General features: G+C 71.4%; 43 protein-coding genes, 2 tRNA genes and 2 pseudogenes (1 of these 47 cut by a window edge). 20 read left to right on the top strand and 27 right to left on the bottom strand.

All coding sequences use genetic code 11. The annotated features are described in order from the left end of the window. The 3 genes from AB0M30_RS20285 to AB0M30_RS20275 all read left to right on the top strand — a co-directional run. A protein-coding gene (locus tag AB0M30_RS20285; RefSeq protein WP_364585639.1) for an MBL fold metallo-hydrolase crosses the window boundary here: on the top strand, positions 1 to 11 show its final stretch. Its footprint begins 697 nt before the window's first position; only the last 11 of its 708 coding nucleotides appear in the window; its start codon lies off the left edge, out of view; the stop codon is at positions 9 to 11. Between the two features lie 91 nt (positions 12 to 102). Continuing rightward, a complete protein-coding gene (locus AB0M30_RS20280) occupies positions 103 to 357 on the top strand; it encodes a hypothetical protein (RefSeq protein ID WP_364585637.1) in 255 nt (84 codons plus the stop codon). Positions 358 to 410: 53 nt separating this feature from the next. Then, positions 411 to 989 carry a hypothetical protein gene (locus AB0M30_RS20275; protein ID WP_364585635.1) on the top strand — a complete coding sequence of 193 codons (579 nt, stop codon included), beginning with the start codon at positions 411 to 413 and terminating at the stop codon, positions 987 to 989. A 4-nt stretch (positions 990 to 993) separates the two neighbouring features. Here AB0M30_RS20275 and AB0M30_RS20270 read toward each other — a convergent pair whose 3' ends face one another. The 5 genes from AB0M30_RS20270 to AB0M30_RS20250 form a co-directional block, all read right to left on the bottom strand. Further along, positions 994 to 3048, bottom strand: coding sequence for a glycoside hydrolase family 3 C-terminal domain-containing protein (locus AB0M30_RS20270; RefSeq protein WP_364585633.1), 2055 nt, complete (start codon positions 3046 to 3048; stop codon positions 994 to 996). A 303-nt stretch (positions 3049 to 3351) separates the two neighbouring features. Next, entirely contained in the window at positions 3352 to 4329 is a 978-nt protein-coding gene (locus AB0M30_RS20265; protein ID WP_364585631.1) for a hypothetical protein, read from the bottom strand. Beyond that, on the bottom strand, positions 4326 to 7727 hold the full coding sequence (locus tag AB0M30_RS20260) for an SMC family ATPase (protein WP_364585629.1): 3402 nt from the start codon (positions 7725 to 7727) through the stop codon (positions 4326 to 4328). The genes AB0M30_RS20265 and AB0M30_RS20260 overlap by 4 nt, the downstream gene beginning before the upstream one ends. Position 7728: 1 nt before the next feature. Next, complete coding sequence (locus AB0M30_RS20255; protein WP_364585627.1) at positions 7729 to 8889, bottom strand: exonuclease SbcCD subunit D; 1161 nt, start codon at positions 8887 to 8889, stop codon at positions 7729 to 7731. A 35-nt stretch (positions 8890 to 8924) separates the two neighbouring features. Further along, complete coding sequence (locus tag AB0M30_RS20250) at positions 8925 to 10667, bottom strand: ATP-binding protein (RefSeq protein WP_364585625.1); 1743 nt, start codon at positions 10665 to 10667, stop codon at positions 8925 to 8927. A 642-nt stretch (positions 10668 to 11309) separates the two neighbouring features. Between AB0M30_RS20250 and AB0M30_RS20245 the strand changes: the two genes are divergently transcribed. From AB0M30_RS20245 to AB0M30_RS20235, 3 genes are all read left to right on the top strand, one after another. Continuing rightward, the gene (locus AB0M30_RS20245; protein WP_364585623.1) at positions 11310 to 11981 is read left to right on the top strand and encodes an HU family DNA-binding protein; all 672 of its coding nucleotides are present in this window, start codon (positions 11310 to 11312) and stop codon (positions 11979 to 11981) included. A gap of 1248 nt (positions 11982 to 13229) precedes the next feature. Next, on the top strand, positions 13230 to 13415 hold the full coding sequence (locus AB0M30_RS20240) for a hypothetical protein (RefSeq protein ID WP_103335481.1): 186 nt from the start codon (positions 13230 to 13232) through the stop codon (positions 13413 to 13415). Positions 13416 to 13663: 248 nt separating this feature from the next. Next, positions 13664 to 14077: an Lsr2 family protein gene (locus AB0M30_RS20235; protein ID WP_364585621.1), complete on the top strand. Its 414-nt coding sequence runs from the start codon at positions 13664 to 13666 to the stop codon at positions 14075 to 14077. 172 nt (positions 14078 to 14249) lie between these two features. Here AB0M30_RS20235 and AB0M30_RS20230 read toward each other — a convergent pair whose 3' ends face one another. The 3 genes from AB0M30_RS20230 to AB0M30_RS20220 are packed head-to-tail and all read right to left on the bottom strand — an operon-like array spanning position 14250 to position 17407. After that, positions 14250 to 14849, bottom strand: coding sequence for a TetR/AcrR family transcriptional regulator (locus AB0M30_RS20230; protein WP_364585619.1), 600 nt, complete (start codon positions 14847 to 14849; stop codon positions 14250 to 14252). A 27-nt stretch (positions 14850 to 14876) separates the two neighbouring features. Continuing rightward, on the bottom strand, positions 14877 to 15953 hold the full coding sequence (locus AB0M30_RS20225; RefSeq protein ID WP_364585617.1) for a hypothetical protein: 1077 nt from the start codon (positions 15951 to 15953) through the stop codon (positions 14877 to 14879). Then, entirely contained in the window at positions 15950 to 17407 is a 1458-nt protein-coding gene (locus AB0M30_RS20220; RefSeq protein ID WP_364585675.1) for a hypothetical protein, read from the bottom strand. Before AB0M30_RS20220 ends, AB0M30_RS20225 begins: the two co-directional genes overlap by 4 nt. A 433-nt stretch (positions 17408 to 17840) precedes the next feature. Between AB0M30_RS20220 and AB0M30_RS20215 the strand changes: the two genes are divergently transcribed. From AB0M30_RS20215 to AB0M30_RS20190, 6 genes and pseudogenes are all read left to right on the top strand, one after another. Continuing rightward, the gene (locus tag AB0M30_RS20215; protein ID WP_364585615.1) at positions 17841 to 19376 is read left to right on the top strand and encodes an alpha-L-arabinofuranosidase B; all 1536 of its coding nucleotides are present in this window, start codon (positions 17841 to 17843) and stop codon (positions 19374 to 19376) included. Positions 19377 to 19480: 104 nt separating this feature from the next. Then, a complete protein-coding gene (locus AB0M30_RS20210; protein ID WP_364585613.1) occupies positions 19481 to 19840 on the top strand; it encodes a DUF6292 family protein in 360 nt (119 codons plus the stop codon). Positions 19841 to 19976: 136 nt separating this feature from the next. After that, complete coding sequence (locus AB0M30_RS20205; protein ID WP_364585611.1) at positions 19977 to 20333, top strand: hypothetical protein; 357 nt, start codon at positions 19977 to 19979, stop codon at positions 20331 to 20333. Positions 20334 to 20336: 3 nt separating this feature from the next. Beyond that, positions 20337 to 20969: pseudogene (locus tag AB0M30_RS20200) on the top strand (caspase family protein); the annotation flags it as partial. A 417-nt stretch (positions 20970 to 21386) separates the two neighbouring features. Further along, positions 21387 to 23114, top strand: a pseudogene (gene dnaK, locus AB0M30_RS20195) (molecular chaperone DnaK); the annotation flags it as partial. A gap of 112 nt (positions 23115 to 23226) precedes the next feature. Continuing rightward, complete coding sequence (locus AB0M30_RS20190) at positions 23227 to 26070, top strand: hypothetical protein (protein ID WP_364585609.1); 2844 nt, start codon at positions 23227 to 23229, stop codon at positions 26068 to 26070. Positions 26071 to 26331: 261 nt separating this feature from the next. Here the strand turns inward: AB0M30_RS20190 and AB0M30_RS20185 are convergent. From AB0M30_RS20185 to AB0M30_RS20175, 3 genes are all read right to left on the bottom strand, one after another. After that, positions 26332 to 26407: transfer RNA gene (locus AB0M30_RS20185), tRNA-Glu, on the bottom strand. Positions 26408 to 26507: 100 nt separating this feature from the next. Continuing rightward, positions 26508 to 26579, bottom strand: a tRNA-Gln gene (locus AB0M30_RS20180). 51 nt (positions 26580 to 26630) lie between these two features. After that, positions 26631 to 27458 (bottom strand): HAD family hydrolase, encoded by an 828-nt coding sequence (locus AB0M30_RS20175; RefSeq protein WP_360168820.1) that lies wholly within the window; start codon positions 27456 to 27458, stop codon positions 26631 to 26633. A 409-nt stretch (positions 27459 to 27867) separates the two neighbouring features. Here AB0M30_RS20175 and AB0M30_RS20170 point away from each other — a divergent pair, with 409 nt between their 5' ends. Next, the gene (locus tag AB0M30_RS20170) at positions 27868 to 29118 is read left to right on the top strand and encodes an FAD-dependent oxidoreductase (protein ID WP_364585607.1); all 1251 of its coding nucleotides are present in this window, start codon (positions 27868 to 27870) and stop codon (positions 29116 to 29118) included. On the opposite strand, the gene AB0M30_RS20165 is transcribed toward AB0M30_RS20170, so the two are convergent. The 6 genes from AB0M30_RS20165 to AB0M30_RS20140 all read right to left on the bottom strand — a co-directional run bounded on the left by AB0M30_RS20165 (position 29115) and on the right by AB0M30_RS20140 (position 39380). Continuing rightward, on the bottom strand, positions 29115 to 29885 hold the full coding sequence (locus AB0M30_RS20165; RefSeq protein ID WP_364585605.1) for a fumarylacetoacetate hydrolase family protein: 771 nt from the start codon (positions 29883 to 29885) through the stop codon (positions 29115 to 29117). The genes AB0M30_RS20170 and AB0M30_RS20165 overlap by 4 nt on opposite strands. A gap of 79 nt (positions 29886 to 29964) precedes the next feature. Continuing rightward, positions 29965 to 31569: a citramalate synthase gene (cimA, locus tag AB0M30_RS20160; protein WP_364585603.1), complete on the bottom strand. Its 1605-nt coding sequence runs from the start codon at positions 31567 to 31569 to the stop codon at positions 29965 to 29967. Between the two features lie 649 nt (positions 31570 to 32218). Continuing rightward, positions 32219 to 33256: a 3-isopropylmalate dehydrogenase gene (locus AB0M30_RS20155; RefSeq protein WP_103335456.1), complete on the bottom strand. Its 1038-nt coding sequence runs from the start codon at positions 33254 to 33256 to the stop codon at positions 32219 to 32221. 228 nt (positions 33257 to 33484) lie between these two features. Then, the gene (locus tag AB0M30_RS20150) at positions 33485 to 36862 is read right to left on the bottom strand and encodes a S8 family serine peptidase (RefSeq protein ID WP_364585601.1); all 3378 of its coding nucleotides are present in this window, start codon (positions 36860 to 36862) and stop codon (positions 33485 to 33487) included. A 230-nt stretch (positions 36863 to 37092) separates the two neighbouring features. After that, entirely contained in the window at positions 37093 to 38691 is a 1599-nt protein-coding gene (gene serA / locus AB0M30_RS20145; RefSeq protein ID WP_364585599.1) for a phosphoglycerate dehydrogenase, read from the bottom strand. Positions 38692 to 38816: 125 nt separating this feature from the next. Further along, a complete protein-coding gene (locus AB0M30_RS20140) occupies positions 38817 to 39380 on the bottom strand; it encodes a helix-turn-helix domain-containing protein (RefSeq protein ID WP_364585597.1) in 564 nt (187 codons plus the stop codon). Positions 39381 to 39467: 87 nt separating this feature from the next. Between AB0M30_RS20140 and AB0M30_RS20135 the strand changes: the two genes are divergently transcribed. From AB0M30_RS20135 to AB0M30_RS20120, 4 genes are all read left to right on the top strand, one after another. After that, positions 39468 to 40367: a TIGR03620 family F420-dependent LLM class oxidoreductase gene (locus tag AB0M30_RS20135; protein ID WP_364585595.1), complete on the top strand. Its 900-nt coding sequence runs from the start codon at positions 39468 to 39470 to the stop codon at positions 40365 to 40367. Next, positions 40364 to 41188, top strand: a complete 825-nt coding sequence (locus tag AB0M30_RS20130) for a TIGR03620 family F420-dependent LLM class oxidoreductase (RefSeq protein ID WP_364585593.1) — start codon at positions 40364 to 40366, stop codon at positions 41186 to 41188. Before AB0M30_RS20135 ends, AB0M30_RS20130 begins: the two co-directional genes overlap by 4 nt. A 349-nt stretch (positions 41189 to 41537) precedes the next feature. Beyond that, positions 41538 to 42854, top strand: coding sequence for an ankyrin repeat domain-containing protein (locus AB0M30_RS20125; protein ID WP_364585591.1), 1317 nt, complete (start codon positions 41538 to 41540; stop codon positions 42852 to 42854). A gap of 71 nt (positions 42855 to 42925) precedes the next feature. Beyond that, entirely contained in the window at positions 42926 to 43789 is an 864-nt protein-coding gene (locus AB0M30_RS20120; protein WP_364585589.1) for a nuclear transport factor 2 family protein, read from the top strand. Here AB0M30_RS20120 and AB0M30_RS20115 read toward each other — a convergent pair. The 4 genes from AB0M30_RS20115 to AB0M30_RS20100 form a co-directional block, all read right to left on the bottom strand. Next, complete coding sequence (locus tag AB0M30_RS20115; RefSeq protein ID WP_013223584.1) at positions 43786 to 44067, bottom strand: DUF397 domain-containing protein; 282 nt, start codon at positions 44065 to 44067, stop codon at positions 43786 to 43788. The genes AB0M30_RS20120 and AB0M30_RS20115 overlap by 4 nt on opposite strands. Positions 44068 to 44153: 86 nt before the next feature. Next, complete coding sequence (gene ilvC / locus AB0M30_RS20110) at positions 44154 to 45167, bottom strand: ketol-acid reductoisomerase (protein ID WP_013223583.1); 1014 nt, start codon at positions 45165 to 45167, stop codon at positions 44154 to 44156. Positions 45168 to 45203: 36 nt separating this feature from the next. Next, a complete protein-coding gene (gene ilvN, locus AB0M30_RS20105; RefSeq protein ID WP_086842284.1) occupies positions 45204 to 45710 on the bottom strand; it encodes an acetolactate synthase small subunit in 507 nt (168 codons plus the stop codon). A gap of 1 nt (position 45711) precedes the next feature. Beyond that, entirely contained in the window at positions 45712 to 47604 is a 1893-nt protein-coding gene (locus AB0M30_RS20100; protein ID WP_233225514.1) for an acetolactate synthase large subunit, read from the bottom strand. 265 nt (positions 47605 to 47869) lie between these two features. Between AB0M30_RS20100 and AB0M30_RS20095 the strand changes: the two genes are divergently transcribed. Both AB0M30_RS20095 and ilvD read left to right on the top strand, forming a co-directional pair. Further along, positions 47870 to 48400: a PH domain-containing protein gene (locus AB0M30_RS20095; protein ID WP_364585587.1), complete on the top strand. Its 531-nt coding sequence runs from the start codon at positions 47870 to 47872 to the stop codon at positions 48398 to 48400. A gap of 90 nt (positions 48401 to 48490) precedes the next feature. Beyond that, positions 48491 to 50335, top strand: coding sequence for a dihydroxy-acid dehydratase (ilvD, locus tag AB0M30_RS20090; RefSeq protein WP_364585585.1), 1845 nt, complete (start codon positions 48491 to 48493; stop codon positions 50333 to 50335). A 273-nt stretch (positions 50336 to 50608) separates the two neighbouring features. Here the strand turns inward: ilvD and AB0M30_RS20085 are convergent, their stop codons facing one another. After that, the gene (locus AB0M30_RS20085) at positions 50609 to 51184 is read right to left on the bottom strand and encodes a DoxX family membrane protein (protein WP_364585583.1); all 576 of its coding nucleotides are present in this window, start codon (positions 51182 to 51184) and stop codon (positions 50609 to 50611) included. A 37-nt stretch (positions 51185 to 51221) separates the two neighbouring features. Continuing rightward, entirely contained in the window at positions 51222 to 52130 is a 909-nt protein-coding gene (locus tag AB0M30_RS20080) for a 2-hydroxyacid dehydrogenase (protein WP_364585581.1), read from the bottom strand. Positions 52131 to 52195: 65 nt separating this feature from the next. Here AB0M30_RS20080 and AB0M30_RS20075 point away from each other — a divergent pair, with 65 nt between their 5' ends. After that, positions 52196 to 53404, top strand: coding sequence for a PQQ-dependent sugar dehydrogenase (locus tag AB0M30_RS20075; RefSeq protein WP_364585579.1), 1209 nt, complete (start codon positions 52196 to 52198; stop codon positions 53402 to 53404). A 354-nt stretch (positions 53405 to 53758) separates the two neighbouring features. Here the strand turns inward: AB0M30_RS20075 and AB0M30_RS20070 are convergent, their stop codons facing one another. The 4 genes from AB0M30_RS20070 to AB0M30_RS20055 are packed head-to-tail and all read right to left on the bottom strand — an operon-like array spanning position 53759 to position 57604. Continuing rightward, positions 53759 to 54901 (bottom strand): Gfo/Idh/MocA family oxidoreductase, encoded by a 1143-nt coding sequence (locus AB0M30_RS20070; protein ID WP_360168763.1) that lies wholly within the window; start codon positions 54899 to 54901, stop codon positions 53759 to 53761. After that, positions 54898 to 55620 (bottom strand): cupin domain-containing protein, encoded by a 723-nt coding sequence (locus AB0M30_RS20065; protein ID WP_364585577.1) that lies wholly within the window; start codon positions 55618 to 55620, stop codon positions 54898 to 54900. The genes AB0M30_RS20070 and AB0M30_RS20065 overlap by 4 nt, the downstream gene beginning before the upstream one ends. Beyond that, entirely contained in the window at positions 55617 to 56537 is a 921-nt protein-coding gene (locus AB0M30_RS20060; RefSeq protein WP_364585576.1) for a PmoA family protein, read from the bottom strand. Before AB0M30_RS20060 ends, AB0M30_RS20065 begins: the two co-directional genes overlap by 4 nt. Beyond that, complete coding sequence (locus AB0M30_RS20055) at positions 56534 to 57604, bottom strand: Gfo/Idh/MocA family oxidoreductase (protein ID WP_364585574.1); 1071 nt, start codon at positions 57602 to 57604, stop codon at positions 56534 to 56536. The genes AB0M30_RS20060 and AB0M30_RS20055 overlap by 4 nt, the downstream gene beginning before the upstream one ends. Between the last annotated feature and the right edge of the window lie 67 nt (positions 57605 to 57671).

The raw sequence follows: 57671 nt of genomic DNA, 5'->3' as shown, positions 1-57671 counted from the left end.
AGCGCCCGTAGCGCCGTTCGGGTGACCGTGGGCGAAGTGGCGTATTCGGTGACGGCGGCCACGTCTCCTCTCTGTCAGCACCACCAGAGGGGGATGACCACCATGAACACCGAACTCAATCGCCGGGCGATGGCGATGCTGCGGGCCGTCGGGGCGGGGCGGGCCGAACTCACCTGCAGCTGTGAACCCGACCTGCGGGTCGACGGCCTGCCGTGCTGCGACCAGGCGACCGCCCACCAGCTGGCCCGGGCCGGCCTGATCCGGCCCGTGCGGGCCGTCGCCGTCGGGCAGTGGACGCGGGCCGAGCTCACCGCCGAGGGCCTCCGGGCGGTGGGCGGCACCCTCGCCGCCGCCTGACTCAACCTTCCGGCCCGCTCGCGCGTGTACCCGGCAAACGCGAGGGGGCATCCATGAAGGTGACTGCTGTTCTGCTCGGCTCCGTTCTGCTGCTGTCCGCGTGCGGGACCACGGCGGCCGGGCCCCCGCCGTCCCAGAACCTCAGGCCGGTCGAGGCCGTCACGTCCGCGTCGGCCGCGGATCCGGCCGCCGTGCGCTGGACGGACGGCTTCTGCTCCGCCGTCCACGGCTACCGGGAGCGCACCAACCGGGAAGCCGCCCCCCAGCAGCCGACGCCCACGTCGATCGCCGAGTCGCAGAAGGCGCTCAGCATGACGCTGGGCGGCATCGCGGCCCGCACCGGCGAGACCGCCGGCAAGCTCGCCGCGCTGCCGCCCGCGCCCGTGCCGCTCGGCGACACCGTCCGCCAGGCCTTCGTCACGAAGTTCACCCAGGCCCGCGACCGCGCCGCCGGAGCGAAGGACGAGCTCGACCGCGCGAAGCCGGACAACACGGCGGCCCAGGACCGGGCCGGCCAAGCCCTCTTCCAGGCGCAGCAGGACGTCGACGGCACCTACGACCCGGTCGGCGCGATGGCGGCGTCCCCGGAGCTGATGCTCGCCGCCGCCACCGCACCCGGCTGCAAGGCCTGAGACCTCACCGCCGCACGAGCGGGGCCTGCAGCGGCAGGGACCGCGACGAGCCGCCGACGGACACGGTGAACGCGCCGCGCGCCGGCTCCCACGCGTGGGTCGCCGTGTCCCAGACCGAGAAGTCGCGCGCGTCCAGCCGGATCGTCACGCGCTGGGCCTGCCCCGGCGCCAGCGATACCCGCTCGAAGCCCTTGAGCTGGCGCGGCGGCTCGCCCGCGGCCGACGGGAAGCCCACGTACAGCTGGGCGACCTCGGCGCCCGCCCGGTGCCCGGTGTTCCGCAGCGTGAACGTCGCCGTGGCGCCGTCGCCGGTGTTGCGCACCGACAGGCCGGAGTAGGCGAACGTCGTGTACGACAGGCCGTGGCCGAACGGGAACAGCGGCGCCCGCCCCTGCGCGTCGAACCACCGGTAGCCGATCTGCAGGCCCTCCGAGTACGTCGCGACGCCGTTGACGCCGGGGAACTGCGCCGGGGTGTTCGCCGGCGTGTCGGCGTCCGCCGCCGGGAACGTGATCGGCAGCTTCGCCGACGGGTTGACGTCGCCGAAGAGCACGCCCGCCACCGCCGCGCCGTCCTGCTGGCCGGGGTACCACGCCTGGAGGATCGCGGGCACGCGCGACGCCCACGGCATGAGCACCGGGCCGCCGCTCTTCACCACGACCACGGTGTGCGGGTTGGCCTCGGCGACGGCGGCCACCAAGGCGTCCTGGGTGCCGTCCAGGGCCAGGCTCGGCCGGTCCTTGCCTTCGGCCTCGTTGTCCCCGACCATCACCACGCTGACGTCGGCGGTCCGGGCCAGCGCGGCCGCGCGCGGCACGTCACTGCCGTCGTCCAGCGTCACCGCGGCCCCCGGAACGCGCTGCCGCAGGCCCGGCAGCGGGTCCACTGTGGACGTCGGGATGACGGCCGAGCTGCCCCCGCCGCCGGTCTTGGCCTTGGTGGCGAACGGCCCGATGAGGGCGATGGACTTCACCGCGGGATCGAGCGGGAGCTGGGCGTGCTCGTTGCGCAGCAGCACCATGCCGCGTTCGGCGAACTCCTTCGCGGCGGCGTCGTGCCGGGCGGCCGGGAGCGGCGTGAGCACCGGCGGGTGGTCGAACTGGCCGAAGGCGAACATCGTGCGGAACCGCGGCAGCAGCAGCTCGTCGACGCGCTGCTCGCTCACCTGCCCGGCCAGCACGGCCTGCTTCATCTTCTCGCCGTACCAGGTGCCGTCGATCATTTCGAGGTTCATGCCCGCGTTCGCCGACCCCACGGTGCTGTGCGCGGCACCCCAGTCCGACTGGACGAACCCCTTGAACCCCCAGTCGTCGCGCAGCTTGTCCTGCAGCAGCGCCGGGTTCTCGCACGTGAACACGCCGTTGATCTTCGGGTACGCGCACATCACCGAGCCCGCGTGCCCTTCGGTCACCGCCTGCTCGAAGTGCGGCAGGTAGAGCTCGTTGAGCGTCCGCTCGTCGATGTGCTCGTCGACCCCGTGCCGGTCGGTCTCCTGGTTGTTCGCCGCGTAGTGCTTGACCTCGGCGATGGTGCCGTTCTCCTGGATCCCGCGGATGTCGGCGGCGGCCAGTGCGCCGGCGAGCACCGGGTCCTCCCCCATGCCCTCGAACGTCCGGCCGTTGCGCGGGACGCGGGCCATGTTGATGTCGGGCCCTTCGGACACGTTGTGCGCGAGCGCCCGGGTTTCGCTGCCGATCAGCCGGCCGTACCGGCGGGCGGCATCGGTGTCGAAGGTCGACGCCAGCGCCATCGTGGCCGGGAGCGCGGTCGCCGGTTTCTGCGGTTTGTCGTCGGCCGGGCCCATGCCCGCCGGGCCGTTGGCGATGCGGAACCCCGGCACGCCCAGCCGGGGGATCGGTGGCACGAACCGCTGGTGCTCGGCGTCGGGCTGCAGGTGCAGCTGGGAGATCTTCTCGTCGAGGGTCATCGCCGCGACGAGTGCGGCGGCCCGGCGGTCGGGTGACTGGCGGACGTCTCGCCAGGGCTGTGCCTCGGCGGCCGCCGGGGCCGCCAGTGACAACCCCAGAACCGCAACAAGAACGAACGGGCCGGTGCGCATCGAGTCTCCCTCGCCGCTGACGGGACCAACGGCGAACAAGCTAACTCATATGTGACTAGGAAACATAGACTCGATTCCTGTTCACATCCTTGAACCGACCCGGAACCCGGCTGTTTACCCGGCTCAAGCGCGGAAGGACCACCGGCGAGAGGAGGCTCGACCATGGTCAAGAGACCCTGATCGGCCTAATGGCCACGAGCATGACGACGGTCGCGCTGCCGACGACGGCGGAAGCGCAGACCAAGAGCCGGGTCGCCGCCCGACCCTCCACAGAGGACTCTCGAGGGCGGCCCGGGACCGGCGTCAGCGAACCGCGGCCAGGCGCAGCGCCCGGTACACGAACTGCTGGTCGCCGAGCCGGTGCCGCAGGTCGCGCTCCAGCCCGGCGATCGGGTAGAGGTTCTGCGGCGCCCGCGAGTCCTTGTAGGGCACCGACGCGAACCGCCCCAGCACCGACTGGGTGACGTTCGCCAGCTCGGCGACCTGCTCGCGCCCGAGGTGCGGCGCCGCCTCCACCCGCACGACCCCGGACCACGGCGGCCCGCCGGCCGAGGGCAGCCGCAGGTACCACGAGTGCCGGACCCACGTGGTACCCATCAGGAACACCGGCGTGCGCTGGTGCGGGCCGAGCCGGCCGACCATCGCGTTGAGCTCACCGGGCAGGTACGTCGTCTGGTGGCTCTTGATGAACCCGACGGCCCGGTCGAGGTGCGCCCGGCCGCGCAGCGGGCCGTCCACGACCAGCAGGTCGCCGCGCACGTGGCCGTCGATCGCCGTGCGCGCCCGGATCGCCGTCTCCAGCTCGGTTTCGGCCAGCTGCTCCTGCAACGCCGACGACAGCACCACCGGCAGCGGCTTGTCCTCCTTGGCCGCCGCGCGGTACGCCGTGTACGTCCCGGCCGGGGTGGCGATGTCGTCCGCCCGCGGGGCGACGGTGAACAGCCCCCGCCGGACGTCGGTGCCGACGACGTGCGCCTGGCCCTCGCAGCAGCACACGACCCCCGCCGCGTAGGACGCGCAGATCCCGATGGACGCCGAGTTCGTGCCGGCCGGGTCGTCGATCCAGACGCGCGCGTCGATCCGCCGGACGCCGTCGACGAACAGCACGGCCTCCGGCGGCGACACCGGCGACGGGTCGATCGGCGCCCACTCGGCCTCCGGGACCTCGACGTCGAGCTCGACCTCGGCCTGCGAGCGGCCGAGGTCCTCGGCCTCCATCGAGCTGCCGTAGCCCGGGTCCCAGGCGTCGATGCTGAAGTTCATCCCGGCCACCGCGGTCATGCGCCCTCCCTGGCGATGTGCGAGCCGGTGCCGTCCCGGGTGACCAGGAACCGCACCGGGACGCGCTCGGCGAGCGCCGGCACGTGCGTGATCACCCCGACCATCCGGGAGCCGGACGCGGCGAGGTTCTCCAAAGTGGACGCCACGACGTCGAGGGTGGCCTCGTCGAGCGTCCCGAAACCTTCGTCGAGGAAGATCGACTCCAGCTTGGTCGCGCCTTCGGCGGCCATGGCGCCCAGCTGCGAGGACAGCGCGAGAGCCAGGGCGAGCGACGCCTGGAACGTCTCGCCGCCCGACAGCGTCTTCACCGGGCGCCGGGCGTCGGCCTCGTTGTGGTCCACCACCAGGAAGTCGCCCTTGTCGTGGGTCAGCTCGAACTGGCCGCCGGACAGTTCCAGCAGCGACGCCGACGCCTCCGCGACCAGCGTGTCGAGTGCCCCGGCGATCAGCCAGCGCGGGAACTTGTCCGAGCGCAGCAGATCCGCGAGCAACCGGGCGACCTGGGCGTCGGACTCCGCCGCCGCGATGTCTTCGTGCAGCCCGGCCACCCGCGCCACGCGCCGTTTCATATCGGTGTGGTCGGCTTCGGCGCGCGCCCGCGCGGCCGCGACGGCGACCGGGACGCGGTCGCGCACCGGCCCCTCCGGCACGGCGACCCCGAGCGCGGTGACGTCGCCGGCGACCGCGCGTTCGGCCGCTTGCAACGCTTCGGCGGCTTCGCCTTCGGCGGTCTTCGCGACGGCCAGCAGCTCACGATGGGCTTTCGCCTGGCCGGCGGCCCAACCCGTGAGTGCGGTCCAGGCGTCGAGGAGGCTCTCGCCGTTGATCGGCGGAGCGCCGAGACCGACCAGCGGATCGCGCGCCCGGGACAGCCGCTGCCGCGCGGCGTCGACCTCGGCGCCGATGCCCGCCTGGGCTTCCGTGGCGCGCTTCGCGGCCACCCGGGCGGTGCGCAAAGCCTCGTCCGCGTGCTTCGCGGCTTCTTCCAGAGCAGCGACCTTCGCCAGCTCCTCGGCGACGACGGCGGCGGACGGCGCGCCGTCGAGCGCCGCGGCCAGTTCGCCGCGGCGACGCCGGGCGGTGGCGAATTCGGTGGCCGCCGCCTGTTCGGCCAGGCCCGCGTCGACGGCCCGCTTCCGCCGCTCCTCGGCGTTCCGCTCGGCGGCGGCGAGGTCGTCCGCCGCGACGACGGCTTCCTTGCCCCTGGCTTCGGCGGCCGCTTCGAGCGCGGCCAGTGCCGTCCGCCGGTCCGCCAGCGCGGAAGCCGCCCACGCGGTCAGCCGCTGCCAGCCCGCCGGGACGTCGTCGCCGTCGATGGCCGGCGCGCCCAGCTCCACCAAGGGGTCGCGCGCGGCCCGCAGCGCTTCCCTGGCCGCCGCGAAGGACTTCTCGACGGCGTCGGCCTCGTGTTGCGCCGCCGCGCGTTCGGCGCGAGCCGCGGCCAGTTCCTTGTCCGCGGCGTTCGCGGTCTCGGCGACGCGGGCGCGGCCGTCGATCGTCTTCGACAGCCACTCGCCCCGCTCGCGCACGGCGGCGACGAGGTCCGCGTAATCCCGCTCGGAGAAAACCGCCTCGACCGGCCGCAGCAGCACGGCCGACTCCGGCGGCCCGGCCACCTCGGCCAGCACCACGCGCAGTTCCTCCGCCTGGGCGGCCGCCGACGCGGCCGAGTCGGCGTCGCGGTCGACGGCCCGTTCCAGCTTGCGCACGGCCGCTTCGGCGGTGGCGCGCTCGCGCTCGGCGCGCTCGAGGCGGTCCCGGGCCTCGGCCAGGTGGGCGTGCCCGCCGGCGTCGGGCAGCGCCGTGACTTCCCGCTCGCACACCGGGCACGGGTGCCCGACGGCGAGGCCGGCCCGCAGGCTCAGCGCCTGCCCGGCCCGTTCCGCCTCCGTCACCGCGGTCTTCGCCGCCGTCACTTCGGCGTCCGTGCGGGCGAAGGTGCTTCGCGCGGCTTCGAGTTCCGTCCGGCGCGCGGCCTGTTCGGGGGCGGCTTTCCGTTGCGCCTCGCACACCGCATACAGCGTGCGGGCATCGGAGCGGGCCGAGGCGAGCGGTGCGACGTCCGGCTGGGCGGCCAACGCCGCCCGCGCTTCGGCGTCGGCGGCCTCGGCCGCGCTCAGGCGGGCGGCCGCGGCCTCCGTGCGCTTCGCCACGCGCGCCGAATCCGCCGACAGGTCCCCGAGATCCGCGGGCGGCCGCAGCCCGGCCAGCCGGTCGCGGTCCTGGCGGGCCCGCCCGGCTTCGGCGGCGGCGTCCTCCGCGGCACGGGCCGTCGAGTCCCGGTTCAGCCGGGCCGTCTCGACGACGGCGAGGGCTTCGGTGACCGCGACGGCGGCGGCGTCCTTGGTCCGCAACGCCGTTTTCGCCGCTTCTTCGAGCCGCGGGAGGGCCGCCTCGGTCGCCTCGAGCTCGGTGCGGTCGGCGCGGATCCGCTCCAGTTCACCGCGCGCGGGCGCCGCGGCGAGGGCGGCACGCGCGGCTTCGTCGGCCGTTTCCGCCGTCTCCAACGCGCCCCGGGCGGTCGTGACCGCGTCCGCCGCGTCGCGACGCCGGGTTTCGAGGTCTTCGACGCCGTCCGGGCGTTCCACGGCGTCGAGGACTTCCAGCTCCGCCGTGAGCGTGCCGACGCGTTGCCGGGCCTCGTCGTGCGCGCGGGTGGCGTCGTTCAACCCCGGCAGGGCCGCGGTCAGCCGCGCGTCCAGCTCCGCGAGCGCCGCCATTCGCGCCGCCAGCTCCGCGACGGCTTCTTCGGTGGCGTCGGCGTAGCTGCCGAGCTGTTCGGTGAGGACGGCGGCACGCTGCTTCTGCTGCTCCGCCGTCACGCCGGCTCGTCGGCCGATCCGCTCGTAGACCTCCAGGCCCAGCAGCTTGATGAGGATCTTCTGCCGGTCGGCGGCCTTCGCGTGCAGGAACTCGGCGAAGTCGCCCTGGGGCAGCGCCACGCAGGTGCAGAAGTGCTTGAACGTCAACCCGAGCAGGCGTTCGACCGCCGGGGTCACTTCGGAATCCGCGGCCACGGCGTCGGCGTCGTCCTCCGGCCCGCCGAGCGCGGCCGGGTCGATCAGCCGTTCCAGGCGGACGTTCTTGACGCTGACCGTGGGTTTCTTGCCGCCGCTGCGCCGGACTTCGCGCACGACGTGGTAGCGCGCGCCGCCCGCGTCGAAGACCAGCCGCACGGTGGCGCGGTTCACCGTCGGGGCGAGCGCGGGCGCGACGAGGCCTTCGTGGTCCCACCGGGCGACCGAGCCGTACAACGCGAAGGTGAGCGCATCGATGACCGTGCTCTTGCCCGCGCCGGTCGGCCCGACGAGCGCGAAGTAATCGGTGTCTTCGAAGCTGACTTCGGTCTTCTCGCGGAAGGACGCGAAGCCGGTCATCTCCAGCAGCACTGGCCGCATGTCACACCCCGCTCGTCTCTTCGTCGTGCAGCCGCGCGAAGAGCGCCTGCACACGCTTGTCCTCGACGGTTCGCTCCGCGCAGTAGCTCGCGAACAGCTCGCCGGGCGAACGGTCCGCGATCGCGCGGTCGCCGCCCGAGGTCGTCACCGGCGCGGCGAACTCCGGGTCGATGCGGATTTCCAGGGCGTTCGGCAGGGCTTCCTGGATCTCCTCGCGCAGCCCGGCCCTGGTCGCTTCGCGGAGGTAGACGCGGAGGTAGTCCTCGCCGAACTCCCCCGCGCGGGCGATCAGTTCCGCCACCGTGCCGTGGACGGTCCGCAGCTTCCGCCCGGCCGTCAACGGGATGTCGGTGATCTTCGCCGGCGTGGCCGGACTCACCTCCACCGACAGCACGACGCTGGTGTTGTCCTGCTCGCCGAAGTCGACCGCGAACGGCGAACCGCTGTAGTGCACCGGGCACGCGGCGGGCAGCGACTGGCGCCGGTGCAGGTGGCCCAGCGCCACGTAGTGCGGATCGGCGCCGAACGCCGTGGCGGGCACGTGGTACTCGAAGATGGACTGCGCCGCGCGTTCCCCGCCGCCCATCGCCCCGCCGGTCACCGTCAGGTGCGCCATGACGAGGTTCACCGCGCCGGGGGTGAACCCGGACTTGAGGTGCTCCAGGATGTCGCGCACGCGCTGGTCGTACTCGCCGACGTTGTCCGCCGGGGTCCCCGCGAGCAGCTCGGCGGCGCGCACCGCGTAGCGCTGGGAAAGGAAGGGCAGCACGGCGACGTTGACGCGCTCGCCCGTCGAACGCGCGTCGAACGAGACGACGCCGCCGTCGTGGACCGGGCGGGGATCGCCGGTGAGCTGGATGCCCGCGGCCTTGAGCAACGGGCGGTACGCCTCGAACGTCGCGGCGTGGTCGTGGTTCCCGGCGATGGCCAGCACCTCGGCACCGGTTTCGCGCAGCGCCATCAGCGCCCGCACCACGAGTTCCTGCGCGGCCGCCGACGGCGCCGACGTCTCGTAGAGGTCACCCGCGACGAGGATCGCGTCGAACTGCCCGTCCCGCGCGATCCGAACGATCTCGCCGAGCACGGCCCGCTGCTCGTCGAGGCGGTTGCGCCCCTTGAGCGTCTTGCCGATGTGCCAGTCGGAGGTGTGCAGGAACTTCACCCTTCATCCTTCCGTTCGGGTGGTGGGCAGCCGGCTCAGAACGGCGGCGGGTCGTCGCCGAAGGGGTCGCTGCCGCGCGTGGGCAGCCCGGCGAAGGGATCGCTCTTCTTCGAGGCGGCCGTGGTCGTGGGGATCGTCCCGGCCTCGGAAAGCCGCGTGGCCCAGGCGGGGAACGGGAAGCCGACGGCGATCGGCACCGGGATCTCCGGCTGGCTCACGAACATCGTGCCCGGCGTGGCGAGCGTCGCCCGGACCCGCTGGCTGGCCGGGAGAAAGCCGTACTCGGGCCGCGAAGCCTCGGCGGCGTCGAGGCGGCCGACGATGCGGACCGAGCTGTTGCTGACGATCCGGCGCTCGACCTCGCTGGCGGTCTGCTGCGCGCCGATCAGGATGACGCCGAGGGAGCGGCCGCGCTCGGCGATGTCCAGCAGCACCTCCTTGATCGGGCTGCTGCCTTCCCGCGGCGCGTACTTGTTCAGCTCGTCCAGCATCGTGAACAACAGCCCGCCCGGGCCGGCCGCCTCCTTGCGCGCGGTCTCCGCGGCGAGCGTCACGCCGACGACGAACCGCTGCGCGCGCTCGACGAGGTTGTGGATGTCCACCACGGTCACCTGCTGGTTCTCCGTGGACAACTGGCGCGCCGGGTGGTCGGCGAGGTCGCCGCGGATGAGGCCGGACAGCGCGCGCTGGCTCGAGCGCAGGCGGCGGATGAAGGCGTTGACCGTGCCCGCGCCGGTGACCGCACCCGCCCAGCTCGCGCGGGTTTCCTCGTCGGTGACGCGGTCGCAGACGACGTCGACGAGCTCGGCGTAGGTGCGGCACAGGACGCCGTCGACGTTCGCGGCGCCGTCCTTGCCCGCCGGGGTGCTGTCCAGCCGCAGGCGGTTCGCGACCTGGTGGATGACCATCGTGTACTGGTTGCGTTCGTCCTCGGCGTCGGCGAAGACGTAGGGCAGCAGGTCCTTGGCGCAGAACTCCGCGATGGTCCACCAGAACGCGCCGACGCCCGAGGTCCGCCCGGTCACGTGCGGCTTGCCCGTGGTGTCCGACGGCGTCGGCGGTGCGAAGAACCCGGTCGACGCGAAGGGCTCGGCGGGCAGGCCGAGCTTGGCGTACTCGGCCTTGAGCTTCTCGTCGAGGTGGACGTTCGGGGTGTCGAGGAACAGCAGGTCCTCGCCCTTGACGGAGAAGACGAGGGCCTTGGCGTTGTGGGCGTTGGGCAGGGCGCCGCCGCGGAAGATCGAGTGCAGCAGGAACAACGCGAACGACGTCTTGGTGGCCACGCCGGAGACGCCGCTGATGCTGACGTGCGCGCCGCGGGTGCCGTCGAGGAAGTCCATGTTGAGGTAGACGGGTTCGCCGTCCCGGCCCAGGCCGACCGCCACCTGGCGGGTCATGTTGTCGAAGTACAGCGCCTGTGCGCGATCCTCTCCCACGGCACGGGACACGACCGCCCCCGGCCGCGGCGGCACGTAGCATTCGGGCTCGACGCGGGTGGTGGCGATCTCGGCGATCTCCTGCACCTGGGCGGGCAGGACCCCGTCGGAGATCAGGAAGACGTCGCTGCCGAAGCTGGCGCCCTCGTGCCGCGCGCTCACCTGCGTCACGACGCCGTACGAGGTGACTTCGCCGAGCCCCGGGAGATCCCGCCGGGTGACGACGACGTCGTCGAGCTGCAGATAGGCGTCCGGATCGATGGCCACGCAGAACTGCAGCGGCGTCGAGTCCTCGGTGCCTGCCACCCGGCCGACCACGGTGGTGAGCGTCTCCTGGTCCACGGTTCTCCCTGTCTCACCCGGCGCTTCCTCCCGCGGCAGACTAGCCCGCCGGACCGACAGTCCCACGGCCAACACGGCGTTGCCGCCACGGCGTCGCCGCAGGCCAAGACTGCGCCGAACGAGTGAGCTCACCCTTCGGGGAGTGCCTTTCGTCCCCGCCACAGGCATTCCCGGGGGCGTACCCGGTTGCGGCGCAACGCCGTGCCCGGGGGTCGCGCCGGACGGCGGCGGCGTTACGGGCGCCGCTTCCGCCTGGCTCCACGGCGAAGCGGCGCCGGAGGGCCCCGCGGGAGGCCCGCGATCCCCCGCCGTTGCGCGGGATCGGGCCCGGGTGGGCTCGGACACACGCCGCGACACCCCGGACCGGCGTGTCGCGGGAAAAGTTCTCCGGAAGGGCCTCGAGTCCTATATGGACGACCACTGTGGACGGCTCCCCCACCGGGTTTTGCCTGTTCAGGGGCATGGCGGGAGTCCGGGTCGCGCACCGCGCGGCCTCCGGACCGGGGCTCTCCGGAGGCGGAACCCGCCCCCGTACAAGGAAATATTTCGACCCCCGGTTGGATTTTGTGCGGTATTGGTAATACCGTGTGCAGTGTCGGCCGAGATGGGCCGTGACTAGTAGTTCCACTATGGAGGACTGGAATGACGAACAAGGCCCAGCTGATCGAGGCGCTGTCGGAGCGTCTGGGCGACAAGAAGGTGGCTTCGCAGGCCGTTGACGGTCTGGTGGACATCATCATCCGGACGGTCAACAAGGGCGAAAAGGTCAACATCACCGGCTTCGGGGTGTTCGAGAAGCGCGCCCGCGCCGCTCGCACCGCCCGCAACCCGCGCACCGGTGAGGCCGTCCGCGTCAAGAAGACCAACGTGCCCGCCTTCCGCGCCGGCACGACCTTCAAGGACGTCATCTCCGGCACCAAGAAGCTGCCCAAGGCGACCCCGGTCAAGCGCGCCACCGCCGCCACCAGCACGCGGGCGACCGCCACCAAGACCGCCGCGGCCGCCGCGCCGGCCAAGGCGACGACGACCCGCACCACCCGCGCAGCGGCGGCCAAGCCGGCCACCACGCGCCCGACCACCACGCGGACCCGCGCCACCGCGGCGAAGCCGGCCGCCAAGGCCACCACCGCCACCAAGGCGGCCCCGAAGACCGCCGCCAAGACCACGGCGGCCAAGGCCACCACGGCGAAGGCGACCACCACGCGGGCCAAGACCGCCGCCGCCAAGCCGGCCGCGACCAAGACCGCCGCGGCCAAGAAGCCGGCCGCTGCCAAGGCCCCGGCCAAGCGCACCTCCGCCGCCAAGAAGAAGTAACACCCCTGGCGACGATCGGAAGGGCCCCGCACCTGCCTGGTGCGGGGCCCTTCCGGCGTTCCGGGAGCGGGTGAAGGGCCCACCGGGCGGTGCCAGGGTGGGCCTCTCCTGTTCCGGAACCGGCCCCGCGAATCGCCCGGCGGTCCCGCGAAGACCCTCGCGGGCCGAGGGTGCGGCCGGCCCACCCGTGTTCCGGCGCCGGTTCAACCCACCAGGCCCCGGCGATTCCGCATGGCCGATGCCCGCGTACTGCCCACGCCATCGGCGCTCCGACGCCGGCCCAACCGACCGGGCGGCCCGGCGATTCCAAACGGGGCCGTGCCCGCGTACCGCCCACGCCATCGGCGCTCCGACGCCGGCCCAATCCACCAGGCGCCCCGGCGATTCCAAACGGGGCCATGCCCACGTACCGCCCAAGCCTTCGGCGCTCCGGTGCCGGTTCAATCCACCAGGCCCCCGGCGATTCCGCATGGCCGATGCCCGCGTACCGCCCACGCCATCGGCGCTCCGCCACCAGCCCAACCCACCGGCGGCCCGGCGATTCCAAACGGGGCCATGCCCACGTACCGCCCAAGCCTTCGGCGCTCCGCCACCAGCCCAACCGACCGGGCGCCCCGGCGATTCCGAACGGGCCCGTGCCCACGTACCGCCCACGCCATCGGCGCTCCGCCACCAGCCCAATCCACCGGGCGCCCCGGCGATTCCGAACAGGGCCGTGCCCACGCACCACCCAAGCCATCGGCGCTCCGCCACCAGCCCAATCCACCGGGCGCCCCGGTGATTCCGGCGGGCCCGTGCCCGCGTACCACCCACGTTCCGGCACCAGCCCAGCGAATCCCCACCCGCCGGACCGCCCCCGGCCACCGCGGGCCGTTCGCGCGCAAACCAGGCTGAGATCGCCGCTCACAGCTTGCCGCGCGAACTTGGTCTTGCCGGACCACCGATCCACTCCGGTCCACTCTCCGGCGGCTTGAACGCCGCCCATCACCCGCGTCCCGAACCCGGCGGCCACCACACAGGACATCGGCCACCTAACCGCCGCCGCAATTCCCGACCCCTCCCGCACCACGGAACCGGTCCCGGTCACGGCTCACCCGATCCCCCGCCGGCCGCCGAACAATTCACCGCGGCCACTCGTTGGGGTGAACGCCCCGCGGCCCTTTCCACCCCCCGGTCCCCGACGGTTGCGTTCGGGCCTTCGCGGGTAGCCGTCCGGCAGAGAACGCAATCCGACGGCAAGGAGCCGCGATGACGGAGAACGAAAACCGGCCCGAAGCGGACCTCGCCCACAGCCGGGAGCTCATCAAAGAGGCGAAAGAAGCCGCCGCGGAGGCGCATCTGGCCGATCCCGCCGAAGGAGCCGCCGACGAGGCGCTCGAGACGGATCCGCCCTACCACCACGGCGAGCAGGGCTCCACGCCGTCCGGAACGTAGATTCCCGGCGGCATTTTCCGCCGGTATTGCGGCCGCGCCGCCGTCGCCGGGCGAAAGCCGCGACCCGTCCGGAACGGCGGTGGCGGGTCCTTTCAGGACCACCCCGGGCCGCCGCCGTTCCGCGTTACCGGTAGGAAATTGCCGTACCTCTCCTCGGGTGGATACACTCGACCGAAGAACGCCGACCATTGTGCAACTTGTCACACGTCGCGTTCCCCCGGACGCACATCCAGCTGAGGAGCATTCCCGTGGCCCAGAAAGTCCTCGTCGAGATCCTGGACGACATCGACGGCAGCACCGCTGCCCAGACCGTTCAGTTCGGCCTCGACGGCGTCACCTACGAAATCGACCTTTCGGACGAGAACGCCGGCGCCCTGCGCGACGAACTGGCCCGCTACATCGCGGCCGGCCGGCGCATCGGCGGCCGCAAGGTCCGCGTCGCCACCGGGCAGTCGACCACGACCAGCACCACCGACCGCGAGCGCAACCAGCAGATCCGCGCCTGGGCCAACGCGAACGGCTACGAGGTCTCCGAGCGGGGCCGGCTGTCCTCCGAGGTGATCGCCGCCTACGAGCAGGCCCAGGTCGAAGAGGCCGAGGCGCCCGTCGCAGCGCCGCGCAAGCGGGCGCCGCGCAAGAAGGTCGCCGCCGCCAAGAAGTAAACGAGGTGGCCGGGAGATCACTGGGGAGAGATCACCGCAACGGCGGTGGCGAGGGCTGAACACCCTGGCCACCGCCGTCGGCATTCCCGGCGGCGTGGGAGGCATCACACTGTCGGCGTTGTCATGAATTGTCAGCGCATTCAGCGCACGGTTTCCGGAAACCCGCGGCCCCTCACCCGCGCAGCCCCGGTCCGATCCAGCGGCGGACCAGGGCACGCAGCTCGTCGTCGGTGAGCGGCGGTGTCGAGGGGTACTGCAGGAACGACAGGAACAGCCGCATCAGGACTTCGGCGAGACCCCGGAGGTCCTCGTCGGTCGCGATACCGGCGGCCGCCCAGTCGACCGGCAGGTTGCGGAGGATCCGCGCGCCGTACGAAAACGCCAGCGGCGAAACGACGCCGTCGGTGAAGAAGTCCGCTTCGCCCGCCTGCAGGAGCAGGCCCATGTGCGGCTCCCCGGGGAGCGTCCGGACGGCGAACACCACGGACTCCACCGCGGCTTCGGCGGCCGTGCCGAACGTGGCCAGGTGCCGCTCCATCCGCCCGGCGAACTCCTCGACCCCGGCCAGCGCGACGGCCCGCAGGATGTCCTTGAGGCCCGGGAAGTAGCGGTACACGGTCTGCCGGGTGACGCCCGCCTCGGCGGCGACGTCGGAGAGGCTCGTCTTGGCCAGCCCGGCCCGGTCGAGGCACGCCGTCGCCGCTTCGACGATCCGGCGGCGTGCCTCGTCTTCGGTGCCGGGCGGGTTGCCCTGCCATCCGTGGTGCCCCATGCCGCCATCTTCCCCGAGAACGGTCGCTCAGGCGGGGGCAGGGGCGCGGTCCCGCGACCGGTACAGCGCGAGCAGCAGCAGCCCGGCTCCGGCGAAGCACGCGAGCGCGTACCACCCGCTGCCGATCGGGGTGCCGTCCGCGGTGACGCCGTCCTTCGCGGACAGGTGAGCCGGCAGGGTCCCCAGCCAGAACACCGCCATGCCGCCCAGGTAAAGCGCCGGATAGCACCGCGTGAAGGCCGAGAGGGGCTCGCGCGGTTCCCCGGAACGCAGGTGCGCCACGATGATCCACCCGCCGGCCACCCACAGCAGGCCCAGCTCGACGCCGAGGATCCACGCCCGCGCTCCCGCGTTCTCGCCGGCGAAGCTCGACGGGATCCCGGCGATCGCCATGGCCGGCGGGGTCAGGACGCCGGCCAGCAGCGTCCGCCACACCAGCCGGCGCCGCGGCGGACCGCCGGTCAGGCGCACGACGAGGTAGGTCATGGCGGCCATCGAAACGGAAGCGAACAGCAGCATGCTGTTCAACGGCACCGATGCCAGCGCCGGCCGGTTGACGATCGCGTTGGCCGGGTTCCAGGCCCACCACTTCAGCTGCGGGCCGAGGTGGTCGAAGACTTCGTAGAACACCTGGCAGACGAAGGCCACGGCCACCGAACCCCGCAGCGCACCGCGCCGGAAGAGCCCCAGCGAGCGCACGACCTCGTAGGCGAGCTGGCTGAACGCCGGGTAGAACGCCACGATGTAGAGCGGCAACCGGTCCGCCATGAACTGCACGGTGAACCGGTTGTGGGCGAAGATGAAGCCGTACAGCCGGTCGAGCCCGAACCACTCCGGGAAGTACAGCGGCGGCTCGGTGACGAAGAGGTAGACCAGCGAAGCCCACCACAGCGCCAGGTTCACCGGGTCACCCTCGCGGCGCCGGCGCAGGGCGTGCACCAGGGCGAACACCGCGCCGCCGACGATCAGCAGTTCCAGCAGCGGCATCGTCCAGTGGGCGAGCGCCCACGGCGGCCGGACCGAAACCACCGGCGAGACGTCGTGGCAGTCGAAGCCGAGACCGCGGGTGACGGCTTCGGCGTCCGGTCCGCACGCGGTGCTCATCGCGCGGTCGCCGTCGCCGTCGAGTAGTCCGTGGCCGGCGGCTCGGTCTGGGGGTCGAACCCGAACGGGACGCGGTGCCGGCCCAGCGCCGCGCGGACGCGGTAGCGCACCAGGCCCGCGAGCACCCGCGGGTTGCGCAGCATCTGCCCCAGCGACTCGTCCAGGTTGAACACCTTGGCGAAGTGCTCGTCGACCACTTCGTCCTCGCGGGCCGCTCCGACGACGAGGCTGAACGCCGGCGCCGACATGGCCGCGACGATGCGCCGCCGCCACTCCGGCAGCTGTTCGGTGCCCACCGCGCACGCGTAACCCTGGTCCCGGGCCATCGCCAGGCGCCACGGCACGCGCAGCAATCCGCGTTGCGCGGCGAAGAAGCGGGCGGTGAACCTCGCGTCGAGCCGTTCGGCGCGGGACAGGTGCTCGCGCAGCAGCAGGGCTGAAGCCGACGCGGAACTGATGCCCTGGGCGTAGAAGGGGTTGAACGCGCAGATCGAGTCGCCGACGAAGGCCAGCCGCCGAGGCGGGGTGCGCAGGCGGTCGTAGCGCCGCCACTTGTTGCCGGTCGAGCGGGTGAGGTGGACCGGCGAGGCGGGGGCGCACCGGTCCATGGCGTCGGCGAACAACGGCGTCCGCACCCGGCGCGCGGTCTCGACGAACGCGTCGGTGGTGCTGGGCATCTCCAGTCCCCACGAACCCATGCAGGCGATGACGCGGTTGCCCTCGATCGGGAAGAAGTTGACCAGGAACTCGTGCTCGGCGGGGTGCTCGCCCTTGTCCGGCGTCGGCATGATCACCAGGTGGCGCCACCACCAGGACGCGGGGCGTTCGGCGGGCAGGTCGTACCAGCGCGAGGTGTAGGTGACCTTGGCGTCCAGTGTCTGCACGTCCGGCTCGGGCCAGCCGGCCGCGGCCAGCCAGCCGGCGACCGGGGACCCGCGGCCCATGGCGTCCACGACGAAGTCGGCGTCGACGTGCTCGTCGCCATCGGCCGCGGTGAAGCCGACGCCGGTGATCTCCCCGTCCGCGGTCGTCAGGCCGCGCACCGCGACCCCTTCGCGGACGACGACGCCGGCCAGTTCCCGCACCTTGTCCCGCAGCACGCGCTCGATGAGGATCCGCGAGCCGTAGACCATCGTCATGGCGCTGCGCTTGCGGGCCGACCAGCCCGGCCCGTCGAGGTAGGCGGCGTCCATGGACGGCATCAGCAGCAGCCCGCCCGCCGCGATGAGGTCGTCCTCGAAGCCGGGGAACAGCGCGCCGATCGCGCGCCGGCCCGAGTTGAGCAGGAAGTGCGGGTGCTTGCTCTGCGGTACGCCGCGGCGGTGCTCGGCCCCGTCGGGCAGTTCGTCGCGTTCCAGCACCAGCACGCGGTCGAAGTGCGGGGCGAGCGCGCCGGCCGCGCAGAGACCGGCGGCACTGCCTCCGAGGACGACGGCGGTCTTGCCGAGCCGCATGCGGATCAACTCCCGTCATTCATACAAAGAGACACCGAATGTATGAATGACCACCGGCGGGTGTCAAGCCCCACTCGACGTCCACTGTGGACACAGTTGCCCGATTCGCCGCGGATTTCCGAATGACCTCGACTTCGCCCGATCGGCGATTCGACGACGTCGGTTGCCAAACGCGGAACTCACCGTCTAAGCTCTCTCCAGCACAAATGTTAGCGCTAACACCTTGCAGTGCCGCAGGGAGGTTTTCATGCTGCTCATCGTCGCCGGTTCGCCCTGAGCCTCGCTCCGCTCCTGATCACAGGCCCGGCCGACCGATCCCCCCACCGTCTTTCCCCCGCATTCCGCACGCCCGGACGATTTCGCACGCCGGCGTCGCGGAATCGTTTCGCCCTGCGTTTTTCCCGGTCCCCACCCTCGAAACGGAGAGCTCTTCATGTTCGCTCGGAGAACCGCTTCCCTCCTGGCCGGCGGGGCACTGGCGCTCGCCGCCACCGTCCTGAACGCCGGTCAAGCCGCCGAGGCGGCCACGTCCCTGCCGTGCGACATCTACGGCGCCGCGGGCACCGCCTGCGTCGCCGCGCACAGCACGACCCGCGCGCTGTACTCGTCCTACAACGGTCCGCTCTACCAGCTGAAGCGGGCGTCCGACGGCGCCGTCGCCAACGTCGGGCTGCTGGCCGCCGGCGGGTACGCCAACGCGGCCACGCAGGACTCCTTCTGCACCGGCACGACGTGCGTCATCACCGTCATCTACGACCAGTCGCCCCGGCACAACGACCTGTTCGTCGAACCCGCCGGGGCCGCCGGGCCCGCGAACTCCGGCGTGCCCGCGGACGCGCTGCCCGTGACCGCGGGCGGCCACGCGGTGTACGGCGCGTCGTTCTCCGGCCGCATGGGCTACCGGCACACCTCGGCTTCGGGCGTCGCCGTGAACGGCCAGGCCGAAGGCATGTACATGGTGACGTCCGGAACCCACGTCAACAATCGGTGCTGCTTCGACTACGGCAACGCCGAGGTGTCCATCGCCGACACCGGCAACGGCCACATGGACGCGATCAACTTCGGCACCGAGTGCTGGTTCTCCCCCTGCGTCGGCCAGGGACCGTGGGTGCAGGCCGACCTGGAGAACGGCCTGTTCCAGTCCGACGCCGGGCCGAGCAAGAACAGCTCCTACACCGGCAACGCCGCGCCGTTCGTCACCGCGCTGCTGAAGAACAACGGGCAGAACTTCTTCGCCACGAAGGACGGCAACGCCCAGTCCGGCAGCCTCGCCACCCGCTACGCCGGACCGGAACCGGCCCAGCCCGGGTATTCGCCGATGCAGCAGGAGGGATCGATCGTCCTCGGCACCGGCGGCGACAACAGCAACGGCTCGATCGGCTCGTTCTTCGAGGGCGTGATGACCAGCGGGCTGCCGACCGACGCGGCCGACAACGCCGTGCAGGCCAACGTCGTCTCGGTCGGGTACGGCGGCCCGAGCCCGGTGGCCGGCGGCACGCTGAACCCCGGCTCGACGATCTCGCTGCGCGCCACGACGGCGTGCTGCACCACGCGGTACGTCCGGCACCAGTTCGACGACGCCGTCACGTCGGTGGTGAGCTCGGGCAGCTCGGCCCTGGACAAGAACGACGCGTCCTGGATCGTGCGCCGCGGCCTGGCGAACCCGTCGTGCGTGTCGTTCGAGTCGCGCAACTACCCGGGTGACTTCCTGCGCCACTACAACTATCAGCTGCTGCGCCAGCCCATGGACGGCAGCGCGGCCTTCCGCGCGGACGCGACCTTCTGCCCGCAGGCCGGGAAGAACGGCCAGGGCACGTCCTTCGCCTCGTTCAACTACCCCGACCGCTTCCTCCGCCACTACGACAACACGGTGTACATCGCGAGCAACGGCGGCCCCGACACCTTCGACGCGACGGCCTCCTGGGCCGACGACGTCAGCTGGGCCGTCAACGCTCCCTGGGCGCCGTAGCCGGCGGCCGGACCCGCGGAACCGTCCTCCGTGCGGTTCCGCGGGTCCGGCGTTTCCCACCCCGCCCCCACGGGTAGTCCCCGCCTGCGACAGGAGGGCGGCCCATGACCGACGACGAACCGTCCACGGCCGCGCTCATGCGGGCGGTGGCCGCGGAGCTGGGCTTGCAGCCGGAAGACACGCGCTCGCACACCGGCGACTTCGCGGGCGGGCAGATCCGCTTCGCGGGCCAGGCGGCTGAACGCGAACCGAGCGACTACCTGCTGCGCTGGACGCCCGGGCAGGGCTGGGAACTGGCCGCGGAGGCCGGCGAATCGGCCCTGCGGATCGTCGCCGGACTGCCCGGAACCCAGGCACCCGAGGCGGTGGCCGACTTCGTCCTCACCGCGTTGTCCGAGCACGGGGAACGCCCGGTGCGCCGGTCGGACGAGGACGTTCCCGAACCGGCTCAGCGGCCCTGGTAGCCGCGAGGCCGGGCGCTGATCCACCGTGGACGGTGTCCTGAGCGAGGCGTCCAACCTCCCGCCGGCAACTCCCGTGTAGCGAAGCCACCACGTCCTACGATTGACTGGATGGGCGGGGTCGGGCGGAGGAGCGCGGATGCAGGCACGGATTCGGGTGACCGCGGGGGATTCCCGCGACAGGCTCCGGCCGCTCATGTCCTGGCTGAGAGCCGAGAGCGAACTGCGGGGGCAGCTCGAACTGACCAGCGCCGCCCCCGCGCCGGACGAGATGGGCGCGGTGGCGGACGTGCTCACCGTGGCCCTCGGCAGCGGGGGCGCGGCGGCGGTGCTCGCCCGGTCGCTGTCGGTCTGGCTCCGGCAGCAACGCTCGGACACCACGATCGAAATCACCACGGCCGGGGACGGCGCCCGCTCGGTGAAGGTCACCGCTCAGCGCGTCGAGGACGCCGAAGCCGTGATCAAGAGCGTCCTCGACGCCGAGCGGGAGAGGTAGCCGGTGCGCCTGCCCGATCCGGGGCGGTCTCGCGTCGTCCTCGTCGGCACCGCTCGCTACCCCGACGACGAGACCCTGCCGGACCTGCCCGGGGTGCTGGGCAACGTGAACGGGCTCGCCGACCACCTGACCCGCGAGGACCTCGGCGGGTTCTCGTCGCGGCACTGCACGGTGATCACCGATCCGGCCAACAGCAACCAGCTCGGCTCCCGGATGGCCGAGATCGCCGAGCAGGCCGAAGACACCCTCCTCGTCTACTACGCGGGGCACGGCTTGGTCGACGCCGACGGCGCGCTCTACCTCGGCCTGTCCTCCACCCGCGCCCAGCGCGTCGCCTACACGGCGATGCCGCTCACCACGATCGACCGGATCTTCCGCGACAGCCCCGCGATCCACAACATCCTGATCCTCGACTGCTGCTTCTCGGGCCGGGCCATCGAGGCGATGGCCGATCCCGGCTCCGTGGTGTCCGGGCAGATCGACATCCCCGGCCGCTACACCCTCACCTCCTCCGCGGCCAACGAAACCGCCAACGCCCCGGCGGGTGCGCCCCACACCGCGTTCACCGGCGAACTCCTCCGGCTCCTCGGCGACGGCCTGACCGACGGCCCCGAACTGCTCACGCTCGCGCAGATCTACCGCCACCTGCTTCGCGCCCTGCACGCCCGCGGACTGCCCAAGCCGCAACGCCGTGGCGGCGGCACCGTCGACGACCTGGCGATCGCCCGCAACGCCGCCTGGACGGCGGGCCCGCACACCGTTCTCCCGTCCGCGGTCGCCCGCGCCCTGCGGGAACCCGTGCCGCAGGACCGGGCGGAAGCGATCGGCATGCTCGTCACGCTGATCAAGGGCGACGAGCCGCGGCTGGCCCGGGCGGCGCTCGAGACGCTGACCGAGCTCACCGACGACGACAGCCGGTCCCTGGCGAGCAAGGCGGCCGAAGCCCTCCGGGAACTCCGGGAGGAACCGGCCGCCCCGCCCGTCCCCGAGACACCGCCGGCGGAGCCTCGCGAACCGGAGCGTCCGCAGGCCGACGAGCCGCCGCGGCGGCAGCTGACGGCGGTCGGCATCGACTTCGGCACCACCAACTCCGCCCTCGCCACGCTCGAAAACCGCAGCCCGTTCCTGGTCCCCAACGCCGAGGGAACGCTGACGACGCCGTCCGTCGTCGCGTTCGCGAAGTCCGGCGACGTCTTCGTCGGGCAGTCCGCGAAGAACCAGGCGGTGACGAACGCGGACCGGACGTTCCGCTCGGTCAAGCGGCGCATCGGGACCGACTGGAAAACGCCGCCGATCGACGGGCAGCGCTACACGGCGCAGGAGATCGCCGCCCGGATCCTGGCGAAGCTCAAGCACGACGCCGAGGACGGGCTGAGCGCCCGGATCACCGACGTCGTGCTCACCGTGCCGGCCTACTTCACCGACCACCAGCGGCAAGCCACCAAGGAGGCCGCCGAGATCGCCGGGCTGAACGTCCTGCGGCTGCTCAGCGAACCGACCGCCGCGGCGCTGGCCTCCGGGCTGGGCGCCCCCGACGAGGCCACGGTGCTCGTCTGCGACCTGGGCGGCGGCACCTTCGACGTCTCCCTGCTCGAATGCGGCATGGGCATCTTCGAGGTCAAGGCGACCAGCGGGGACAACCGGCTCGGCGGGGACGACTGGGACCAGCGGATCGTCGACCACGTCGTCGACCGGTTCCGGCGCGCGCGGGGCATCGACCTCCAGGCCGACCGGATGGCGCTGCAGCGGCTCCGGGAAGCCGCGGAGCAGGCCAAGATCGCCTTGTCCAGCGTGCAGCGCACGACGATCACCCTGCCCTACATCACGGTCAGCGCCGAGAAAGAGCCGTTGCACCTCGACGAAGCCCTCACCCGGGCGGAGTTCGAGAGCATCACGGCGGACCTGCTGGACCGCGTCCGCGGCCCGGTCACCGACGTCCTCCGCGAAGCCGGCATCACCGCGGCGCAGATCGACCACGTCCTGTTCGCCGGCGGCGCCGCGCGGATGCCGGCGTTCCTCGGGCTCGTTCGCGAGCTGCTGCACGGAGCGTCGCCGAAGCAGCGGTTCAGTTCCAACGAGATCGTCGCCGCCGGCGCCGCCCTGCAGGCCGGCGTGCTGGTGGGCGAGGTGAAGGACACGCTCCTGCTCGACGTGAACCCCGTTTCGCTCGGCATCGAAACCCAGGGCGGGGTGTTCACCAGGGTCATCCCCCGCAACATCGGCATACCGGCGAAGCGTTCGGAGATCTTCACCACCGCGGAGGACAACCAGCCGTCCATCCAGGTCAGCGTGTACCAGGGCGAGCGGGAGATCGCGAAGGAGAACCGGCACCTGGGCACGTTCGAGCTGACGGGCCTGCCACCGGCCCCGCGCGGCGTGCCCCAGTTCGAGGTGACGTTCGACCTCGACCCCAACGGCGTGATGCACGTATCGGCCCGCGACCTCGGCACCGGCCGCGAGCAATCACTCGAGATCTCCGGCGGAGTAGGCCTGTCCCGCGACGAGATCGGCCGCATGGTCCGCGACGCGGAACGCTGGACCGAGGAGGACCAGCGCCGCCGCGCGGAAGCGGAGCTGCGCAACCGCGCCGAGACGTCCATTTACCAGCTCGAGGCATTCATCCGCGAGCACGGCGGCAAGTTCCCGTTCGAGATGCAGGGCCAGGCCCGCCAGGCGATCGACGTCCTGCGCACGACCCTCACCGGCACCGACACAACCGAGATCAAAACGGCGGCCGACAAACTCGACGAGGTCAGCAGGCAGATCGGCGTGGCGATTTACCAGCAGCGGCCGAGCCTGTAGAACGCGCTCCCATCGTGCCCTCGAATTGCCCGATCGCTGCCGGAGGAAAGGCAGCACTTGTTACATCGAGGCGGGTACGAGCGACTACTCGTTGATCGCCGACGATTTCGGCTACGGCAGGGAGGGCCGGATGTCCATTGCCGACACCTTCGCTCGCGCGAAAGCTCATGCCGCGTGGCAGCGGTCGATCCGGTTGGTGTCGGCGACGGTGCTCCTGGTGTTGCTCGGCGGTGCGGCGGTCGTCGCGGTCGATTTCCTGCAAGCCGCCGCCCCTCGAATCCAGTCCTGCCGCATCGGTGCGGATTCCGTCGAAGATTCGGCCTGGCTGGCGCCGGGGAAGTTCCCCGGCGATCCTTGCCCGTGGCTTTCGAGCGAGTACCCACGGCCCGGTTCGGTGGCTTTTCACATCGACGAGGCCGACAACACCATCTCGGTGCGCGCCGAGCTCACGCTGCCGGTCACGACGTACGGGCTCATCGACCGAATCCGCCGAGGCGAGGCGGTAACCGATCCGAATGCTTTCTCGAACGCCGAGATCGGCAACATCAGGATCAGCGAATACAGCGTCATGGACTGGTCGACGCCGACCATCACCAGCACGCCTGGCCAGTCGACCGTGGTGGTGGCGACGACAGCTGTCGAGCACCGTGTGCCCAGCGCATCGCCCCGGCCACCGGCCGAGAGCATCGTCGTCCGCGGTTCGTTCCAGCGACCGTCGACAACGGTCACCCTGACCACCCATCAGCGAACCGTGGCCGGGATATCGGGACCGCTCACGGTCAAAGAACAGAGCGCGAATCGGCTGGTCGGCGAGGGTACGGAGCCCGACGGCCGCGAGTTCACCATCACTCTCGCCTCGGAGCCGCCCGACAGGACCACGTTCGCGGCGCCACAGCCCCGGCTCTCCCTCCCGGTTTCGGTGCCGTGGTCGGATATCTTCACGATCCTGGGTGGTCTCGGCACCGCCGTGGTCGCGTCCGCCGGCTGGCTCGTCCTGGTGGTCGGTGGCCGCGCCGGGTGGTTCGGGCCGGTCGCGGCCAAGCCGAGCTGGCGCCGGTTCGAACGGCTCGCCGGTCTGGTGGTCGCCCTGCACTTCGTGATCACGGCTGCCGGGCAATTGGCCACGGTGTCCGAGCGGATCTCGACCTTTCTCTCCGCAGCGCCGCAGCGGCGGCTGATCGCCGATGGTGTCCTGCCGTGGATGACACGCGTCTACCCGTCGACGACCGGCGTGGTCGTTCTGCTGGCCGGCTTGTCCCTTTGCGTTGTGCCCGGCGGTGTCCGCCGGTGGGCTACCCGTGGTGGTGACACGCCTCGTCATCCGGTCGCGCGGGCCGCCGGGGCGCTCGTGGTCATCATCGGAGCACTCGTGCTGTCTGTCGTGATCTTGCGTCTCATGGCGAGCCAGAGCTACCTCCCTGTTGTTCGGCCGACCGAGCGCACCGGTATGGCCGATCCTGCCGAAGCCGCCGTCGTGGTGACCCTGTCGGGGTTCGGCGTTCTGGCGGTTCTCGCCGTTGCCGCGGAGATCGTCTTGGTCACCACGGCGGGGTGTCGCTCGGCCGGCCCTGTTCGCGGACGCTACGTTCCCTGCGCCGCGGTCCTGGTTCCCGCTGCGCTTGGCGCGACCACCGTCCGCGACGCGGGAGTACTTCCCTTCCTCGCGCAATGGGGGTTGCTCGTCGTCGGCGGTGCACTGCTCGTCCTGGGCACCTTTCAGCTCGTCTCCATCGCTTCCCTGGAACGTCCGTTGCCCAGGGTGTGGCTCGCGGCAGCCGTTCTGGCGGCCCTGGCGCTGGCCATTCCTTGGCGCGAGCTGACCGAACCCGGTGCTTTCCGGGGAAACTTGCTGGCGCTCGGGATCCGTATCGACGGCGTCCTCGGCCTCCTGCTCGCCTTGGGCCTGACGATCACGTTGTGGCGGATCGGGCGCAGTCCCGTCGTGGCCGAGTCCAGCCTGCGCGGGCACCGCACGATCGGTGCGGTCGCAGTACTCACCGCGTTGCTCGGGTACTCGCTGGTCCCCACCTTCTCAGCTCCCACGGTGGCGGTCGCGCTGGCTGTTTCCTGGGCGTTGTTCCCTCGGACGCAGCTTCCGCACGCGCACGCCGTCCTGACGGCGACTTCCGCGCAGCGAGCCGGAATGCTGGCCGGCGTCACAGCCGCGGGATCCGCCCGGCGATCACTGCCGGGTGCCCGGAAACAGGTTCGCGACAAGGTCGCCGAAGGCACGATCCCCTTCGATGAAGGGCTTCGTCGCGTTGTAGACCTGGAGAAGCGTGCCTCGGCCGCCGCACGTAAAAGATCCGGGCAGACCGCGGCGCAACTCGCCTTCGGCTCGTCTTTCAGCAGGCGGCCGTGGAAGCGCGCCGTCTGGTGCGCGACGCTTGCCGCGGCCCTCGGCGCACCGTGGAGTTTGCTCGCACTCGTCGGCGCGGAGCTGGAAACCAGCTTCCACGATGACTACCCGGTGCTGGCCGTCCTCACCGCCATCGGCCCTCCCACGCTGAAGTGGGCCGCCTACGGCTTCACGTTCGGCTACTTCTTCCCTCTCCTCCGAGGGGGAACCGGTCTGTCCAAGGCTCTCTGGCTGTTCGTCGCCGTCGCGCTGACCCAAACCGCGGACGCCGCCTTCGCCGGCAGCTCCGCGGACTGGAAACAGGTGGCGCTCTCGGCCGTCCAGACGTTCGCGGTGCTGATGACGCTCGGCCTTCTCGCCGATCGCAAAGTCCTCGCCGAGCGGCGCTACGGCTCGGCACGCCTCCTGGAGGTCCACAACCTCTGGTCGATGAGCGCATGGGGTTCTTCCGTGGCGGTCGCGCTCGCGGCCGGCGTCGCGACGATCGTCATCGCCGGGCTGCAGCCCTTCGTCATCGGCCTGATCCAGCCTCCGCCCCCACCGGTGGCGACGGCTCCTGCCACAGTCGGCCGATGAGCAGAGGCACCGGCCTCATCCCCCGCGAAGTCGCGCGAGGGTCCAGGTACAGGAACTGGGCGAAGTGGATGACAGCACCGGCCGAGCGGTCACGTGAGCCGAAGCTTCCGGCCGCCGGGCCGGGAGGAAGGCGATCCCCTGCCTCGCGGGGCACCTGGCAGAGGCGCGGCAGCTGATGCGCGGTGCAGGGAAGGCTTCGAAGCCACGTCTCCCGGCACACCAAAAAACCGCCCGACGTGAGTCAGGCGGTTTGGTTACTGCTGGTACCCCCGATGGGATTCGAACCCACGCTACCGGCGTGAGAGGCCGGCGTCCTAGGCCGCTAGACGACGGGGGCTTAGGATCTTCCCTGGTCTCCCAGGGGCTTTTCTGTTTTTCTTGCTGGAGAGAACCTACCAGAAGCGATTTCCCGCCTCGCAGGGGGTCACTCTCCGCAGCTGGGGTACCAGGACTCGAACCTAGACTAACTGGACCAGAACCAGTCGTGCTGCCAATTACACCATACCCCAGTGAGGTACTGCTCCGGCCTGGGCCGGATCAGCACCGCACTATTAGAAATACTAGAGCACGCCGTTCCGGACCGTGAACGCGGGGGTGCCACTGCCCCGCTGGGCCGGGACCCCGATCGTGGCGTACTCCGAAACCAGCAGCTCAGGCAGCTCGGCGAGGCCGGCCACCGTGTGGACGCCCTCCGGGGCCCGCTCGCCGATGCGGTCGCGGTCCAGCCAGACCGCGCCCAGGCCCGCGTCGCGGGCGCCGATCGCGTCGGTGTCCAGTTTGTCGCCGACGTGGACCGCCTGCGCCGGGGCGCAGCCCAGGCCCAGGCACACCGTGTGGAACATCACCGGGTCGGGCTTGGCCACGCCGAGCTCGCCGGCGATGGCGACGTGGTCGAAAAACGGCGCCAGGCCCAGGTCGGCGATCTTCTTCCGCTGGTGGACACCCGAGGCGTTCGTCACCGCGGCCAGCATCAGACCGGCCGCGCGCAGCCACTCCAGGCAGTCGAGGACGTCGTCGAACAGCTGCCACGAGTGGTCGAGCAACTCCCGGCGACGGCGTTCGAAGGAGCTCACCTGCTCGGCGTCGGCGAGGATGCCGATTTCGGCGAGGAAGCAGTCGGTGCGGCGCTGGTGCATCGTCCGGTAGTCGAGTTCGCCCGCGACGACGAGCGCGACGTGCTCTTCGGTGATGAGGTCCCACAGCGGCCACAGGTCGCCCCGGCCGGTGAGGATGTGGAGGCTCCGGCGGATCGCGGCGGTGCAGTCGATGAGCGTGTCGTCGATGTCCAGGCACACCAGCCGGAGCTCGGGCGGCGCCCAGGGCTCGGACGCCGCCGCGGCGGGCGAGGCGGTTCGCGACGGGGTCCGGGGTGCCAGGGCGAAATCCACCCAGTGAGGCTAGGGCAACCGCCGCGTTCGCGACGCTGCCAAAGAGGTGATTGCCGCTCGCCTGTTCCGGCGCACTTTCTCTACTCCCAGTTGGCGGACCGTCCCCGTTCGGTTATCCGGCCGCACGCACCCCCGGCACCGGCGCGCCCGGGAAAGCAATCGATTCCTCCGTGAAACCCCTTGCGCCGCTTGGGAATCCGCTCCGTCCACAAGGGCGCCTCCGCATCCCGCCGCCGGAGCCGGGCACAGCCGGAACACCTTCGACCAACTGTCGCGTTTGGACGGTTTTCGGCCACCGGACAGGGACGCGGAGGCCGTCGCCCGATCAGCGTATCTCCGGTCACACCCCTTGACGCCGGTGCAGCGCGGGTGCATCCTCAAGTTATTCAACAAGCGATGAATAAGGGAGATGGTCGAGATGACCGAGCGCACGAGCTGCGTCGTCATCGGTGGCGGGCCGGCCGGGATGGTCACGGGGCTGCTGCTGGCCCGGGCCGGCGTCGAGGTGACGGTGCTGGAGAAGCACGCTGATTTCCTGCGCGACTTCCGCGGGGACACCGTGCACCCGTCGACGCTGACGCTGCTCGACGAGCTGGGCCTCGGCGAGCGGTTCCACGCGTTGCCGCACAGCGAGCTGACCTCGGCGGGCTTCCCCCAGGAGAACGGCGAGCTCATGAAGCTCGCCGACTTCACCCGGCTGAAGGTGGCGCACCCCTACATCGCGATGGTGCCGCAGTGGGACTTCCTCGACCTGCTCGCCGAAAGCGCGCGCAAGGAGCCGACGTTCGTCCAGCGGATGGAGACCGAGTGCACCGGCCTGGTCCGCGAGGACGGCCGGGTCGCCGGCGTCACCTACCGCACGAGCGCCGGGGAAACCGGCGAAATCCGCGCCGACCTGGTGATCGCCGCCGACGGCCGCTGGTCGCTGGCCCGCCGCGAGGCCGGCCTGGTGCCGCGGGAGTACGACTGCCCGTTCGACGTCTGGTGGTTCCGGCTCTCGCGCGGCGACGACGAAGCGGGCACCATGCTGCTGCCGAAGATGCGGGACCGCCGCTTCGCGGTGCCGCTCCCCCGGCCGGACTTCTACCAGATCGCCTACCTGGCGCCGAAGGGCGAAGACCTCCGCGCCCACGGCATCGAGGCGTTCCGGCAGAACGTCACGCAGATCTGCCCCGAGTTCACCGACCGGGTGCACGAGCTCGAGACGATGGACGACGTCAAGTTCCTCGACGTGCGGCTCAACCTGCTGCGCAAGTGGCACGTCGACGGGCTGCTGTGCATCGGCGACGCGGCGCACGCGATGTCGCCGATCGGCGGCGTCGGCATCAACCTGGCGGTGCAGGACGCGGTCGCGGCGGCGACGCTGCTGGCCGAGCCGCTGCGCCGGGGCCGTCCGACGGGGGCCGAGCTGGCGAAGGTGCGCTCGCGCCGCCTCGCACCGACACTGATGGTGCAGGGGCTGCAGCGCCTGATGCACCGGACGGTGGTCCGCGGCGTGATGAGCGGCAAGCGCAACGGCCCGCCGGAGCCGATGATCAAGGCGTTCGCCCGGTTCCCGCGCCTGTCGTACTTCCCGGCCCGGCTCCTCGGCCTGGGGTTGCGGCCGGAGCACGCTCCGGCGTTCGCCCGGCGGCCGATGGAGCCGGTGGCCAGGGGTTAGACGTCCTCGACCGGGTTGGTCAGGGTGCCGATGCCTTCGATGGTGATCGAGACGCTCTGGCCGCCCTCGATCGGGCCGACGCCCTCGGGCGTGCCGGTCAGGATGATGTCGCCGGGCAGCAGCGTCATCACGCCGGAGACGAACTCGACCAGCTCGGGGATCCGGTGGACGAGGTCGGACGTGCGGCCGTCCTGCTTGAGCTCGCCGTCGACCTCGGCCCGCAGGGAGAGGTCGGAGGCGTCGATCGAGGTCTCGATCCACGGGCCGATCGGGCAGAACGTGTCGAAGCCCTTGGCGCGACCCCACTGGCCGTCGGACTTCTGGAGGTCGCGGGCGCTGACGTCGTTGGCGACCGTGTACCCGAGGATGACGCTCGCCGCGCGGGCGGCCGGGACGTTCTTCACCGGCTGCCCGATGACGATCGCGAGCTCGCCCTCGAAGTCGACGCGGCCGATGCCCGACGGGCGGCGGATGGCCGCGTTGGGCCCGATGACGGTCGTCGACGGCTTGATGAACAGCATCGGCTCGCTGGGCACGTCGTTGCCGAACTCGGCCGCGTGCTTGGCGTAGTTGCGGCCGACGGCGATCACCTTCGACGGCAGGATCGGCGCGAGCAGCCGGACGTCGGCCAGCGGCCACCGCTTGCCGGTGAAGTTCGGCTGGCCGAAGGGGTGCTCGGCGATTTCGAGGACCTGGGCGTCGTCGCCGTCGCCTTCGATCGAGGCGAACGCGACACCACCGGGATGAGCAATTCGGGCTAGGCGCACGCAGCCAGTCTACGTGCGCCCCACCAACGGCCTTCGGGGGTTCCGGGTGGCAGAGCCCCCGGCCCCGGGTGTCACCGCCTCAGGCCACGGTGGTGCTCTTGTGGACGAGGGCGTCGCACAGCGCCAGCCAGCTGGCCTCGACGATGTTGCCGTGCACGCCCACGGTGGTCCACTCGCGCTCGCCGTCGGTGCTCTCGACCAGCACGCGCGTCACCGCGTCGGTGCCGGGGTGGCCCTGGAGGATGCGCACCTTGTAGTCGGCCAGCTCCACACTGTCCAACCAGGACAAGTGCGGCGACAGCGCCTTCCGCAGGGCCGCGTCGAGCGCGTGCACCGGCCCGATGCCCTCGGCGGTGGCGATGACGCGCTGGCCGCCGACGTGCACCTTGACGGTGGCTTCGGCCATGACCTCGCCGTCCGGGCGGTGGTCGAGGACCACCCGGTAGGACTCGAGCGCGAACGGCGCCTCCGCCGGGACGTCGGCCTCCTGGCGGAGCAGGAGCTCCAGGGAGGCGTCGGCGGCCTCGAAGGACCAGCCCTCCGCTTCGAGCCGCTTGACCTTGGTGATCGCGCTCGTCAGCGCTTCGGGCCGGCCGGCAAGGTCGACCCCGAGCTCACGTCCCTTGAGCTCGAGGCTGGCCCTGCCGGCCATCTCGGTGACCAGTACCCGCATGTCGTTGCCGACGGAAGACGGATCGATGTGGTTGTACAGCAACGGATCCACCTTGATCGCGCTCGCGTGCAGTCCCGCCTTGTGGGCGAAAGCCGACGCCCCTACGTAAGCCTGGTGGGTGTAGGGGGCGAGGTTGGCGATTTCGGCAAGGGCATGGGAGACCCGGGTGAGCTCGGCGGCGCCTCCGGTCGGGAGGACCTCCATGCCGAGCTTGGTCACCAGGTTTCCCGTCACGGCGAAGAGGTCGGCGTTGCCGGCCCGCTCCCCGTAACCGTTGGCGGTGCACTGGACGTGCGTCACGCCGGCCTGCACCGCGGCGACGGAGTTCGCCACGGCGCAGGAAGTGTCGTCCTGACAGTGGATCCCGAGCCGGAATCCGGTCTTTTCCTTGATCGTCCGCACGGTCTCGGCGAGCCCGAGCGGCAGCTGGCCGCCGTTGGTGTCGCAGAGCACGAGGACGTCGGCACCCGCGTGGGCGGCGGCGTCGAGGACCCGGAGCGAGGTCTCGGGGGAATGCGCGTAGCCGTCGAAGAAGTGCTCGGCGTCGAGGAAGACCCGCCGGCCTTCTTTCGTCAGGAATTCGACGGTGTCTTCGACCATCGCGCAGGCCTCGTCGACGTCGACGCGCAGCGCCCGTTCGATGTGGCGGAGGTCGGACTTGGCGACGAGCGTGATGACCGGCGCTTCGCTGTCGAGCAGCGCCCGGACCTGCGGATCGGCGTCGGCGGTGGTGCCGGCCTTGCGCGTCGCCCCGAAGGCGACGAGGGCGGCGTGGCCGAGCTTCAGTTCGCCTTTCGCGGCGCGGGCGAAGAATTCGGTGTCCTTGGGAAGCGCGCCGGGCCAGCCGCCTTCGATGAACCCGACCCCGAGCTCGTCCAGCAGCCGCGCGACGGCGAGCTTGTCCTGGACGGAGTAGGAGATGCCCTCTCGCTGCGCACCGTCGCGCAGGGTGGTGTCGTAGAGGTGGAAGGCGTCGCCGAGCGGGGTATCGGCGGGCTCCTTGCGGGTCACGGTCTTCTCCTAGCGTCTTCCTGGCGTTTCAAGGCAACAAAAAACCTCCCGCATGGGTGCGAGAGGTTGCGCGCCGGGGGCTCTTGTGGAGCTATCGTCCGGCGCGCTCGTCGATAATGATCGCGAAGCTGGTCACGGTCGCATCATGCCACAGCGTTCGCGGCCACGTCCAGAAGCTGGGCCAAGCTCCCACCATTCGGGAAACTCGATGCGCACCCTCTCGCCGGGTTCCCGACCTCGATGCCCGGCATGGGCGCCACCTGCCGCCACTTCGCCCCGCCGCGGCTTGACACCCCCATCAGGCCCCAGACATACCCCACCGCACCCTGGGGGCTGACCCCGGTCCAGTCTATCGCCCCCCACCGACGGAACCCCCGGAAAAGCCGCTCGCCCGCTCACTTCTCCACATCCCGGGAGCGCTGTGGACAAGCCGGGCGGCAAGCCTTCGACGAGCGGTCGACAAGCGGGTGGACGAGCCGGGAAACAAGCCGCCAACGAGCCAGTGGACAAGCCCGTCGACAAGCCGGTGGACCAGCCGGGCGACAAGCCGGGCGACAAGCCGCCGACGAGCCGCCGACGAGCCGGCAGCGCGCAGCGGGCACGAAAAAGCCCCGCACCCAGCCAACAGGTACGGGGCTTCCCCGAAAAATCAAGCAGTACGCACGTTCGACGAAACCAGCGCCGCCAGCCGGTCACCGATGGCCTGCGTGGCCCCCGGCGAAGCCTGGTCCCGCGTGGCCAGATCGAACGCCACCGACGCCTCGATCCGCCGTGCGGATTCCTTCTGCCCGAGGTGGTCCAGCAGCAGCGCCACCGAAAGCACCGCCGCCGTCGGGTCGGCCAGCCCCTGCCCGGCGATGTCCGGCGCCGAACCGTGCACCGGCTCGAACATGCTCGGGTTGCGGCGGGTCATGTCCAGGTTGCCGCTGGCCGCCAGGCCGATGCCGCCGGTCACCGCGGCCGCGAGGTCGGTGATGATGTCGCCGAACAGGTTGTCCGTGACGATCACGTCGAACCGGGACGGGTCCGTCACCAGGTGGATGGTCGCCGCGTCCACATGGGAGTACGCGACCGTCACCTCCGGGTGCTCCAGCGAAACCTCTTCGACGATCCGCGACCAGAGCGACCCGGCGAACGAGAGCACGTTGGTCTTGTGCACGAGCGTCAGGTGCTTGCGCGGCCGGGCCTCGGCGCGGTTGAACGCGTCGGCGACCACGCGCCGGACGCCGAACGCCGTGTTGACGCTGACCTCCGTCGCGATCTCGTGCTCGGTGTCCTTGCGGATCAGGCCGCCGGTGCCCGCGTACGGGCCTTCGGTGCCTTCGCGCACGACGACCATGTCGACGTCGCCCGCGTCGGCCAGCGGTCCCCGGACACCCGGGTACAGCCGCGCCGGGCGCAGGTTGACGTGGTGGTCCATTTCGAACCGCAGGCGCAGCAGCAGGCCGCGCTCCAGGATTCCGCTCGGCACCGACGGGTCGCCGACCGCGCCCAGCAGGATCGCGTCGTGCTGACGGAGCTCGCCGAGGACCGATTCCGGGAGCAGCTCGCCCGTCGAGTGCCATCGCGCGGCGCCGAGGTCGTAGTTCGTGATCTCCGCCGTCGGTACTACCTCGCCGAGCACCTTCAGCGCCTCGGAGACCACCTCGGGCCCGATCCCGTCTCCTGGGATCACCGCGAGCCGCATCCACACACCTCCGTCGACCGGACCACCGGCCGCACCGATGGCCCACCGCAACAAAACGCCAGCAGCCGGAAGGTTACCGGCCGTAGACAAACCGCCGTAGCCGCACCACCCTTATGCCGCATCCTCCCGCAGGGTGAGACACCCAATCGGGTGAACAACAGAGGGGCGCCCCCGGCGGAAATCCGCCGGAGACGCCCCTGGTCCTGCATGAATCGATCTTGCCGGGCCCTAGCGGCGACCAGCCCCGATCGGCTGACGCTCGTTCCCCGGCCGGGCGCCCTGCGTCGCGTCCACCTTCACCACGTTCGCCCGGTTGCCCGCGGCGTTGTGGTGCTCGATGGCCAGCAGCCCGAGAGCGTTGTCGGCCGCGGCCGACGCCGCGTTCCGCGTGACGACCAGCGCCGTCCCCGGCTTCACGACGTAGCCCAGCGCGGCGTCGCCGCCACCCTGGACCGCGTAACCCGGCGCGAGCGCGTCGAACGAAAGCGGCGTGCCGACGTAGTCGATCAGCCCGTTCGTCGTGCCCGGCGCGACGTAGAAACCGCTCACACCCACCGTGTAGGAGATGCGGTGGCTGTCGGCGTTCGCGTCGATGCCCAGCGCGGCCAGCGAAACCGGCAGCGTGAGCACGTTCGTGTCGAACACGTTGGTGTCGACGTCGCCGAGCTGGCCGTTGACCGCCTGGACGTCGACGGTCGGGAAGCCCGGGGTCAGCGCGACCGTGGTGGCCAGGAGCACGTCGGTCGACGTCGCCTTGGTCACGTAGGTCTCGAAGTCCGGCTGCCCGTCCCCGGTCGTGTCGATGTCGACGAACGGCGAGGTGTTGCTGCCGATGTTCGCCCAGTCACCCCAGGTGGACAGGCCGAACGCGAGGATCGCGTTCTCCGGCTCGCCCTGGGCCTTCGCCAGCGGAGCGGTCGAAGCCGCGCCGATGTAGCGGAGGTCGCCGCCCTTGGCCGTCTTGTTCAGCGTGCAGTCGGTGACCACGTCCGCGTCGCACTCGGGCAGCTGCGGGGACTCCGCCTGCAGCTCGAGCACGCTGATCAGCGAGCGGTACTTCTGCGCGCCGGCACCCTGGTCGACGCCCTTGCCGGTCAGGTTCAGCACCGCCTGGGTGGTGTCGGGAGCGAACTTCACCGACGGCGGCGTCGAAATCGTCGAAACCGGCTTCGGTGCGGAGTAGACCGACACCCGCAGCGGCACGGTGGCCCCGCTGGTGGGCGTGAAGGCGACGCGCCCGGAGGCGTCCGCGACGAACTGCCGGGCCAGGCCGGCCTGGGTGGCCGCCATGGTCGGGTCCATGACCTTGCGCAGCGCCTTCGGGTCGGCGATCTTCAGCGTCACCTTGACCTTGGCGGTGCCGCGCGGGGTCAGCTTCACCGACGGCTTGTCCACTGTGTACTCCACACCCGGCAGCGCGTTGACCACCTGGTAGGCCACGGAGTACTCGGCGGGCGTGACACCCTTGTTGACGAGCTTGATCGTCTTCGACAGCGTCACCGGACCGGCCGCCTCGACCGTGCCGAAGCTGACGCTCACCGCGCCCGGGTCGTCGACGACGTAGGCGAGCACCTGGTTGTCCAGCGCCGCCTTGGCGTCGATCCGGCCGCTGCCGACGCGCTGCGGCGCGTAGGTGTGGCCCGCGCCGTCGCCGACGTCGTGGCCGGCGGTGTCGATGACCGACGCCTTGACCTCCTCGACCGACCAGTCGGGGTGCGACTGGCGGACGAGCGCGGTGATGCCGGCGGTGTGCGGGGCGGCCATCGACGTGCCCGAGAGCACGGTCCGGCCGTTGCCGCTGCCGCGGAAGGCCGAGGTGATCGTGTCACCGGGCGCGGCGAGGTCCGGCTTGAGCGCCGGGCCGCGGGTGCCGCGCGAGGTGAACGAGCTCGGGGTGTCCACGATCGTCTTGTCGTAGGTCTGGATCGAGGCGCGGCCGGTGCCGAAGAGGCGGACCTGCAGCGTGCCCGCGGTGAGCGCCGCGCGCAGCGTCTTCGTCGCGGACCCGGTGAACTGGAACATCGGGATCGCCGCGTTGCCCGCGATACCCGCGCTGAAGTGCTCCAAAGTGGACGAAAGCAGCGCGCCCTTCGCCCCGGCGGCCTGCGCGTTGTTGGCACGCGCCGCCGAACCGCAGGCGCGGGTCGAGTCGTTGTCGTCCCACTCCAGGAAGACGAACTTGCCGGCCGCCTTCGCCTTGTCCTCGGCGGAGTACGGCGCGCAGCCGGCCGCGTTCGCGGCGGACAACGCGACGACCGGCGCCGTCAGGTCCAGGGTGTCGTAGCCGGCGTAGTTCTGGCTGTACTGCCCGGTCTTCTGGCCCGCCGCGGTCGACGGGGCCTTGACCTCGGCGGCGTCCCGCAGGATGCCCGCGTCACGCGTGCTGGCGACGGTGAGCGCCTCGGGGGTGTTGCCCGGGGAGCCGGCGATGTCGTTGATGTCGCCGCCGTTGCCCGCGGAGATCACCGGCAGCACGTTGTTCGCGGCGAGCTTGCGCACGAACAGCGAGTCCGGGTCGTCCGGCGCGCCGAAGTCGGAGCCGAGCGAGAGGTTGACGATGTCGAGGTGGTCGGTGAAGTCGCCGTCGCCGTCCGGGTCCAGCGCCCAGTCCAGGGCCTGCGAGGTGACGTTCGTCGAGCCCGTGCAGCCGAACACCTTGATCGCGTAGAGCAGCGACTTCGGCGCCGTGCCCGGGCCGATCTGCATCGCGTCGACCTTCTTGGCGTCCAGCTTCTTGTAGTCGCCCTTGAAGGTCTTGCCGTCGGCGGTGACGCCGAAGCCGCCGATGGTGCCGGCGACGTGCGTGCCGTGCTCACCGCAGGCGAGCGGGTTCGGGTCCGGCTTCGGGGTGGTCTTGCCGGCCGTCGCGGCGTCGTAGTCGTTGCCGACGAGGTCGGTGCCGCCGACGACCTTGGCGCTCGGGAAGAGCGGGGTCGGCTTGGTGCTGTCGACGCCCTTGTAGGCGGCCTGCGTGCCGGGGCCGCCGAAGTCGGCGTGGGTGTAGTCGATGCCGTCGTCGATGACGCCGACGCGGACGCCGTCGCCGAACTTGCCGGTCTGCTGCCAGGCGGCGAGGGTGTTGGTCAGCTGCTCGGCGCTGGCGTTGGTGCGGGTCTTCGGCACGACCGTGCGCACCGCGACGACGTCCGCCCGCTTCGCGACCTCACGCAGCTTCGCGGCGTCGGCGGTGACGACCACGCCGGGAACGGCGTTGGCGGTCTGGGTGACGACCTGCGGCTGGGCGTTGCCCGCACGCAGCTGGCCGAGGACGGAGTCCACGGCGGCCGCGGTGTCGGCCTTGGCGGCGCGAGCGGCCCGCTTGGCCTGCTCCTTGCCCTGCGGCTGCGTGGCGGTGAACGCGTCGACGGCGGGCTTCTTGGCCAGCTCGACGAACGCGGTGACCCGGCCCTGCGCGGCCCCCAGGCGCGGCGACAGCTTCCCCTGCAGCTTCGCGTCGTCGATCTTGGCGGGTGCGACGCCGTCGGCGAGCGGCACGTCTTGAGTGGACACAGTGGCTGCGCTCGCCGACGGCGCCCCGAGCGCGGCCGCCAGAACGACGGCGAAGGCCGCCGTCGTGGCGCGCGCGGGGAGGCGGGATCTGCTCATGAGTCGGCCCCTTACTCGAGATCTGGACCCGAACCTGCCTGCCGCTCCTGACACCCCCGACGGTGAAGCGCGGCACAGCGCCGTGCCCTCGACGACGCGTGGTTCAACCTCGCGGGGAGAACCTAATGCCCCAAAACACCTACTTACGTAGGCAAAGGACTCCGTTATGTAGTTGTGATTGCGCGCGAAGGCCCCCCGCCGGGTGACAGGGGGCCTTCGAAAGGGTTACGTCAGTTGAAGTCCACCGCACGGATCGTGTGCGCCCCGACCGAAGCCCCGATCGGCTCCAGCAGGTGCGCGTCGATGTGGCGGTCGACGCGCAGCAGCATCACCGCGTCCGAGCCGTCGGTCGTCTGGCTGATCTGCGCGGCCTCGATGTTGATGCCCGCCTCGCCCAGCAGCGTGCCGACCCGGCCCATCACGCCCGGGCGGTCCGGGTACTCGACCAGCAGCACGGTGCCCTCGGCCCGCAGGTCGAACCCGCGGCCGTTGACCTCGACCAGCTTCTCGACCTCGTCCAGGCCGGTGACCGAACCGGACACGGTCAGCACCGCGCCGTCGGCGTGCACCGCGCGGACGGTGACCAGGCTGCGGAACTTGGGGCTCTCCGGCTCGGTCTCCAGCTCGACCTGCACGCCCAGCTTCTCCGCCAGCTGCGGCGCGTTGACGAACGTGACCTGGTCCTCGACCACGCCGGTGAACACCCCGCGCAGCGCCGCGAGCTGCAGCACGCCGGTGTCCTCGTTGGAGATCTCGCCCTTGACCTGCACGGTCACCGACGTCGGCGACGTCGGGTTGAGCGCCGTCAGCAGCTGGCCGAGCTTCTGGACCAGCGACAGGTACGGGCGGACGTGCTCGCCGACGGCCCCGCCGCCGGAGACGTTCACCGCGTCCGGCACGAAGTCGCCGCGCAGGGCCAGCAGCACCGACTTCGCGACGTCGGTGCCCGCGCGGTCCTGCGCCTCGGCCGTGGAGGCGCCCAGGTGCGGCGTCACGACGACGTTCTCCAGCTCGAACAGCGGGCTGGACGTGGTCGGCTCGCTGACGAAGACGTCGACACCGGCGCCGCCCACGTGGCCCGAGCGCAGCGCGTCGGCCAGGTCCTCTTCGACGATGAGCCCGCCGCGGGCGGCGTTCACGATGATGACGCCCGGCTTGGTCTTCTTCAGCGCCTCGGCGTCGATGAGGCCCTTGGTCTCCGGCGTCTTCGGCAGGTGGATGGAGATGGCGTCGGCGCGGGTCAGCAGCTCGTCGAGGGTGACGAGCTCGATGCCGAGCTGCGCGGCGCGCGCGGCCGAGACGTAGGGGTCGTAGGCGATCAGCTTCGTGTCGAAGGCGGCGAGGCGCTGGGCGAACAGCTGCCCGATCTTCCCGAGGCCGACGACACCGATGGTCTTGCCCTGCAGCTCGACGCCGGAGAACGAGCTGCGCTTCCACTCGCCGCCGCGGAGGCTCTGGTCGGCGGCCGGGACGCGGCGCGCGACCGACAGCAGCAGGGCGACGGCGTGCTCGGCGGCGGAGACGATGTTCGACGTCGGCGCGTTGACGACCAGGACGCCGCGCTCGGTCGCGGCGGGCACCTCGACGTTGTCGAGGCCGACGCCGGCGCGGGCGACCACCTTGAGCTGCGTGGTGGCCGCGAAGACCTCGGCGTTCACCTGGGTGGCGGAGCGGACCAGGAGCGCGTCGGCGCTCTTCACCGCCTCGAGCAGCGCGGACCGGTCCGTGCCGTCGACGTGCCGGACCTCCACCTCGTCACCGAAGACACTCAGCACGGAGGGGGCGAGCTTTTCCGCGATGAGGACGACGGGCTTGCTGGGCTTGCTCACGATACGGCTCCCACTATCTGGTCATTTCCAGGACGCTCGGTGTCGACAAACGGTCTAAGCACGTCGTTGTGCCCCGGTCGAGCCGGAGTTTAACGCGCGGGCCGGACCTGTGGCGTCGTCTGGTGTTAACTCGCCCGCAATCCCTCGAAAACAAGAGCCAGCAGCCGCCGCATGCCCCCTTCGCCCGGCAGGTGCCCACCCGCCCAGGATGCCGCGTGCAGCAACAGAAGCAGCTCCTGCGCCGTGACGTCGTCGCGGAGTTCGCCCGCGCGCTTCGCCCGTTCCACCAGCTGGGAACCGACCTCGCGCATGGCGTGGCACGATTCGTACAACCGGGACGTTTCGTCGTTCAGCGCGTCCGCGGTGAGCTCGACCAGGCCGCGGAAGGTGCCGGTGGCGTCCCCGAGCCCGGTGAGCCAGGACTGCAGGGCGTTCAGCGGCTCGGGGTGGGTGAGCAGTTCGCGGGCCCGCTCGGCCTGGGCGTCGAAGCGGGCGCGCAGGAGGGTCTCGAGCAGCGCGTCCCGGGTCGGGAAGTGCCGGTAGAGCGTGCCGATGCCGACGCCGGCGCGGCGCGCGATGTCCTCCAGGGACGCCTCGACGCCGTGTTCGACGAAGGCACGTTGGGCCTCTTCGAGGAGGCGCTCGTAGTTGCGGCGGGCGTCCGCGCGCATCGGTTTCACGTCGGTCATCGCACTCCCGACCATACCGGCTAGCCAATCGGAGGTCGCCTCCGTATATTAACCGGAGGCAGCCTCAGTTTACTGGAGGGATCGAGGATGACCCTGATCGAAGACACGCGGGCCCGGCTCGGCGCGATCGGCGCCTGGTTGCCGAGCGCGCCACTGGACCCACCACCGGACGTCGAGCGCGCCGCCACCCGGCGGCTCGCCGAGCTCGGCTACCGCTCGATCTGGAGCGGTGAGGCATCCGGCCCGCGCGAGCTGTTCGCCCAGTTCGGCGACCTGCTCGCGTCGGTGCCGGACGTCGTGCTCGGCGCCGGTATCGCCAACGTCTGGGCGCGGCCCGGGCGGACCGCCGCGAAGGGCGCGATCACCCTCGCCCGCGCCCACCCCGGCCGGTTCGTGCTCGGCGTCGGCGTCGGGCACGCGTTCCAGGCGGCGAAGCAGGGCGAGCCGTACCGGCCCGTCGACCGGATGCGCGCCTACCTGGCCGAGATGGCCACCGTCGTGGCGGAAAACCCGGTACCGATGGCCTTCCCGCGCGTGCTGGCCGCGGTCGGGCCGAAGATGCTGGCCCTGTCCCGCGACCACGCCGACGGCGCGCACCCGTTCGCCCAGCCGGTCTCGCACACGCCCTACGCCCGCGAGATCCTCGGGCCGGACAAGCTGCTGATCCCCCAGCAGACGATGCTGCTCGGCGGCCGCGAAGACGCCCGCGAGCACGTGCGTCGGGGCATCGCGCAGTCGCGTGAACACCAGGTCCGGGCGTACCTGGCGGGCTGGAAACGGCTCGGGTACACCGAAGCCGACATCGACGGGCCCAGCGACCGGCTGGTCGACGACCTCGTCCTCTGGGGCGACGCGCCGACCATCGCGAAACGGCTCGGCGAACTCCGGGACGCGGGCGCGGACCACGAGCTGCTGACGCCGTCGGCGGCCACGTTCGAATCCACTGTGGACGTCCTGGCCGAGCTGGCCCCGGAGGTGCTCCGATGAGTGTCGGGATCTGGCGGTTCTTCGACGGCGCCCCGATCGGCGCGGTCCGCGAAACGGCCACCGAGGTGGAGGAACTCGGCTTCGACGCGCTCTGGTTCGGCGAGTACGCCGGCCGGGACGCGTTCACGCAGGCGGCCCTGCTCCTGGCGGCGACGTCCCGGCTCACCGTGGCCACCGGGATCGCGCGGTTCGACCGCCGCGCCCCGATCACGGCGGAGGCGGCGACCCGGGCGCTCGGCGAGGCCTACCCCGGCCGGTTCGTCGTCGGTCTTGGCGGCCACTTCCCGGGCGCACGGCCGATTTCGGCGATGCGCGAGTACCTCACCGGGATGGACGAGGCCGCGCTGCCCGCCCTGCCGCCGCCGTCGCCGCGGCCCCGGCGGCTGATCGCCGCGCTCGGCCCCCGGGCGCTCGACCTGGCGGCCGAACGCGCGGACGGCGCCCACCCGTACTTCGTCCCGCCGGAGCACACCGCGCTCGCGCGGGAGCGGCTCGGACCGGGCAAGTACCTGGCGGTCGAGCAGGCGGTGATCCTCGACGTCCCGCCGGAGGCCGCCCGCGAAGCGGCGCGCGAGCACGTGGGCCTGTACGTCCGGCAGGCACCGCACCACCAGGCGAACCTGCGCCGGCTCGGCTTCACCGACGCCGACCTGGCCGACGGCGGCAGCGATCGCCTGGTCGACGCCATCGTCGCCACCGGCGAGCAGGCGGCCGCGGCCCGGATCCAGGCCCACCTCGACGCGGGCGCCGACCACGTCTGCGTCCAGGTCCTGGCCCGCACCCCGAAGTCCTACGGCCTCCTGGCCGACCTCCGCCCGTGATTCAGGGGTCGACTCGCGTGACCAGAAAGCCGACACGCGTGATCAGGAAGCCGACACGCGTGATTGAGGCGACGACACGGCGACGAGCCCCAGCTTCGCCGTGTCGACCTTCCCATCACGCGAGTCGACCCTTCAATCACGCGAGTCGACCCGCCAATCACGCGAGTCGACCCTTCAATCACGCGTGATGACCCTTCCTTCACGCGGGGGTAGGGTGGCGGGGCGCGGTGCGGGCCGCGTCCCGTCCGCGGAAAGGGCCGAGCCCACCCCCGTTTCACCGCACCACCAGCTCCGCACCTTCTTCCTGCCCGGTGCCGGCGGACCACGGGCGTCGAGGGAAGGAGGCACTATGGGCACGCTGCCCGCGAAACCCAGCCTGGACCAGCTGCGCAAGCGCGCGAAGGACCTCGCGCGCGCCGAAGGCGTCAAACTCGCCGAAGCGCAGTTCCGGATCGCGCGGGACCACGGGTTCCCGAGCTGGCCGAAGCTGCGGGCCTACGTCCGGCGCGTCACCGAGCACGGGGACACCCTGCAGCACCCGTACCACCAGGATGTCGGCTACTACGCCGAGCGCGCGCTCGGCCTGCTCGCCTCGGCCGAGGACGAGACGCCCGGCGCGAAGGAGCCGTTCGCCCGCTGGGACCAGCCGCTCACCCGCGACGGCGCCCGCGCGGTCGTCGCCCGCGAGCACGGTTTCGGTTCCTGGAAAGCACTTCGCGAGCACGTCAAGTCTCTTGTGGACAGTGGTGAGCCGTTCGCCCGCGCGTACCGGGCGATCGAGGCACGGGATCCCGAGCGGCTCGAAACACTGCTCGGCGAGTTCCCTAGCCTCGTCGACGCCCGCGGCACCAACGGCAACGACCTGCTCGGCATGGCCGGCGCGACGCACGACGAGCGGCTCAGCCGGATCCTCCTCGACCACGGCGCCGATCCGGCCCGCGGCAACGTCCACGGCTGGACACCCCTGCACCAAGCCGCGTACAGCAACCTGCCGCTCCTGCTCGACCTGCTCCTGCGGCACGGCGCACCCGTCGACGTCTCGGCCCGCGGCGACGGCGGCACGCCGCTGGTCGTCGCCCTGTTCTGGGGCCACCGCGAGGCCGCGGAGACCTTGGCCGCGCACAGCCGCGCGCCGGGCAACTTGCGCGTCGCGGCTGGGCTCGGCGACGTCGACGCCCTCGACGAACTCCTGACCTCGGGCCGCGGCGGCGCCCACCGCGGTTTCTACCGCCCCCACAGCGGTTTCCCGCGCTGGCAGCCGGCGGACGACCCCGCCGAAGTCAGGAACGAAGCCCTCGCCTGGGCGGCGCGCAACAACCGCGTCGACGCCCTGAGAACGCTCGTCGCCCGAGGCGCCGAGGTGGACGCCGACGTCTACCGCGGCACCGCGCTGGCCTGGGCGGCGGCGCAGGGCAAGCTCGACGCCGTCCGGACGCTGCTCGACCTCGGCGCCGACGTGAACTTCCGCGGCACGTTCGGCGGCCCGAACCACGGCGAAGGCGTCACGGCCCTGCACCTGGCCGCGCAGTCCGGGCACCTCGACGTCCTCCGCACGCTCGTGGAAAACGGCGCCGACCTCGGCGCGCGGGACGCGATCTTCGACGGCACCCCGGAGAAGTGGGCGGAGGTGTGCGGGCAACCGGCCGCGCGGGACCTGCTGAAGTAGACAACCGGAGTCTGTAGTCCGTATCGTCAAAGGCGGACTACAGACTCCGTTTTGCCCACTGGGAGGATCTCATGAACTCACCCCGCGAGGTGTTCGCCGCGCTGTCCGACGGCATCAGCGAAGGAAGATGGGCGGAGCTTTCCGCGCTCTACGCCGAAGACGCCGTCGTCGAACACCCCCAGGCCGTGCCGCGGCCCACCCGCATCACCGGCCGCGCGACGGTCCACGAACGGTTCACCAGCGCCCTCGCCGGGGCGCTGCGGCTCAAGCGCAAGAACGTCGTCGTCCACGAGACGACGGACCCCGAGGTGATCGTCGCCGAATACGACTACGACGCCGAGTCGGTCGAGACCGGGCGGACGATCCAGACGGCGAACATCCAGATGCTGCGGATCCGCGACGGCCTGATCGTCCATTCCCGCGACTACCACGACTACCTGCGACTGGCGGTCGTCCGCGACGGCGTCGACCAGCTGGTCAAGGCCTACGAAGGGGCGCCGCCGCGCGAGCTGTCCCCGGTCATGCCGGAGAGCGCGGACACGGTGTTCGAGCGGCTGGTGCACGGCGTCGCCGGCGGGCGCTGGGACGAGCTGCCGGAGCTGTACGCCGGGGAAACGCACGTCACGCACCCGTTCCTGCCGGGCTCCGAGGTGGTGCGCACCCGCGACGAGCTGCGAGCGCACTTCGCGGCGGGCAAGGCGATGAACCCCGAGTTCGCCATCGCGGACCTGGTCACCTACCAGGGCACCGATCCGGAAGTGCTGATCGGCGAGTTCGCCTACCAGGGCAGCTACGCCGGGAAGCCGGTCCGGATCGCGAACATCTTCGCCATGCGGATCCGTGACGGCCTGGTCGTCGAATCCCGCGACTACGGCGACCACCTCGGCATCGCCGGCGACCTCGGCCGGATCCCCGAGCTGGCGGCGAAGGTCTAAGCCTCCGCGGCGAGGTCCTCGGGCAGGTCGAACTCGCCGTCGCGGACGCCCTTCACGAACGCGTCCCACTCCCCCGGCGTGAAGACGAGGATCACCCCGTCCGGCTTCGCCGACTGCCGCATCGCCGTGTAGGTGACGCCGTCGGTGTGCTCGATGAACGCGTACTCGACGCAGTCGTCGAGGGTGACGCCTTCGGGCTCGGCCCGGATCCACTCGGCCTTCGTGAAGTCGAGGTGGTGCCGGATGTGCGCCTTGTCGTCGACCGGCTGATCACTCATGTCACCAGCGTAGCGAAACGACCACCGAACGCACTGAAGGGGACGCCCGGCACCGGGCGTCCCCTTCAGCGTCTGGCCAGAAAAGATCAAGCGGTCTCGGTGATCGGCCGGTCCACCCACGACATCAGGTCGCGCAGCTTCTTGCCGGTCGCCTCGATCGGGTGCTGGTTGCCCTGCTCCTCGAGCTTGGTGAAGTTCGGCCGGCCGGCCTCGTCCTCGGCGACCCATTCGCGGGCGAACGTGCCGTCCTGGATCTCGCCGAGGATCTTCTTCATCTCTTCCTTGACCGCCGGCGAGATGACGCGCGGGCCGCGGGTCAGGTCGCCGTACTCGGCGGTGTCGGAGATCGAGTAGCGCTGGCGCGCGATGCCGCCCTCGTACATGAGGTCGACGATCAGCTTCAGCTCGTGCAGCACCTCGAAGTAGGCGATCTCCGGGGCGTAGCCGGCCTCGGTGAGCACCTCGAAACCGGTCTGCACCAGCGCGGACGCGCCACCGCAGAGCACGGCCTGCTCGCCGAAGAGGTCGGTCTCGGTCTCCTCGGTGAACGTCGTCTTGATGACGCCGGCGCGGGCGCCACCGATGGCGGCCGCGTAGGAGAGGGCGAGCGCCTGGGCGTTGCCGGAGGCGTCCTGCTCCACGGCGATGAGCGCCGGGACGCCCTTGCCGTCGACGAACTGGCGGCGGACCAGGTGGCCCGGGCCCTTCGGGGCGACCATCGCGACGTCGACGTTCGCCGGCGGCTTGATCAGGTCGTAGCGGATGTTGAAGCCGTGCCCGAAGAAGATCGCGTCGCCGTCCTTGAGGTTCGGCGCGATGTCCTGCTCGTAGATGAAGCGCTGCTTCGTGTCCGGCGCCAGGATCATGATCAGATCGGCTTCGGCCGACGCCTCGGCCGGGGTGAGCACGCGCAGGCCCTGCTCCTCGGCCTTCGCCCGCGACTTGGACCCCTCGGGCAGGCCGATGCGGACGTCGACGCCGGAGTCGCGCAGGCTCAGCGAGTGGGCGTGGCCCTGGCTGCCGTAGCCGATGACAGCGACCTTGCGCCCCTGGATGATCGAGAGGTCGGCGTCGTCGTCGTAGAAGATTTCCACTGCCATGGGGGTTACTGCTTCCTTTCCTGACTTACAAAGTTTCTAACGCGGCGATGTTGCGGTGATCGAGCGGGCTCCGCGCCCGACCGCGACCATGCCGGACTGCACGAGTTCGCGGATGCCATACGGCTCCAGCATCCGCAAGAGGGCGCCGATCTTGTCCGACGTCCCGGTCGCCTCGACGGTGAGCGCCTCCGGGGACACGTCCACCACCTTCGCACGGAAGAGCTGGACGGTTTCGAGGACCTGGCTGCGCACGGTGTTGTCGGCGCGGACCTTCACCAGCAGCAGTTCGCGCTGCACGGCGGTCGACTGTTCCAGCTCGACGATCTTGATCACGTTGACCAGCTTGTTGAGCTGCTTCGTCACCTGTTCGAGCGGTAGCTCTTCCACGGCGACCACGATCGTCATGCGGGACACCTCGGGGTTTTCCGTGGGCCCGACGGCGAGGGACTCGATGTTGAACCCGCGGCGGGAGAACAGGCCCGAAACGCGCGCGAGCACACCCGGCTTGTTCTCGACCAGGACGCTCAGCGTGTGGACGGTCATCTCAGCGCTCACCCTCCCCGGCGGCTTCCGCGGCAGCTTCGGTCGTCTCGACCGAAACCTCGTCGTCGTCGAACAGCGGCCGGATGCCCCGGACCGCCATGATCTCGTCGTTGCCGGTGCCGGCCGCGACCATCGGCCACACCTGGGCATCCTTCCCCACGACGAAGTCGATCACGACGGGGCGGTCGTTGATTTCCATCGCGCGGCGGATGGTGGCGTCGACGTCTTCCTTCGTCTCGCAGCGCAGGCCGGCGCACCCCAGCGCCTCGGCCAGCAGGACGAAGTCCGGGATGCGGTGCTTGTGCGTCCCGAGGTCGGTGTTGGAGTACCGCTCCGAGTAGAAGAGGTTCTGCCACTGGCGGACCATGCCCAGGTTGCCGTTGTTGATGACGGCGACCTTGATCGGCGCGCCCTCGATGGCGCAGGTGGCCAGTTCCTGGTTGGTCATCTGGAAGCAGCCGTCGCCGTCGATCGCCCACACCTGCTTGTCCGGGACGCCGAACTGCGCGCCCATCGCGGCGGGCACCGCGTAGCCCATGGTGCCGAGGCCGCCGGAGTTGATCCAGGTGCGCGGGTTCTCGTACTTGACGAACTGCGCGGCCCACATCTGGTGCTGGCCGACGCCCGCGGCGTAGACGGCGTCCGGGCCGACGATCTGCCCGATCCGCTCGATGACGTACTGCGGCGACAGCGAACCGTCGTCGGGCCACTCGTAGCCGGCCGGGTAGTTCTTGCGCCAGTCGTCGGCCTGCGTCCACCAGTCGGCCAGGTCCGGCTGGCCGCTGTGGTCGAACTCCGTCTTCACGGCGGTGATGAGTTCGCCGATGATCTCCTTGCAGTCGCCCACGATCGGGACGTCGGCCTTGCGGTTCTTGGAGATCTCGGCCGGGTCGATGTCGGCGTGCACGATCGCGGCGTCCGGCGCGAACGAGGACAGCTGGCCGGTGACCCGGTCGTCGAACCGGGCGCCGAGCGCGATCAGCAGGTCGGCGCGCTGCATGGCGGCGACCGCGGCGACCGTGCCGTGCATGCCCGGCATGCCGAGGTGCTGCGGGTGCGAGTCGGGGAACGCGCCGCGCGCCATCAGCGTGGTGACGACGGGGATGTTCGTCAGCTCGGCGAGCTGCTTCAGCTGCTCGTGCGCCTCGGCCTTGATGACGCCACCGCCGACGTAGAGCACCGGGCGCCGCGCCTTCGCGATCAGCTTCGCGGCTTCGCGGACCTGCTTGCCGTGCGGGCGCAGCGTGGGGCGGTAGCCCGGCAGCCGCAGCTCGGTCGGCCAGGAGAACGAGGTCATCTCCTGCAGCACGTCCTTGGGGATGTCCACCAGGACCGGGCCGGGCCGGCCGGTGCTCGCCAGGTGGAACGCCTCGGCGATGGTCCGCGGGATGTCCGCGGGGTCCGTGACGAGGAAGTTGTGCTTGGTGATCGGCATGGTGATGCCGCAGATGTCGGCTTCCTGGAACGCGTCGGTGCCGATCAGCGCGCGGGACTGCTGGCCGGTGATGGCCACGACCGGGACCGAGTCCATGTTCGCGTCGGCGAGCGGGGTGACCAGGTTGGTCGCGCCCGGGCCCGAGGTGGCCATGCAGACGCCGACCTTGCCGGTGGCCTGGGCGTACCCGGTGGCCGCGTGACCGGCGCCCTGTTCGTGGCGGACCAGGACGTGGCGGACCTTCGTCGAATCGAGGAGCGGGTCGTAAGCGGGCAGGATGGTGCCGCCCGGGATCCCGAAGACCACCTCGGCGCCGACCGCCTCGAGCGAGCGCACGAGGGACTGGGCGCCGGTGACGCGCACCGGCGTTCCCGCCGGTGGCGCCGGCTTCGGACGTGCTCCGGGCGTTCCGGGCGTCGGCCCGGGCTTCGCGTCGCTGCGCGACGTCGCACTGGTCATCGGATCTGCCTCGTGGGTCTCGGTGTCACTCGTTCGGGTCTTTTTTGAGCTCGTTTTGTGCGGTGGGGCCAGGAATCTCTTCCCTTGGGCAACAAAAAACCCTCGCCGACCGTAAGGTCGCACGAGGGTTCGCGCGTCGACGCAGCGGAAAGTCTTCCCTAAGCGTCGACGCGCTTGGGAAGTACGAGGCCGGTCAGCGGTGTCACGGCGACGACGCTAGACCGAACGCCCTGCGGGTGTCAACTCTGCGGGATGGAGAGTCCGCATGGTGGACGCCTGCGCGGCGCACGTCACGCGCGCGCGACCCGGGTTCGAGCCGGGCGTGCGCGCGGTGCACCATTTCCACGTGGCCGAAAAACAGCAGGACGAAGGCCGGAAGGCCGTCTTCCGCGTCCCCCGCACGTCCTTCATGGCGATCGCCCTCCTGACGATCTGCGTGACGCCGATCGCGCTCGGGGAGATCCCGTACCTGCAGTGGCTCTACATCTTCCCGATCGCGCTGGCGGTGTTCGTGGTCCGCCACCGCACGATCGCGACGCGCTCGGGACTGGCGGTCCGCACGATGTTCGGCCACCGCGACATCCCGTGGTCGGCGTTGAAGGGGCTCGCGATCACGAAGAAGTCGCGGGTGCAGGCGGTGCTGCGGGACGACACGAAGGTGCCGCTGCCGACCGTGCGGACCCGGCACCTGCCGGTGCTGTCGCTGGTGAGCGAGGGGCTGGTCGCCGACCCGAGCGGCGTGCTGGAGACCGGGGACATCAAGCCCGGGACGTCCGAGACCTCGGCCAAGGAGTAGCCCGGTCCCACCCTCGGCGGACCGGCTTCGCCCGGCAGCGTAAATTGGTCCTACCAGTTTCGCCGGCCACCCTTTGACCTGGGAGTTCCCGTGCCGCCTCTCCGTTCCCGGACCACCACCCACGGCCGCAACGCGACGGGCGCGCGCTCGCTCTGGCGCGCCACGGGCATGACCGACAGCGACTTCGGCAAGCCGATCGTGGCGATCGCCAACTCCTACACCCAGTTCGTGCCCGGCCACGTGCACCTGAAGGACCTCGGCGAGATCGTCGCGGGCGCGGTCAAGGAAGCGGGCGGCGTCGCGCGCGAGTTCCACACCATCGCCGTCGACGACGGCATCGCCATGGGTCACTCCGGGATGCTCTACTCGCTGCCCTCGCGCGAGATCATCGCCGACTCGGTGGAGTACATGGTCAACGCGCACCAGGCCGACGCGCTGGTGTGCATCTCCAACTGCGACAAGATCACCCCCGGCATGCTCAACGCCGCGATGCGGCTGAACATCCCGGTGGTGTTCGTCTCCGGCGGCCCGATGGAGGCCGGCAAGGCGGTCGTCGTGGGCGGCGTCGCGCAGGCCCCGACCGACCTGATCACCGCGATCGCGGCGTCGGCGAGCACCGAGGTCGACGACGACGGCCTCGACATCGTCGAGCGCTCGGCCTGTCCGACCTGCGGCTCGTGCTCCGGCATGTTCACCGCGAACTCGATGAACTGCCTGACCGAAGCCCTCGGTTTGTCGCTTCCCGGCAACGGCTCGACGCTGGCGACGCACGCCGCGCGCCGCGCGCTGTTCGAGGAGGCCGGCCGGACCGTCGTCGAGCTGTGCCGCCGCTGGTACGAGGAGGACGACGCCTCGGTCCTGCCGCGCTCGATCGCGTCGAAGGCGGCGTTCGAGAACGCGATGGCGCTGGACATGGCCATGGGCGGTTCGACGAACACGGTGCTGCACATCCTCGCGGCCGCCCAGGAGGGCGAGGTCGACTTCACGATCGCCGACATCGACGCGATCGGCCGCCGCGTGCCGTGCCTGTCGAAGGTGGCGCCGAACTCCGACTACCACATGGAAGACGTCCACCGGGCGGGCGGAATCCCGGCCATCCTCGGCGAGCTGTACCGCGGCGGGCTGCTCAACACCGACGTGTGGTCGGTGCACTCGCGCGATCTGGACTCCTGGCTCGGTTCCTGGGACATCCGCGCCGCTTCCCCTTCTGCCACGGCGGTCGAGCTCTTCCACGCGGCGCCGGGCGGGGTCCGCACGACGCAGGCGTTCTCGACTTCGAACCGCTGGTCGTCGCTGGACACGGACGCGGCGGGCGGCTGCATCCGCGACGTCGAGCACGCGTACACGAAGGACGGCGGCCTGGCGATCCTGCGCGGCAACCTCGCGGAGAACGGCGCGGTGATCAAGGCGGCGGGCATCGACGAGGACTTATGGCACTTCGAGGGCCCGGCGCGGGTGCTGGAGAGCCAGGAGGAAGCGGTGTCGGCGATCTTGAAGAAGGAGATCCAGCCGGGCGAGGTGCTGGTGATCCGCTACGAGGGCCCGGCGGGCGGCCCGGGCATGCAGGAAATGCTGCACCCGACGGCGTTCCTCAAGGGCTCGGGCCTCGGCAAGAAGTGCGCCCTGATCACGGACGGCCGGTTTTCCGGCGGGTCCTCGGGCATTTCGGTGGGCCACATCTCCCCCGAGGCGGCGGCGGGCGGCCTGATCGGCCTGGTCGAGAACGGCGACCGCATCCTGCTGGACATCCACGAGCGACGCCTGGAACTGCTGGTCGACGATTCGGTGCTGGCGGAGCGCCGGGCGAAGATGGAGACGTCCGAGCGGCCCTGGCAGCCGAAGGACCGCCAGCGCCCGGTGACGGCGGCTTTGCGCGCGTACGCCCGGATGGCGACGTCGGCGGACACGGGCGCGGTCCGCGACGTGAACAAGTAGTCCTGGATCGAGCCTGAGAAGGCCGTCCCGATCTGTCGGGGCGGCCTTCCCGCGTTCAGGGCCTCGGCGCGACGGCCGTCACCTGGTTTCGGGGCGGGCGTCCTCTGGTCCCGGGCCGCCCTTTTTCGGGCATTCCCAGACCCCCGCCGCTTGGGGGACCCCCGGGTTCAACGTTACTCGCGGCCACCGACAATTCCGGACCAGCGAACCCCAGTTGTCCACAGCCCCGCTCCGAGCCGCCGAGTTGTCCCCAACACGATCCGGCCCGCCTCCCTACCGTGTCAAAACAATGACCACGACGGCCGCGGCGGCCGCCAGCAGCAACGAGACCAGCCCCAACGGCAACGGCCGCTTCCGCCAAGGCGTGTTCCGCTCCAGCGAAATCGGCCCGGACCCGGTGAACAGCAGGCTCAACGCCGAGGCCGCCAGCAGCAGCTCGAACTCGAACCCCTGCCCCGAACCTTCGAAGAACCCGCCGTGGAACTTCGCGTACACGGCATTGGCCGCCACCCCGAGCAACCCGGCCGCGGCCAGCGGCGTGAACAGCCCGACGATCACCAGCACGCCACCCCCGACCTCGGTGATGCCCGTGATCCACGACAGCAGCGTCGTCTGCTTGTGGTAGCCGTACGTCTCCAGCACCCGCGCGAACCCGCCGATGCCCGGCCCGCCGAACAGGCCGAACAGGTGCTGCAGGCCGTGCGCGCCCATGGTCACGCCGAGCGCCAGCCGCAGGACCAGCAGGCCGAGGCCGAGCCCGCCCTGGCGCGGGGTGTCGTCCGCCCGATCGTCCTCGACACCCGACAGGAGGCTGGTGGGCTGCTGCGAAACGTCGTCTCCACTGCTCACCCGCGCAGGTTAGGGGATCGCCGCGGGCCTGGCGAGCTCAGTATTCGCCGTGCACCAGGTTGTCCGGCAGGTCGCCGCCGGCGTACCGGGCGATCTCGGCCGCGGCGACGGCGTACGAACGACCACGGACCCCGCGCACGGCCCCGCCGACGTGCGGCGTCAGCAGCAGCCCCGGCGCCGTCCACAGCGGGTGCCCGGCGGGCGGCGGCTCGGGATCGGTGACGTCGAGGGCGGCCCGCAGCCGGCCCGTGGTCAATTCGGCGACCAGGGCGTCGGTGACCACGACGGCGCCGCGCGAGACGTTGACCAGCACCGCGCCGTCGCGCATCCGGGCCAGGAACTCCACGTCGGCCATGCCGCGCGTGCGGGAGGTCAGCGGCACCATCAGCACCACGACGTCGTGCAGCTCGAGCAGCCCGGGCAGCTCGCGCACGCCGTGCACGCCCTCCCGCGCGGTCATCCCGACCATCGTGCAGCGCGCGTCGAACGGCTCCAGCCGGCGCCGCAGGTGCTGTCCGAGATCCCCGGCGCCGATGACGAGCACGCGCTTGCCCTGCAGCGTGTCCGCCGATTGCCGCTCCCACCGGCCTTCGCGCTGCGCCGCGGCGAAGACGTCCAGCTTCCGGTAGATCGACAGCAGCGCGGCGACGACCCACTCGGCCGTGCTCCCGCCGTGCGCGCCGCGGCAGGTGGAGAGCAGGACACCGTCGGGCACCTTGCCGACCCAGTCCTCGGCGCCGGCGGACAGCAGCTGGATCAGCTTCAGGTTCGGCAGCGTGCGCCACAGCTGCTCCCCCGGCGGGTGCTTGCCGGGGATGAGCACCTGCGCCTTCGCGGCCTCGGGCGGCACCGGTTCGCCCCACTGGTAGCGCACGGGCAGGACCCGCGGGACCTCGGCGAGCACGGTCATGCCCTCGTCGTCGGGCACCAGCACGGTCAGCGTCATGATCTCCAACGTAATCGAGGAGTACTCACCCATGGTTCACGCACCGGCCCTTAGGCTGGGGGATCATGCGCACCCGCTACCGCTCGGCCCTGCTGGCGATCTTGGCTTGCGGCGTCCTGCTGCCCGCCGGGTGCGCGCGGTTCGACGACACCGCGGCGGGCCAGACGTTCAGCCCCGCGCCCGTGCCGAGCCCCGAGTCGCCGCCCGAGGTCCAGGGTCCCGGCGCGGACTCCGGGAGCGACCCGAAGCAGGCGCGACCCGGCCAGTCGGCCGCGCCGGTGCCGCCGCCGCAGGGCTGCAAGGACTTCGACCCGTCGGTGATCGCGACGTGCCTGGACACCGTCGCCGCGGTGGCCGGCCTGCCGGGTGACGGCTCCACGCCCAGCGCGCTGGCCGGCGAGCGCAAGAGCGGCCGCGTCGTGCTGGCGACGAGCGGCAAGGACGCGACGGACTTCGCGAAGCTGGACGTCCAGGCGGCCGGCGACGGCGGCCTGACCGGGCTCGCACTGTCGCCGTCGTACGTCGAGGACCAGCTGGTGTTCGCTTACATCACAACTGCGACCGACAACCGCGTCGTGCGGTTCGCCAAGGGCCAGTCGCCGAAGCCGGTGCTCACCGGCATCCCGAAGGGCGCATCCGGCAACCGCGGCACGGTCGGCACCGACAACCGGGGCGCGCTGCTGGTCGCGACCGGCGACGCGGGCAACCCGGCCGCCGCGGCCGACCCGAACTCCCTCGCCGGCAAGCTGCTGCGGATCGACACCTCCGGCAAGGCCGCGGCAGGCAACCCGAACGGCTCGCTCGTGGTGGCGGCCGGCCTGCACGCGCCGGGCGGAGTGTGCGCCTCGGCCGACGGCGGCCGCGTCTGGGTCACCGACCGCCTCGCCGACAAGGACGCCCTCTACCGGATCCAGGCCGGCCAGCCGCTGACGACGCCGGCGTGGACGTGGCCGGACAAACCGGGTGTCGCGGGCTGCGCCGACTTCGTCGACGCCAACGGCTCGCTCTCGGTCGGCACCTCCCTGGCCGGCAACCTGCAGAACCTGCCGGTCAGCCCGGACGGAGCGATCAGTGGAAAGCCGACGATCAGCCTCGACGGCAAGACGGGCAAGCCACCGCTGACGTACGGGCGGCTGGCCGGCATGAGCATGATCAACCCGCAACTGGCGGTGGCGGGCACGGTCAACAAGGACGGCGGCACCCCGGTCTCCAGCGACGACCGCGTCGTCCTGATCACCCCGGCCACCTCCGGCGGCGGCAACGGCAAGGACTGACCTGCGGGGTTTCGCCGGTCGTCGACTATCGACCACAGCGCGCTCCGCGCAAGCGCAGTACGTGGACTGACCAGCGGCTTCCATCGGTCGCCGATTATCGACCACAGCGCGCTCCGCACCAGCGCAGTACCTGGACCGACCAGCAGGTTTCACCCAGTCGCCGAATATCGACCACAGCCTGCTCCGCGCCAGCGCAGTGCACAGACTGACCAGTCGCTTCCACCGGTCGCCGATTATCGACCACAGCGTGCTCCGCGCCGCGCGGGTCCAGGACCAGCCGCGCGCGGCCACCGCCCGACCGGTCCCCGCACCGCCACGGCGGGTGCCGAACCGCCGCCCTCGTCCTCCGGCCGGTCAGCTCAGCGGCTTCAGCTCCACCCGCCGCCCTTCGGCCGACGACGTCAGCCCGGCCTCCGCCACCTGCAGACCACGGGCGGCCGAGAAGAAGTCGTACCGGTGTTGCCGTCCGGCGACCACGTCCCGCACGAACTCCTCCCACTGCGCCTTGAAGCCGTTGTCGAACTCGGCGTTGTCCGGCACCTCTTGCCACTGGTCACGGAACGGCTCGGTCGCCGGCAGGTCCGGGTTCCAGACGGGCTTCGGCGTCGCCGAGCGGTGCTGGACGCGGCAGCGCCGCAGCCCGGCGACCGCGCTGCCCTCGGTGCCGTCGACCTGGAACTCGACCAGCTCGTCGCGGAAAACCCGCGTCGACCACGACGAGTTGATCTGCGCGATGGCCCCCGACTCCAGTTCGAAGATGCCGTACGCGGCGTCGTCCGCCGTCGCCGCGTACGCCTCCCCCTGCTCGTCCCAGCGGCGCGGGATGTGCGTCACCGCCTTCGCCGTCACCGCCGAGACGCGGCCGAAGAGGTTCTCGAGCACGTAGTTCCAGTGGCAGAACATGTCGAGCACGATCCCGCCGCCGTCCTCGGCGCGGTAGTTCCAGCTCGGGCGCTGCGCCTCCTGCCAATCGCCCTCGAACACCCAGTAGCCGAACTCGCCACGCACCGACAGGATCCGCCCGAAGAACCCGCCGTCGATCAGCCGCCGCAGCTTGAGCAGCCCGGGCAGGAACAGCTTGTCGTGCACGACGCCGTGGCAGATCCCGGCGTCCCGGGCGAGCCCGGCCAGCTCCAGCGCCGCCGGCAGCGTCTCGGCGAGGGGCTTTTCGGCGTAGATGTGCTTGCCTGCGGCGATGGCTTCCCGCACCGACGGCTCGCGCGCCGACGTCAGCTGCGCGTCGAAGTAGATCTCGACGTCCTGCAGCGCGGAACCGGGGTCGGTGGTCCACGCCGTCAGGCCGTGGCGGTCGGCGAGGTCCTTGAGCTTCGCGGCACTGCGCCCGGCGAGGATCGGCTCGAGCTGCACGCGGCTGCCGTCCGGGAGGGCGACGCCACCCTGTTCGCGGATCGCCAGGACCGACCGGAGCAGGTGCTGCCGGTAGCCCATCCGGCCCGTCACCCCGTTGAGGAGCACTCCGATGCTGGACTGGTTCATCTCTGCAAACCTTCCTGGTCGAGCGGGATGTCGTATTCGGCCCGGCGGCCGCACATGCCGTAGCCGTCCGGGTTCGACGGCGTCGCGACCCGCAGGCCGGACCGGTCGAGGTGGCTCCCGTCGCCGTCGGCGAGCGCCTTGAGGTGCGCCCCGGTCAGTTCGGCGGCCCGCAGTGCCCCGGCCTGCCAGCGCGGTACCCACTCTGCGACCTTCGGCGCGACGAGCGCGACGGCCGCCCGGTGGAATGCCCGCAGCGGTTCCGGATCGCCGTCTCGCAGGGCGTCCCGCAACGGCAGGTACCCGCGAACGGCCAGGTCACGCCGCTGCCGCGCGGCGTCGTCGGTTTTCGGCAACGCCGCGGCATCGGCGTAGGCGGCCGCGTCGGCGAGCACCTCGGGCGGAAAGGTGAAGACGGCGTCCCCGGCTTCCGGCAGCCCGCTGTTCTGCATCAGGACCGTGACGCGCAGGCCGTCGTCCTGCACCATCCGGTGCACAGTGCCGGGCGCGAACCACGCGATCACGCCGGCCGACAGGGGCGTCTCCGCGTAGCCGCCGACGCTCAGGGTCTGGACGGCACCCCGGCCCCCGGTGACGACGTAGGCCTCGGTGCAGGCGAGGTGGAGGTGCGGGCTGCCGCCGCAGACGCCGTCCTCGGCCGCCCAGTCGTAGGCGCGCAGGTGCGAGACGCCGATGCCACCCGGTAGCGGAAAATCGTTCATGACCACCCGTGCCCGTCGAGGTAGCGGGTCACCCGGTCGCGGTCCCAGGCCCCGTCGGCGAAGACGATCCGGTACCGGTAGGCGAAGCTTTCGCCCGGCGGCAGTTCGAATTCGTCAAAAAACGCCCACGAGAAGGCGACCATGGGCGCCTCCTCGGCCCGCACGAACCAGTGCGACTCGTGGATCGCCTTGTCGTTCTCGGGCGCATGGGCGAAGACCAGCGTCGAATGCGCGTCGACGTCGTCGTGCTCGCCCACGAACGCGAGCCACGGCGCCTGCGCGCCCATCATCGCCTCGCCCTCGAGATCGCCAGGGCCCAGGACCTGGCCGCCACCGAAGTCCCGGGGCCCCCGCCAGTGCAGGCCCGTGTACCCGGCCCGCTCACGCCCGGCGGTGGTCGGGCTGCCGAACACCAGCGGGGTGTCACGGAGGTTGGTCAGCTCGATCCCCCAGTCGAGCGCCCAGGCCCCTTCGTCCGGCTCGACCGAGTGGACGACGATGTCGCGCCGCTCCCGCGCCCACTCGTCCCCGCCGTTGGCGACCCAGGTGAGGTCCTCGGCGAAGCTCAGCCGGTCGCGTTCGACGGTGAAGCCGGCGAATCCGTCGTGCCGCATGGAACCGATGCGGTCGGGCAGCTCCTGGTACCAATCGCCGGGGACGTAGGTGTGCCCGCCCCAGAAGTTCTGCCCGGACAGGTGGCTCGACGTCATCTGCAGGCCCTTGTGCCACCGGTGGTCGGCGGGCCGGTACCCGCTGACGTGCCGGCCGCCCAGGGTCCGCAGCGGGTGGGCGTAGGGCTTGCGCGACTCGAAGGCCACCGGGTCGGGCTTGTACACGTAGGACATCAGCTGGACGCCGCCCGCTTCGACGGAAACGTGCTCGCCGTGCCGGTGGGTCACCGTGATCGTCGCACTCATCCGCGGGCTCCTGCCTCGGCACCGGCCATAGAGCGGTAGAAGGCATCACCCGGCCCGATCTCCCCGCGGCGCACCGCGAGCCCGGTGGACGCGGACTTGTACAGCGCGGCGACGAACTCCAGCACCTGCCGCCCGTCATCCCCGCTGCACGGCGGCCGCCGCCCGGCCCGGTAGGCGGCGAGGATCGGTGTGAACGCGGCGGCGTGCGAGCTGCCGACGTCGTCGGCCGGGGTGTGCCAGCGTTCGACCGCATCCCCGGCGACCTGCGGCGCCGGCGTGTAGCGCCAGTCCTTGACGCCGTACCCGTAGAGGTGGGTGAGCTCCGCGGTGGCGAGCTCGCAGTCGATCCGGATCCGGCTCACCTCGTCCGGCGAGAGGACGCTGTTGACCACGGTCGCCAGCGCCCCCGACTCGAACCGGACCAGCGCGGTGGAGACGTCCTCGGTCTCGACGTCGTGCACCAGCCGAGCGGTCATCGCGCGCACCTCGGCCCAGTCGCCGAGCAGGTGGAGCAGCAGATCCATCTGGTGGATGCCGTGGCCCATGGCCGGCCCGCCGCCCTCGGTCTCCCAGCGCCCCCGCCACGGCACCGCGTAGTAGGCGGCATCGCGGTACCAGGTGGTCTGGCAGTGCGCGACGAGCGGGCGGCCCAGCTCCCCGCCCGCGAGCAGGTCCCGGAAGTGCGCGGCGGCCGAGCCGGACCGCTGCTGGTAGACGAAGGCGGCATACGGGCCGCCGTCCCGTTCGGCAACGGTCATCTCGTCGTACTCGGCGAGCGACCGGCACGGCGGCTTCTCGCACCAGACCCAGGCCCCGCTCGCGAGCGCTCTCTTCGTCTGTTCGACGTGCAGGCTCGGCGGCGTGCAGATCGAGACGAGGTCCGGTTCCTGCTCGGCGAGCAGGGTGCCCAGGTCGCGGTAGGGCCGGGCGTGCTCGGTCCCGGCGCAGAACGCGGCCACCCGTGCCTCGTCGACGTCGGCGGCAGCCACGATGTCGACGTCTTCGTGGTGGACCTCGAAGGCGGTCCGGTGGCTCTCCGCGATGGCCCCGGTTCCGATGACGGCCACCCGTAAGCGCTTTCCCTGAGCCAACCCGGGTCTCCCCTCCACGGCCTCCGGCGCCCCAGCAGCGCCG

Source organism: Amycolatopsis sp. NPDC051716, from assembly GCF_040681595.1.
Lineage (GTDB): Bacteria > Actinomycetota > Actinomycetes > Mycobacteriales > Pseudonocardiaceae > Amycolatopsis.
This window is presented reverse-complemented; position numbering and strand designations above follow the sequence as displayed.

Bases quoted from the DNA above. Each gene is read 5' to 3' on its own strand.
- AB0M30_RS20280 (WP_364585637.1), top strand. From the start codon at position 103: ATGAACACCGAACTCAATCGCCGGGCGATGGCGATGCTGCGGGCCGTC.
- AB0M30_RS20275 (WP_364585635.1), top strand. From the start codon at position 411: ATGAAGGTGACTGCTGTTCTGCTCGGCTCCGTTCTGCTGCTGTCCGCG.
- AB0M30_RS20270 (WP_364585633.1), bottom strand. From the start codon at position 3,048: ATGCGCACCGGCCCGTTCGTTCTTGTTGCGGTTCTGGGGTTGTCACTG.
- AB0M30_RS20265 (WP_364585631.1), bottom strand. From the start codon at position 4,329: ATGACCGCGGTGGCCGGGATGAACTTCAGCATCGACGCCTGGGACCCG.
- AB0M30_RS20260 (WP_364585629.1), bottom strand. From the start codon at position 7,727: ATGCGGCCAGTGCTGCTGGAGATGACCGGCTTCGCGTCCTTCCGCGAG.
- AB0M30_RS20245 (WP_364585623.1), top strand. From the start codon at position 11,310: ATGACGAACAAGGCCCAGCTGATCGAGGCGCTGTCGGAGCGTCTGGGC.
- AB0M30_RS20240 (WP_103335481.1), top strand. From the start codon at position 13,230: ATGACGGAGAACGAAAACCGGCCCGAAGCGGACCTCGCCCACAGCCGG.
- AB0M30_RS20230 (WP_364585619.1), bottom strand. From the start codon at position 14,849: ATGGGGCACCACGGATGGCAGGGCAACCCGCCCGGCACCGAAGACGAG.
- AB0M30_RS20225 (WP_364585617.1), bottom strand. From the start codon at position 15,953: ATGAGCACCGCGTGCGGACCGGACGCCGAAGCCGTCACCCGCGGTCTC.
- AB0M30_RS20220 (WP_364585675.1), bottom strand. From the start codon at position 17,407: ATGCGGCTCGGCAAGACCGCCGTCGTCCTCGGAGGCAGTGCCGCCGGT.
- AB0M30_RS20215 (WP_364585615.1), top strand. From the start codon at position 17,841: ATGTTCGCTCGGAGAACCGCTTCCCTCCTGGCCGGCGGGGCACTGGCG.
- AB0M30_RS20210 (WP_364585613.1), top strand. From the start codon at position 19,481: ATGACCGACGACGAACCGTCCACGGCCGCGCTCATGCGGGCGGTGGCC.
- AB0M30_RS20205 (WP_364585611.1), top strand. From the start codon at position 19,977: ATGCAGGCACGGATTCGGGTGACCGCGGGGGATTCCCGCGACAGGCTC.
- AB0M30_RS20170 (WP_364585607.1), top strand. From the start codon at position 27,868: ATGGTCGAGATGACCGAGCGCACGAGCTGCGTCGTCATCGGTGGCGGG.
- AB0M30_RS20155 (WP_103335456.1), bottom strand. From the start codon at position 33,256: ATGCGGCTCGCGGTGATCCCAGGAGACGGGATCGGGCCCGAGGTGGTC.
- AB0M30_RS20150 (WP_364585601.1), bottom strand. From the start codon at position 36,862: ATGAGCAGATCCCGCCTCCCCGCGCGCGCCACGACGGCGGCCTTCGCC.
- AB0M30_RS20140 (WP_364585597.1), bottom strand. From the start codon at position 39,380: ATGACCGACGTGAAACCGATGCGCGCGGACGCCCGCCGCAACTACGAG.
- AB0M30_RS20135 (WP_364585595.1), top strand. From the start codon at position 39,468: ATGACCCTGATCGAAGACACGCGGGCCCGGCTCGGCGCGATCGGCGCC.
- AB0M30_RS20130 (WP_364585593.1), top strand. From the start codon at position 40,364: ATGAGTGTCGGGATCTGGCGGTTCTTCGACGGCGCCCCGATCGGCGCG.
- AB0M30_RS20125 (WP_364585591.1), top strand. From the start codon at position 41,538: ATGGGCACGCTGCCCGCGAAACCCAGCCTGGACCAGCTGCGCAAGCGC.
- AB0M30_RS20120 (WP_364585589.1), top strand. From the start codon at position 42,926: ATGAACTCACCCCGCGAGGTGTTCGCCGCGCTGTCCGACGGCATCAGC.
- AB0M30_RS20115 (WP_013223584.1), bottom strand. From the start codon at position 44,067: ATGAGTGATCAGCCGGTCGACGACAAGGCGCACATCCGGCACCACCTC.
- ilvC (WP_013223583.1), bottom strand. From the start codon at position 45,167: ATGGCAGTGGAAATCTTCTACGACGACGACGCCGACCTCTCGATCATC.
- ilvN (WP_086842284.1), bottom strand. From the start codon at position 45,710: ATGACCGTCCACACGCTGAGCGTCCTGGTCGAGAACAAGCCGGGTGTG.
- AB0M30_RS20100 (WP_233225514.1), bottom strand. From the start codon at position 47,604: ATGACCAGTGCGACGTCGCGCAGCGACGCGAAGCCCGGGCCGACGCCC.
- AB0M30_RS20095 (WP_364585587.1), top strand. From the start codon at position 47,870: ATGGTGGACGCCTGCGCGGCGCACGTCACGCGCGCGCGACCCGGGTTC.
- AB0M30_RS20080 (WP_364585581.1), bottom strand. From the start codon at position 52,130: ATGACGCTGACCGTGCTGGTGCCCGACGACGAGGGCATGACCGTGCTC.
- AB0M30_RS20075 (WP_364585579.1), top strand. From the start codon at position 52,196: ATGCGCACCCGCTACCGCTCGGCCCTGCTGGCGATCTTGGCTTGCGGC.
- AB0M30_RS20070 (WP_360168763.1), bottom strand. From the start codon at position 54,901: ATGAACCAGTCCAGCATCGGAGTGCTCCTCAACGGGGTGACGGGCCGG.
- AB0M30_RS20065 (WP_364585577.1), bottom strand. From the start codon at position 55,620: ATGAACGATTTTCCGCTACCGGGTGGCATCGGCGTCTCGCACCTGCGC.
- AB0M30_RS20060 (WP_364585576.1), bottom strand. From the start codon at position 56,537: ATGAGTGCGACGATCACGGTGACCCACCGGCACGGCGAGCACGTTTCC.